Genomic DNA, 57671 nt, shown 5'->3' with positions numbered 1-57671 from the left:
GTCTTGCACGCGGTAAGGTTGAATGTAACCTACGCTTTGAAGCAAACCCTGCTGCAAAGGGCGAACTAAGCATTAACGAAGGTTTGGCTCAGCAAGTAATCAATGCTGCGAACCAAGTAATGACGATGACAGGTGAAGACAGCCGTTTGAACCCATTCCAAGTCATGAATTGGCCTGGTGTGATGGAAACGCCAGAGCAAGACATGGATGCCATCAACAAAGACCTACTTGAAGCATTCAACGATGCTATCGCAGAGTTCATTGATGCTCGTGCTCGTGAAGGTGAGAACATGAAGGCGCTAATCGTACAGCGCTTAGATGCAATCACTGAAGAAGTAGTGAAAGTTCGTGCACGCATGCCTGAGATCCTAGAGTGGCAACGTGAGCGTCTTCTTACCAAATTTGAAGATGCGAAAATCGAACTGGAAGGTTCTCGTGTTGAGCAAGAGCTTATCCTGCTAGCGCAGAAGTCAGACGTAGCAGAAGAGCTAGACCGTCTAGATTCTCATGTGAAAGAAGCGAATGCAGTACTGAAGAAAGGCGGCGCTTGTGGCCGTAAGCTAGACTTCATGATGCAAGAGTTCAACCGTGAGTCAAACACGCTAGCGTCTAAGTCTATCAGCACAGACATCACAGCATCAGGCGTAGAGCTTAAGGTTCTTATCGAACAGATGCGTGAGCAGATCCAGAATATTGAATAACAGTTAAGATTGTATTTTATTACACTCAAATATTTAAAATACAACAACTTACCTAAAATAAATTTCCATCACTGTGTTCTTTAATACGCCATTAACCACCACCTACTGGTGGTTAATATGGTGGGTATGATAGACTTACTACAAACGTAAGTGGTGGGTAATTTAATACCCACCGAAATCATGCGCTATTAGAGGTGATTATGGCTAAGTTGACGGTTAAGAAAGTAGAAGCGCTCATTAAGGCTGGTGGCGAGAAAACACAGCGTCATGCTGATGGTGAGGGCTTATACCTAGTGGTCCCAGCTTCAGGTACTGCAAGTTGGATGCTACGTTTTACATCCAATAAAAAACGCCGTGAAATGACTCTAGGCAAAGTACAAGACCTTTCCTTATCTAACGCTCGCCTCGAAGCCGCCACTAAAATGAAACAAGTAAGAGAAGGCTTTGATCCCCTCTTGCAACGTAAACGTGCCGAACAAGAAAGCATCAAGACTGTTAATGAGTTATTTGAAGATTGGTACCCAACCTTAGTTAAGCGCCTTAAGCACCCTAATATCCCAAAACGTGTTTACACCAAAGATATTGCCCCACACATCGGTGACATCCCTCTCGATAGAATTACTGCCCGTGATATTCGCACAGCAATCACAACGATTAATGATTCCGGCCGCCCGACCATCGCTAATGACGCACTAGGACACTGTAAGCAGCTTTTTAACCACGGAATGAAGTTGGACCTTCTGCAAGGTAACCCAGCCTCTGCATTTACCGTGAGAGACGCTGGCGGCATAGAGAAAAGTAAAGATCGCTTCTTGAATGAAGGTGAATTAAAGCAGTTCTTCAGTATCGCTAGAGAGAACAGTACTAACTTTAGCCGCGATAATTATCTAGCTTGTGCACTATTGGTTTGTTTAGGGGTGCGTAAATCTGAATTGTGTGAAGCTAAATGGGAAGAGTTTGAGCTAGAGAATGGTTTATGGCACTTACCAAAGGAGCGTAGTAAAACCAATGTGGGTTTTACTATTCCATTAGCACCAGAAGTGTTGGAGTGGCTCGATGAGTTGAAGATAAGGGGATTTGGCTCTGATTACGTGTTTCCGAGTAGAAGAGCCAGCAAGAGCCCTCACATGGGCCCCGACACGCTTAACCGAGCCATTACCAAGCTATTTGGTCATGAGGCTGGCAAGAAGAAGCAGCCACCCAATTTGATGGGGGATATGACGCACTTCACCGTGCATGACCTACGCCGCACTTGTCGTACTCTATTGGCAAAACAAGGCACTCCCGGCCATGTGGCCGAGAGATGCTTGAATCACAAGTTAAAGGGTGTTGAAGGTATTTATGACCAGTATGATTATTTGGAAGAGCGGAGAGAGGCACTAGACAAGTTGGCTACGCTGCTGCTACCGTCATTGTAGTATCTCTAACTATTAGCGAAAGTAGCATTCAGCTCACTTATAGATGACGACACTAGGCTTAACAATAAAGACTAGCGAAAACTGCGTTCATAAATAGGCACAATTTCACTGAAACTATTAGCAACTTGCATGTCATCTAATTTAGCTAGCTTCAATGATTGTCTAAATCCAACAGTAGGATCATGCTGGATCGCTTGGTCCAGTGAAATAGCTGCACCAAGCTCAAATAACCAGTATTGGTTTTTACTGACTTTAGAAACATCAATACCCGCTTGCTTAGCAGATATGTCATCACGCTGTGACAGCATTACCTTTTTAATTCTATAAACCATTGTGATTTCAAGCGAACTTGCACAATTGGCCATCACCGCTAAGTATCTCAATTCTTGAACAATATGTTTTCCGAATTTCTGATCAAAGACAGAAACTGGAATATGAAACCACTCTGCTAATCCACTGTTAAAGTTATCGATATAGTCTTGCTCACGACTTTCACCAAGCTTCGATATCAACACAAGATCATGGTGAAGCACTTGCTGCATTCCTGAGTATGGAATACGTGCTGGCTCATTAACATAAAGATCATCACGTATCGATTCAGTAGTGTAAGCGCTGATACCCGTTCCTAGCTGATGCAGTAAAAAGGCTTGGAGCCAGGAGTTCTTATTGCCATTTGCGCTAGGCAGCAAAGCAAAGGCACCAATCCCGACTTCAGCTATCATCGATTGGTATGGGTTTTCATCACTGCCTTGGTCATAAAAGCCTGGGTATAAAGCAAAGGCACCAAAAACTGGACGACTTTTGCTTCTGGACTCTTTTTGTTCATCAACTCGAATTAAGGCATCTCTATACCGGTGCATCTGATTAATCGCATCGTCGGGCACGTAATCGTTACAATCAATATCATCTACGTCATATCGATTGTTTTGGGTCTTTATGCGGTATTTGGCATCAAATAACCAAATGCACGTCTTACCATCTGGGAAAGTAACTTCTAACAAGATATCGGGTTTTTGTGTCACACCAAACGACCGAATATGTTGACCAGCTCGACGAAAGACCGGTTCATGGGCTAACTTTGCCCGAAGCCCATCGGCTCGTTCAAATGTAAATGCCCCTGCGCCAGTTAAACCATCTTTAAGTTGTAATTCAAAATAGTCATTAAGCTTTAGCTTTGTTTTTTGGTGTTCTTTTTCTTGAAAGCCAAGCACTTCTAATAAAATTGTTCGTATTTCTAAAAAGCACCATACTTCATACGTTTCCGCGACAGACTTCATTGACACTGTTGAGTGCCTAGCAAAAACATCCAAGTAGTATTTTAGTTCTTGCCACACCTTGTAAACTGCACTGTAGCCTGTTTTTTGCTGCAAAACCAAAGACTCACGATATTGTCCAGAAAAATCTCCCACCTCTTTCAAAAAGCTATACTTTTCCATTTTTATCAATGGCTGTTGCCACTCTTTCAATTCATTCAAGAAGTGCTCCGATAGACGGGCGTACGTTGTCTCACCTTTGTTGGTATAAGCCTCGAGCTTCTGGGACATACTTTCTAGCTGCTGCTTACATTGAACAACGACCATCTTGATGTATCTATTTTCTGGCGTATCTACACTGAGGTGCTGTTTTTGTTGTTGATATCGCTTGTCATAAATTTTATTGGCAATATCCTCTTTTACACGCTCAGCTAATCGATTTGATAAACGGCCTTTGAGTCGATCTGCTCTAATATTAACGTTTTTTTTCTGTAATCGGTTATGTGGTGAGTTTGCGATAACTTTCAACCCGTCCTCAAGTGACGTTCTCAACGCCTTAAACTGCGCTAACCACAATAGTGGGAAGTTACCACGGTGTTGGCTCTTATCTGCGCTTTGCTCGGTCTTCTCCGCCAAGCTGAACCGCCATAATGGAAAAGTCTCATCGATCCGGCGATACATAGCAGGTAAGTCGTTGTGCAGCTGCATCTTCGTTGGAAAGACTTCTAAGGTCAGCTTAAATTGCTTTTCCTTGCCTTTAATGCAATAAGTAAGAGGTAAGGCAAATTGACCAATATCATTACCTGTATTAATTGTACCAATTAGGCTGGCTGCACTATGTTTGCGTTTAGATGTAAACCGAAAAGCATCAGCAACCCCTTGAAGAGCGTGAGTGATAAAAGCCTGCTCAATACCTTCTTGCAAAAATACCCACTCAAATTGATATTGAGCATTTTCAAAAAATAACGGGGCAGGAAGAGTTACCTCAGACAAAGGAGAGTCATCAATCAGCACACTCTTTTGGTCACAGATGGTTATGTTTTCTGGACTGATTGCAGGCTGAATTTGCAATTTACTAAGAGGTGCTAGTAATCCTCTTTGGCTAAGCATATTGAAATAAGTACTTTGCCTTGCCTCAAGGTGCCGGCTACTTATTGTCAACTCCCACTCAGGTGTTTCTATACAAATCAAAGTTTGCATGCCTACCACCTTTTATGGCCAAAAACTTGTAAAGCCATTCTTCAATTGGTCGCTCATCCATTCAAGTTTTACCTTGCTTCGACACTCTATTGTTATTAGAGGATCATCTTCAAGCGATTTACGAAACAGATCTTGCCGAGATTTTGTAGCCCAAATTTCATTCAACTGCTCGCTAAGTAGTGCACTAAGCTGCTCTAATATTGAGTTATCGCTATCACCTTTCGTGAGCTTATCAATGTCACCTTCTATACGAGGTAGCACCTTACACATTAAAAAGTCATCCCATACAGATTGAAGCTCGACTTCATTGTTGGGGTTTTGTGTAATTACAGCTAGAAGCAATTCATTTAAAGCACGGTATGCAAGCTTAAATGGGGTGTTTCCCAAAATATCATTAATTTGCTTTAGGAAAGCGACAGACAAAGTGCCATCTTTATCAAAACTACTGCTTAGTTCAGTCTTGTTTCGTCCATCAGTAAGCACTGGGTAGCTAAGCGCTTTAGGTTCTGAGGTTGCATCAAAAAAGGTATCGAAATCATTAGGAAAGAACTCACCAAAATCAAAAGTTAATGCTCGATCAATTACTTTTCGAGAGAAACCATGTGTGGTTTCATCCATATTGACCGTACCCGCTACAATTAAATTAAACGGGATGCTAATGCCATTAGCAACAAAGTGGTCCCATAACTCATCGTGGTCAATTAATCCCAACTCACCCTTAAGTTTATCTTTATCAACCGCCTCCAACACTGTCGCTTTTAATAGCGGATCGCATTGGTAAGTAAAATCATTACCTTGCCAAGCCCATTCTCTGGTTTCTAGCACAGATAGGTAATCTGCGAAGTATTGCTCGACAGGTGCCAAGTTCATTTCATCCAAACAAAGCCAGTAAGGTTTTACCTGTCGCTGTTGATTTTTCTCACCAACTACCTCTTTACCTTGGAGGGTGATCCCAGCATCTTTTATCGCAATCCAAGCCTTCATTATAAACTTCAGTACATCGGTAACTATGTACTCGGCATTACCGCTAAGCCTTGATGTATAGCCTAATAAATCTGATGGTTCATGCCAATCAGGGCGGACAGAAGTAAGGCAATAAGTATCGTCTATCGAGCCTGTTAATTTAGCTTGCTCACGGACGAAACGAGTTTTACCTGTGCCTGAGATACCAGCTAGAAGAACAAAAGGTTTATGCAAACAACAAAGCGTCAGCTCTGGTGAAGGAGAATCCGCCCCCCTCACTGTAAGCTTTTTTAGCACCCTTACATCCCACTTTTTCCACCTCTGCTTTGCACCATGCCCTATTTTTAGAATAGCGCCTGTACGTTCCATTAATTGAAGCATTAATGTTAGTCTTCGCTTTACCGTCGAAGGAATTGATTCAGAAGCTAGGTCATCAAATATCAGATGATCCCCATTATCCTTACGAAAGCTTTTTACGATGCCCCAATACACCTCATTGAGACTTAAAGACTTATCAAGAGATAAAAACGCATGACTAAGTTCAACAAAAGGAAATTCACTTCCTTCTTGATAGTTTGAAAGAAACATGACCCAGAAATCTATCTCTGTTATTCTTCCTGCTAATAGCTCTCTTCCTAGCTCTGTTACTTGGAAATAAGTATCAAATGTAACAACGCCTGATATACTCCACGGCTTTGAGAAATCTCTAAAATATGGTCTAAATGATTTACCTTCAAATGAACGCCACGCTAGGTCCGGGATTTCTTTTTCTAGCTCTTGGTATATTGGAGCATCAGCATCATAGATCGATTCGCCTTCATGCTTGTTTATAATCTTTAGTGCACTCAGCCAGACATCTGCAGCCCAAGCACCTTCTGCTCCATCATCTATCTTTGTCCAATGCTCATATTTCACTTATATCTTCCTTAAATAAATGTTCTAGAGAAAGGTTTTCAACAATCTCGAGAAGGCTCTTCTTTTGGGCGTCAAAAATCGAACTAGAGATTTCTCGTCCTATTAAAGCGGACAATAGCGGTGGCACAGCATTTCCCACCTGCCTAATAGGATGCCTTGAAGTCCCAGAAAATTCCCACCAGTCTGGAAATGTCTGCATTCTTGCTGATTCCCGTGGCGTAACCTCTCTAGGTTCAAAGGGATGAACATGCCCCTTGCCGCCACCCTTATCTGAGCCAACTATGATTGTGTAACTTGGCTTGCTAGGATCTAGTTTATTGATTCTTGTTTTTGGATCTCGTTCACCAAACTTTAACGAAGCATAGCGATCTATAATTCTTTGACTATGATTTCGACCAGTATGGTTAGCAAGGCCCTCGCCCATTGGCGGCATATTTGTTAGGCCATCATTAACTGTTCTATATGCCATTAAACCTTCTATTTCTTTCTCAGATTTAAATCCATTACAAATCGGCGGAATTGTTTCAATTGTTTTACCCTCTCGACTACCGATGATAAATACACGATCTCTAAACTGTGGTACTCCATAATCAGCAGCGTTTAACCGGAAAACTGACAGTGTATATGATAAGCCTTTTTTAGGGTTTTGTAGCTTCCCACATAACTCCTTAAAAACATTGCCTTCATCAATAGTAAGTAGTCCATACACATTCTCAAAGAAAAATGCTCGCGGTTCCAAATCAGAAAGAAGACGTAAATACTCATAAGCTAACAGGCCTCTTGGGTCATCCGTCCCTTGTCGCTTACCAAATACACTAAAAGCTTGGCATGGAGGACCACCAGCAAGTAGATCTAACTCACCAACACGCAAGTCTGCTTTCTCTAAAATAACCTCAGATACAAGTTCCTTGATGTCTTTTTGTACGATTACAGCTTCTTGTAAAATTGAAGTCTTGGATTTTTGGCACCTTTCTTTGTTATCTCTCAGCGAGATGCAGCTATGTTCATCTATATCTGTAGCAAACACAGTGTTAAAGCCTGCAGCTTCTAGGCCTAGATCTAACCCCCCACCGCCAGTGAAAAGAGATACAACTTTTAGTGGTTTAGTGACTTTACTTTTCATTCTTAAACTTTACCTAATACGATAAGCCAACTATCAGCTACTGCTTTTACTTGGACTGAGTTCCCATGGGATATCAATGTTACAACATTATGGTACTCCATAGTTTTCAGTGTCCTTGATACATTACTAACAGCACGCCCTGTTAGGGCGGCCAATTCAGTCACTGACCGGGGTTGTTGTTCCGCGATTACTTTTAGTAAATGTTGGTTCTCTTTCGACAGTACATTAGCCACTGATTTCAGAGAGTCGAACCAAATATCTACGGTATAATCTGGATCTAACTGCTGCCCACGAATTCCTATCACACAGCGCTTCTTTTTTATATTTTCCACTGCAATTTTTCAGCCTATACTGTATAAATACACACACTGGACGTCATCTTATCACCAGATGATAATCGAGCAAGTACTTTCTATATTTGGGCTACTCCACAGTTGTAGCATCCTGCACTATCACTCAACCTTTCATTTTTATGACAGCTCTGCACTCTCCATTTTGCTCATCAACCAATCATCAACCTCGCTTTCAAGCCAGGCTTTGCGTTTGCCCATAACGGTATAGTTTCCAGGGAATTCACCTGCTTTAATCAGGATGTAGATGCTACTGCGGCACAATGTTGTTTTATCCATGACTTGCTGTAGTTTTAAAAATCTCAGCGGCGCTTTATTCAGTTCATGCTGTTGTGAGTATCCCATGATAGTAATCCTTGTGTATTAGCTCGTTCATACCAAGGACTCGCCATTATTTTTTTACTTAGATTCAACCTGCCTTACCGCCCCTTCTCCCGCTAACCCGTATTCAAAATCCTTTCAGATATATTTCATCACTACGCATAGCCCAGTTGATAAAACTCAATTAACAGATATAGGAGGTCCCTATGCGTACATCTCGACCAACCATTCCAACGAATAACCAATATCCGGCTCACCAAACCTCTAGACTCAATGAACTGCTAGAACATGCCGCCGAAGCGCTTGCGCAAAAGTACAAGCGTGAAGGCACCTTCACTAACCCTGATAACGTGAAAGACTACCTACAGCTAAAGCTTGGCTCGTATGACCGTGAAGTATTTGCACTGATGCTGCTAGACAACCAGCACCAGCTTATTCGTTTTGAAGAGCTGTTCTTTGGCACCATTGATGCGGCGAGTGTTTATTCAAGAGAAGTGGTAAAGGCTGCCCTCAATGCTAATGCCGCTGCGGTTATCCTGGCCCATAACCACCCATCGGGGATCGCCGAGCCCTCTAGAGCGGACAAGCGCATTACTAGCCGGCTGGTTGATGCGTTGGGGTTAATTGACGTTCGAGTGCTCGACCACATTGTGGTTGGTGAGCATTGTGTCTCTTTTGCTGAAAGGAGCTGGATATGAATAACCATCAATCAGTCTGTAAGAGTAAGGAGGCGCTTATGCCAGCTAAATCACGGTTCAACGACACATCAAACAGCTTGTCATTTAATAAAGCAGCGTTACCCATCTCCAATACGCTACTGAAACGCTTGGCTGATGTGCTGAACAAGCACTCTGAAGTCGTCGGCGACAATTACATCGTGATTAACTTTAGAGACAAAGGCTACAACGCTGAAAATGGTGGCTACCATCCGGTGGAGATTTCATTAAGCAAAGATGCCAACAATCGCTACACGATCTTGTACATCACTGATTTTAGTTACTGCGGTGGTCCTTATCCCGAACTGGAGCGAGATATCGACTTTGATTTTGGTAATTCAGCGGCTTTTACTCGTTACTGTGGCTGGACGGGTATCTGTTCACCTGCAATTGTCGAGTTCTACCCATTGTGGGAAGACAACTTTGTCGCATACCTAGACTCGGACGCTTACGACCAAATCGAAGTAAGGGGACACTAGCCACCAGTTCCTCACACCACAATTCAAACACCGTCCACCAGCACAGATAAAGGCTAATACTGCTGCTTCCCATATTGGTAAAACGGGAAGCTTGGAACCCTTGCTACATAAGGGTTTGGCGGTATCGGCCTCTCTGTGCTTCCCAAAACACCCTTCTACAGACAAAAAAGGAAGCAGACTATGGCTGAGGTCCAAGCAATCAAAGACGATGACACCATTCGACTCATTGGCCACTTACTCGCTATTCGTTGTAATCCGCAAATGGCTGACGTTTGGCACATTGGGTTAAACCTGGCACTGCGGATATCCGATTTACTCTCTATCCGCTTTGAAGACATTAATGATGACCGACTCATTATTCTTGAAAGCAAAACAGGCAAGCAGGCGAACATCCAATTAAACACCAAGGCACGAGAACACATTGCCAAAGTGCGGGAGAAGCACCCTGACCATGTTTACCTATTTCAATCGCATCGATGCCAGCAACTAAAACATAAACCACCGCAGCCGATCTCTCGGCGTGCGGTGTCTATGGCCTTTCAACAAGTAGGGCAAGAACTCAAGCTTGCGTTGGGTACTCACTCCATGCGCAAAACACGAGGGTATTTCCTCTATCAATCCACTAAAGATATCGGTCGCGTGATGAAGATGCTACGCCACACCTCAGAGGGCGTGACGCTTCGTTATATCGGTATTACTCAAGATGAAGTCGACAAAGACTTCGTATCACTCGAACTGTAACTAAGAGAGGTTCTATCATGGAACACTTACAACCTGGCGATCACCTGGTAGTGAACGTTGATGTATTGGGGATTACTGAGCATCACGGTTTATACATCGGCAATGGTGAAGTCATTCATCTTTGCGCTCACGCTAAGCAAGTCATACTCAGTTGCTTAGATACGTTTTCTGATGAAAAAGAAATCAGAGTTAAACGACGCGCACCCTATCCACAAGATGCCATTGATTACGCAAGGCAGCAGTTAGGCAAACGTGGTTATGATGTAGTCACGAACAATTGTGAGCACTTCGTCAACCGCTGCATTGAACAGCGACATACGTCTAACCAAGTGAGTAGTAGTGGTCATGCCATCGTTCATGTGGCAGCTAGGCAAGGTTTACTCGGTCAATCAGTTAAACAATTTGCTAAAGGTCCACTAGGCACCATTGCTATCGCCTCTACAGGGGCGAAGTACGCTGGTGAATACATTGGCTTACCTGATAGTGTAAACACCGTTGTAGGGGCTCCTGGGGATCTTGTCGCTAAACCTATTGAAGCCGCCTACACTGGTACCGTTAATACACTAAGCAATACCTACGATAAACTGAGTGAGGGTGAAATCATCGGTGCTACTGGTGAGCTGATAACGGGCACTGTAGAGACTGCGGTTGATGTCGTCTTTGCACCCATTGAAGTAGTGGGTAACACCTGGAGTGCGATTACATCGTGGTTTGATTAACATACTGGAGGGCTAAACACCCTCCATTCACGACTACCGATAACTGGTACCAAAGTTACGTCGTCCCTCACCATAGTGTTTAGTATCTTTTTTTGCCAGATAGCTTATTCGACGGAATAGATCTCGATATTGTCTATTGAATTCTGGCTTACCGTCCATCAAGTAATAACCATGGTTCTCAGGGAACTCTACTAACCAACGTACATCTTCAAACTCCATACCCAAAGCAGTAGCCCAGGCTTCAATGATTATCGAAGCTAAGCTGTCACGACTTTTATACTTCCCTAACGTGTGAAATCGATCTTTGTTGAAAAACAACACTAAGTGATAATGGTCGTTCTCAGAGGTGCAACGCTCACGACACCATGCGTATCTTACATAGTTACGGTGAACCCTCTTGCCCTGGTTTAGCTTACGTTGCGATTGAGCAAAGACCTTTGAACGTAATGATTCAATAAAGCGTGTCATCAAGCGGGTATAGTTTCGGTTATAACTGACGACTTCATCTCTGCTTAACAAGCAATTGGGATCAAACCTAATGTTAGGTAGTCTTAAATCAATTCTCGCTGCGTACGTTCTAGGGAACTCCGCAACACTGTCATTCATCACATCACGCAAGCTACCTAAGTTGTCCTGCTTATAGTTATCTAATGGCCCTAGTATTCTAAGCCCATCAAAGTAGTTGTCTCTCATCTGTACTGCCCTATGTATTATTCATTTCATAGAACTGGTACAGCATTAATTATTAAGATAGTGGGCATGCTTTAGGGCATGCCATATCACTCTAGTAAAGAGCGTATATATTACACATACCGACAATGTCCAAATCACAACTAAATTATCAATCCACTGCTAGTTAAAACAGAGCGTTCCATACGTTGCGATTACACAAATCTTCACCTAGAATAAGGGAGTTTCGATAATGCAAATCGAAACTCCCATTTTCAAAGGGCAATTATGAACAAGCTTTCATTAATAAATGACAAAATTATTATCACTCTCCCGTTCGCGAGTAAGTTCTTGGCTGTTTTTAACGACGGAAGCACTAGGCAATTGGAGATAAGTAAATACTATTATCCACTTTGCCAAAAAGCCTTAAACCTAGATCATAAAGCGCTGCTGCCAGAGATAATTAATTTTGCTTTTTTAGAAGAGGTAGTTTTAATAATCGCAGATTATGACAAGCCATATAGTTTTATAGGAAGCCTACGTAGGCTTCAAAGCAGTGCTGAAAAATTTGGGGGTATAACTAATCCACAAGCAACACTGCATTACTTTGAAGAACTCGAATCCATCGAGCTATCTGCTGCAAGAAAAGTAAACTTAATCAAATTATGCAACCTACTTCAATCTGACTTGGACTATGCAACTCTCTCACTAACAATAAAAAATGATGAAATAATGAACCGCTTGAGCATGAGCTCTAGGAGTTTAATTTCTGCTTTCAAAATTCTAAAAGATCTTGGATTTATCGATATAGAGAATAGAAATTTTAAGCGCTTCTCTCTCCCACAACGAATTACTTTTAGTGTACGTTTCTTTGAGGACTTGTTAATCATGAGTCAAGATGAAGTAGAGCAAGTGCATCAACATGCAATTAAACACATCAACGAAATGGTCTTTAGAGAATATATTGTCAGTAGACTGGATGATAAAATAGAAAACAAACACTATCTTGCGATTGCCAAGCTGCTTGGAGAGTATGAATCCACCCCCGAAGACCAAGATGAATCAAAGAAACAGATGGCACAAAAAATTGATGCCGCATCGCAGGAGTTTTCAAAACGAAAGAAACTGCTAATACAAAGAGGTAAGACAAAAAAGGGAGATGAGGATACGAGTCAAGTGCCATACAGCAAAGAAGGCTTACTAGAAGCTTACGATACCGTTGAGGAAGCTATGCAAAGAACTAAAGAAAAAGCTAAAAATCTCATGCTGAGTTTAGATGAACTAGGTATTAAAGATCCTAGAGTCATAAAAGCCATCGCTAACCTATTATAGATTAGCGATGGTATCTAGTCTGACACTAACTCTAATAAGAAGTCCTGACTCTTGCTAGCAACCAAGCTTGCACTTCACTTTCAAGCCAGGCTTTGCGCTTGCCCATCACAGCATAGTTACAAGGGAAATCGCCAGCTTTAATCAGAATGTAGATACTGCTGCGGCAAAGTGTCGTTACTTCCATGACATCGCGTAAACGAAGAAAGCGATCACTACGGTTCTGAATAGTTTCCATCATGTTCTCCTGGTTATCGGTTTATCCAGGAAGATGAAATATATCTGAGTTGGCTTTGTTTACAGGCTGCCCAAACGGCTACTAGCCGATAAACAATGAGGCTGGTACACCAAAACGCGCCGATAGTGCCTTGATGTGGTTGAGCGTTAGAGAGCGCTTTCCGCTTAAGATCATCGATACCGTCGATTTGGCACCTATCTCTTCTTTGAAGTCACTTAACGTCAATTGATGCTGATCAATGATAACTCTTAGCATGGCTATGCCTGGCTCAAGCTTATCAATAGCTTGATTAAATTCACTAAACTGCTCAGCTTCTTCTTCATACCTTTCAATCACCGGAAACATCAAGTCAATCACTGGCTGATGAGCATCATAATCTTCGATAAGTACTTCCATCGTGGCAATCAACTCTTGATATTGCTCAGGTGAAGTAATGCCAGTAATCCAGGGCATAACACTTTGAGCTTTACTGACGGCCTTATCTATCTCTGAAATATCTAACATGCTCATCCCTCACCTCTTTATTAGACTTCAATCCTGAATTCAAAAGCTTGCTTCATCAATGGCTGCACTTCCACTTTATTTGGCGTCCGAAAATCATCAATATGCCTGATTGGTGCAACCGTCACAAAGCCCCAAAACTCCAAGAAGCGTTTAATAAATCGCGATTCAATCATTGTGCCTAGTAACTGACTCGGAGATGAATACCCATCTTCAGGGCATCCCAGCAGTAAATCAGGGAATGCAGTAACCACCTCTTCAATCAACCGCTCCGTATTGCCATGATTTTGCAAACGCCACAGCATAAACAACCAGAAGGTCCTTAAATCAACATCGTGCTCCCATCCATCTAGGTAGCCCCAATTGTACTGAGAGGTTGCAGCTTCGAGCATAGGGAGAAAGAACGCTTGAATGCCGTGTGCTAAGTACTGCTTTTGAGCTGCTTTTTTAACATGATAACGGCCACTGCGGCGATAGATTATACCCGCTATCTCTGCTAGCACTCGGCTGTAATGCAATGCATTAAACTTATCCTCGTTACTGCCTGCATATTCACTGATACTGATGTGTCGTTCAAATTCAGAGACTGCAAATTCTGGTAATAGATCACTAGCCTGCTTAACAATTTTTGTCGGCAAGTTACCTTTGCTGGTGGCTTTAAACGAGCCACCTCCTTGCATGGCTTCATCTAATATCAATGCTAAGTAACGCATCACTGGGCTGGTTTTTAGGTTATCTGGCGTGTGTATTGTTACCCCTTCCAAGTCACTGAAAGGCGCATATAACCAATTGCTCATTTGTGTTGGCGAAAGGCCACAGAAATCAGGATGAGGCCGATCATTAGCTGCCTTCATTTTTTGCTCTGCAACGATATTGAGTTCTTCTAAAGACAAGTTAGGGTTCATTGCAGAAACTTGCTCTATATCATCCAGCATTGATGCGTGTTGCTTAGAGATACTGTTCATGCAGCAACGTTTGTACTTTTTACCGCTGCCACAAGGGCAAGATTCATTTCGACCTGGTTTCATATTTTATCTACTCGTCTTATTTATCTTAATGCTACGTCACTTCAAACCAACATCATATCAAGCTAAAAGTGCTGCATTTTCTTGCTTGCGCTCTGCGAGTGTTTTTTCTATCGCAGACACGGTGGTCTTACTCACCCCATGTTGCTCAGCAAGCGCCTTAAACTGAATAATGGCATCCACTACCTCTTTAATGCATTGCTGTGCTTCCTTCCAATTAGCAAAGCCTGCGCTAGCCGCTAGCTTTTGCATCACTTTGAGTGGTGGTGCTTTTCCGTAGCCAGCAAAGGCGGTGGCATGTTCATTAAAAGGGTGAGGGCTAAACGTTACATCGTAAAATGGTGCGAGTTGCCAACTGCCATCATCGGCTTGTAAAAAGCCCCAGTTTTTACTGTGATCGTCTTGGTTCGCGGCAAATAAGTTAAACATTGCGCGTCGAAATTGAAGTTGCCCGGCGGCAGGAGACTTACACAGTTGACGACTGGCCTTAATCAGGTCGCTGTAGTCTAAGCTAGGGCTTCGGAAGTCTGCATCCAATAAACCGCAGGCACTGTGCATATGCAAGCGTCCAGCCTTCTCCTGCTCGGGTAAATAGTCGAAACGCTTTAACGCAAGCCATGCTTTAGCGCCGCTACTTGTAGGTGCTTCAATTAATTGCCACATCGGTGGCTGACACTTTGCCTGCTCAGCCATTTCTAAATAGACCGCTTCACACAAACCTTCTTCGTGGCCCAATGCTAAGTTCTTCGAAGTAAACTTAACTAGCCATGCTTCATCGCCAGGTTGTGCATAGGTGCGGCATTGCGTCGCGTCGCCAGCAGGCATATAAATTTGTGCTTTAGGTCGAGCACCGCCGGAGCTGCCGACGGCTACCAAGGTTGCTAACACTTGCGCAGTGCTACCATCTAAATCGTCAGATAGAGCCTGGTCAAACAGGGTTTGGGCTTCCAGACCAAGTGTTTCCAAATCAATATCTGAACGATTTTCTAATGAGAGCTCTGATACAGGTGTAAAAGACAATGCCCCCATTCCTTGCTGGCCAACAAAAGCCAGCCTGTCCATTGCTGTTACTTGTGCTGGCAAAATACCTTGTTGGCGGAATACTCGATCTTGCAACAGCAAACCCCAACCATCGGGAAGACTATCACCAAAAACGCCGTGAATGCCTTGGTGTGGCCCTTTCGGTGCTTGCTGTAATCGCACATCACCTTGAAGCGTAAAAGGGGATAAATTGCCAAACGTGCTGAGATAACTTTCATCGTACTGAAAGAAAACGCCTTGGCGGTTTTGCGCTAATATACCCACCGATACCGTTTCGCCCGTTGTGAGAGTGCGCTCCACATTCAGCTTTTGAATGGATTTAAAGCTCATCTTTAAGCACCTCTTCTATACTGGTCGGTAAAGCACTGCGGTCAGCCGTTGTTTGTGTCAGTTGATAAAGCCGGTCTAGTGAATCCAACGACTGCCACAAAAGCAGCAGCTGACGAAATGAAATTTGTCCGGTGAGTTCAAACTTTTTTATGGTTGAAGCAGGTACACAACTGCGCTGGGCTAGTGCCTCTCGCGATAGCTTTGCTTGTTTACGCAAGCCTCGAAGATGAATAGCAAAAGCTTGGCTTACATCGGTATCATCTAAAAGTGAAAAGTTCATACGCAGCCTTAATGGATATAATAATGTCTATTATAGCGTTATTTTGTGATTTATGGATACTATAACACCCATAAAGGTATAGGTAGCTATCACGTAACTGGAGAAGGATACTCAAAGCTGGTGCTTTGCGTCAGGCATGAGGTTGAGTTAAGGTAATTCATAGCCTAATAGGCTCGTATCTAGGAAGTGAACAAATGGTGGTTAAATTGGTGGTTAACAATTGAAACCGAAGGCTATCGTAGCTACATCCAACTGATTTTTAATGAATTTAATATTTTAATCTACATTCAGATCCAAAACATTGAATAACAGTCTGTAAGCTGTACACGATAAAGAATAATCAGCTTAATCAGTGTTGATTAGATCAAAATGAGCTCCTAATTTTAGGGGCTTTTTTTTATGGATACAGTAATAGTAATCAGGATGAGCAAGTGACTGGTTGTTACGTAGAAGGTTGAGTTAGAGCAAAGAACAGATACAACGATAGTTAGAACGAGATAACGGACGTAAAACAGGATTTTTGAATACTTAGAGAGGGTATTGCTAATGGAGAAGAGTGTTGCGGTAAAACTGAGGGGGGAAACAAATTTGAGAGAGAAAGTGACGCAAGTTGCTGTTGCAACCTGCGCCGACTTAAAATCTTATAGAGCTACAACGTTTGCAGCTTGAAGACCTTTTTGGCCTTGCTCTACTTCGAAAGACACTTGTTGGCCTTCTTTAAGAGTCTTGAAACCTTCAGAAGCGATTGCACGGAAGTGTACGAATACGTCAGCGCCGCCGTTGTCTTGAGTTAGGAAACCGAAGCCTTTCTCTTCGTTAAACCATTTTACTACGCCGTTTACTTTGTTAGACATGATGTGTCCCTTATATAAAAATAAAAAATTAATCGCCAAAAGTGCGATGCGCTGAAAGCTTGAATTATTTAATGTATCTATGAAGCTAAGGGAAACACTGAGAATAACAATGAAGCAATACTAAGGGTTCTACTTTACAACTGGATGTTTCATTTAATAACCCTGAGAACAGAGCGACGCCATTCTTGGTGATCTGAGCCTGCTTGTAAAGCGTTATTTGGACAATTTGATGTTTTTTTGTTCGGTTGGCTTGAATTCAAGCCCAGCTAGGTCGCCGGGCTTGATTTGTAAGACTTTGATCTCAAAAAATTTACTCGTCCGGCTGCTTAGTTCTGAGATCGACATATGGCCAGTAATGGTGACCGACTCGAATCAACAGAGTTGCTGCTGCTAAGATAAATGCCGCTAAAGATAACCAAACGATCAATACCGCATCGAGTTCTTTCATGCCCAAAGTGATGTAACGAGCAATCGCCATCATCGCGATATAGATTGGGTATCGCACTGGGATCTTACCGTTCATCACAAACTGCTGAACCATCGCCAACACTTCTAAATAGATAAACATCAGCAGAATGTCGGTCAATTGCACTCGGCGTTCAGCGAAGACATGCATGAACTCTTCGACCATCGCAAACAAGGTCGCGAGCGTGATCGCCACCAGCAATACCGCTTCCATAATGTGGAATACTTTTAAAAACGGCTTACTAAAAGATTTAGGTAAGTGAGAAGGCATAGTCACTCTTCAAAAAATAATTAATCCAGTCTCTACAATAGCATGCATCAATATAAGTCGCGTACTGTCAAAGCACCGACTTTAGGCTAACGCCATCAACTCATCGGTAACCAACATTAAGAAGCAACGGTAAAAAGCAACAAATACAAAAATGGCCCCGCATTCACTGCAGAGCCATCTGTTTGTCTTTTACTTAGCGACTTCTTAGTGACTAATTAGCCTTAAAGCAGAATCAGGTAAGTTAAGAACACCACACACAGTCCGTAGATAAGCGGGTGTACTTCTTTGCGCTTACCTGCCACAACCATTGTGAATGCGTAGCTGATGAAGCCCATCGCCATACCGTTCGCAGGAGAGAAGCTTAGCACTGTGAACATGATGGTAAAAAAGGCTGCAATGCGTGACTCTTTCTTTTCCCAATTAATCTGACCAAGGCGACCGACCATATAGATGCCAACCACTACCATCGCCGGTGCAACCATTGCAGCCGAGAAGATAGAGAAGATTGGGTATAGGAATAGCGAGATTAGGAACAGACCAGCCACCATGACTGCTGCCAAGCCCGTTTTCGCACCTTGAGAAGAAGCGATGCCAGACTCAGAGAATGCGGTAATTGATGTGGTACCAAGAATAGAGCCAATCACAGTACCGCCCGCATCTGCTACTAGAGCCGATTTCGCGTTTGGCACCTTGCCGTCTTTATCGATAATACCCGCATCACGGCCAACGCCGACAATGGTGCTCAAGCCATCAAAGAAATCGACAATCAAGAAGATAAGTACGATGAACAGTAAGTCGAACATTTTCTCTGGCGTGAAAGCAGAGAAATCAAAGATAGCGCCGAAGCTGCCAGCCATGCTTGGTGGCATAGCAATGAACTGCTCTGGGATTGGTGCGTTTGAAGTACCCATGAAGACGTCAGCAAGAATCGTCAACACAATAGCTGAAACGAACGAGATGAACGTTGCTAGCTTGATGTCGCGAACCATACAACCCAGTGCGATGAAGATGCTCACATAAGCGATGATCACTTTTGGATCGGAAATGTCGCCTAAGCCTACCAATACGAATGGGTTAGAAACGATGATGCCCGCATTCTTAAGACCTAAGAAAGCAATGAACAGTCCGAGAGACACCGTAATCGCCAACTTCAAATCTTCAGGAATCGATTCAATCATCGATTTACGAATATTAGTTAACGAGAACGCGAGGTACAGGATACCTGACAGGAAAATGCCGAACAGCGCCTCATTCCAAAGTAATGCGACTGAACCACTTAATAGTAAGCCTTTGAAGAAGCCGTTCATGCTCATGCCCGGCGCAAGCATCACTGGGTAGTTGCCCCAAATGCCCATAATTAGGGTTGCGATTGCCGCAGACAGAGCCGTTGCAGTAAACACGGCACCTTTGTCCATGCCTGGAATATCACCCAAAATTGCTGGGTTAACCGCCAGAATGTAACTCATTGCCAAGAAAGTAATGAAACCCGCGTACAGCTCAGTGCCAATCGTGGTTTTTCTTTCAGTGATTTTAAACATCGAATCAAGCGAGCCAGAGGTGTTCTGGGCTTTCAGGGTGGAATCGGTACTCACAACAAAACCTATGCAATAAATTAAGAATTTGGTGATTCAAATGCTGTGAGAATAGAGAGGTCTCTACACTAAAAACTGTAGTCACCAAGGTAGGCTCGGTAGTAGAAACATCTAGTCCATATCACTAGATATATACAGCATTTAATCGTTTGCGCGGATTGTAAGGATTGAGATTAAAACTTCAACAAATTTTGTCCAGATCACATAAAAAAGTACCGATGACGAGTCATTACATTTATACAAAGATCCTTGAGAAGATCATTCGCTAATAAATAACGATCAAGCCAGTTGTTCTCAATCATCTAAATATGCTACTCTTCGCCTCCATTTTTCTGACCTAATTTTCACCAGTTGCTTCTATTAGTTTTACTCGTTATCTCTTTATAGACGTAACCAACGGCACAATTAGTAGATGCGCCATCGGAACAAAAATTAGAGTCAGTGCTATCTTTTAAAGTGTAGGTTTATTGCCTTCACTCAATCCAACCAACAGTGGAAATATACAGATGGGCAAAGGTACTCTTTACATCGTATCTGCACCTAGTGGCGCAGGTAAGTCGAGCTTGATCTCAGCAATGCTAGAAACCAATCCAACCTACGCAATGAAGGTATCTGTTTCACACACCACTCGCGGTATGCGCCCTGGTGAAGAAAATGGTGTTCACTACCACTTCGTAGAGAAGCATCATTTTGAAGACCTTATTACTAAAGGTGAATTCCTAGAGTACGCTGAAGTGTTCGGCAACTACTACGGTACTTCACGCGTTTGGATTGAAGAAAACCTAAACCGCGGTATCGATGTATTCCTAGATATCGACTGGCAAGGTGCTCGTCAGATCCGTGAACAAATGCCTCAAGCGAAGAGTGTATTCATTCTTCCACCATCAAATGGTGAACTAGAGCGTCGTTTGAATGTTCGCGGTCAAGACAGCGACGAAGTTATTGCGAAACGCATGAGCGAAGCAAAATCAGAGATTTCTCACTATGCAGAATATGATTATGTGATCGTGAATGACGACTTTGATGCAGCCCTAATGGACTTCAGAGCTATCATTCGTGCGGAACGCTTAAAAGAAGATAAGCAAGCAGCGAAATACAGCGGCATGCTTACTGCTTTATTAGCGGAATAATCTAGATCCCCTAGATTTTCTATTGAGATAAGTATACGGTGATCTAGAAAGTATCTAGTTAAACTTGTATACTTTCTCGTCATCAAAAATTTATTAGTTAATTACTATTTGGAGTCCTCATGGCACGCGTAACTGTTCAAGACGCTGTTGAAAAAGTTGGCAACCGTTTCGACCTAGTTCTTATTGCGGCTCGCCGCGCACGTCAAATGCAAACTGGCGGTAAAGATTCACTAGTGCCTGAAGAAAACGATAAGCCAACGGTTATCGCTCTTCGCGAAATCGAAGAAGGTCTTATCACTAAAGACGTACTAGATGCTCGTGAACGTCAAGAGCAACAAGAGCAAGAAGCGGCTGAACTTGCAGCAGTAAGCAGCATCGCTCACACTCGTTAGCTCATATTCGCAAAAAGCGTCATTCGAACTAATTAACCTTCCGGGCCTTTAATTTGTATCTATTCGATAGCCTCAAAGACGTTGCCCAAGAATACCTAACAGAGCCTCAAATTGAGGCTCTGCGTCAATCTTATGTGGTAGCGAGAGACGCCCATGAAGGGCAAACCCGCTCAAGCGGTGAACCATACATTATCCACCCTGTAGCTGTTTCAAGAATCCTGGCAGAAATGCGTCTGGATATCGAAACCCTGCAAGCTGCTCTGCTTCATGATGTCATCGAAGACTGTGATGTCACTAAAGAAGATCTAGAGGAAAAATTTGGCAATACCGTTGCTGAATTGGTTGATGGTGTATCTAAGCTGGATAAGCTTAAATTTCGTGATCGCAAAGAAGCGCAAGCAGAGAACTTCCGCAAGATGGTTCTCGCCATGGTGCAAGACATCCGCGTTATCTTGATCAAATTAGCTGACCGGACTCACAACATGCGCACGCTTGGGGCACTTCGTCCTGACAAAAAGCGTCGTATTGCTCGTGAAACCCTAGAGATTTATTCTCCACTAGCTCACCGTCTTGGTATTCATAACATCAAGACCGAACTAGAAGAGCTGGGCTTTGAAGCCCTCTATCCTAACCGTTATCGCGTACTTAAAAACGTAGTGAAAGCTGCGCGTGGTAACCGTAAGGAAATGATCCAACGTATCCATAGCGAAATTGAAGGCCGCCTTGAAGAGGTCGGTTTGCCTGCTCGCGTACTTGGTCGTGAAAAAAACCTGTTCTCCATCTACAACAAGATGAAAACTAAAGAGCAGCGCTTCCACACCATTATGGACATCTACGCTTTCCGCGTCGTGGTTGATACCCCAGATACTTGTTATCGCGTACTTGGTCAGGCTCACAGCCTGTACAAGCCTCGCCCTGGCCGCATGAAAGATTACATTGCGGTACCAAAAGCCAACGGCTACCAATCTCTGCACACGTCAATGATCGGCCCTCACGGGGTGCCAGTTGAAGTTCAGATCCGTACTGAAGATATGGATCAAATGGCAGACAAAGGTGTCGCAGCGCACTGGTCTTACAAAGGCAACGGCTCACGCAGCAGTAATGGCACAACCGCACAGGTTAAAGCACAACGTTGGATGCAGAGCTTACTTGAGCTGCAACAAAGCGCGGGTAACTCATTCGAATTCATTGAAAACGTTAAGTCTGATCTGTTCCCTGATGAGATCTTTGTGTTCACGCCGAAAGGTCGCATTGTCGAACTTCCTGCGGGCGCAACAGCGGTCGATTTTGCTTACGCGGTACATACCGATGTCGGCAACATGTGTGTAGGTGCTCGTGTAGACATGAACCCTTACCCACTGAGCAAATCGCTGAAGAATGGCCAAACCATTGAGATCATCAGTGCTCCGGGCGCACGCCCGAACGCAGCATGGCTCAACTACGTGGTGACATCGCGTGCACGTACTAAGATCCGTCAGGTTCTGAAAACGATGCGTCGTGAAGAGTCGATCACGCTAGGCCGTCGTCTACTGAATCATGCACTTGGCGAACACTCTATTGGCGATATCGGCCAAGAGAATATCGACCACGTATTGTCTGATCTTCGCCTAGACAATGTTGAAGACTTACTGGCATCGATTGGTCTTGGTGAGCTGATGAGTATCGTTATTGCTCGTCGTCTACTGGGTGATGCTGACGAACTGACTGAAGTGGAAAACAACAGCGACACACCAAGGAAGAAATTGGCTATCCGTGGTGCTGAAGGTCTACTACTGACGTTCGCTAACTGTTGTCACCCAATTCCAGATGATCACATCATTGCCCATGTATCGCCAGGTCGTGGCCTTGTGGTTCACCGTGAAACGTGTCCAAACGTTCGTGGTTACCAGAAAGAACCAGACAAATACATGGCGGTTGAATGGTCTGACGATTACGACCAAGAGTTCACTGCTGAACTTCAGGTTGATCTGCAGAATCACCAAGGTGCACTGGCTGAGTTAACTAACGTTATCTCGAAAACAGGCTCGAACATTCACGGTATTTCAACTGAAGAACGTGATGGACGCCTGTACACAGTGACTATCTTGCTGACCACCAAAGATCGTGTTCATCTTGCAAGTATTATGAAAAAGCTACGTGTGATGCCACACGCGCTGAAAGTAAGACGTCGTAAGAACTAACGTTTAAACTTGATAATAGTTTTGCCAAGAATTTAAATCCCCTTAATGCTTTATCGCTTAAGGGGATTTTTATAACCGTAATCCTAGTATTTACCGCGCTCCCTCCCATTCCTGCCTGTACAAAAATCCAGTAAAATGCTTGAATAGATCATCTCTCTTACGTTTATGAGCCTTGTTATGTCACAGCTTTTATCTGCTATCCCTCTCAACTCTTTATCTGGAGTCGGCGCTAAAGTCGCAGAGAAACTAGAGAAGGTTGGGCTTAACAATGTACAAGACCTGCTATTTCACCTGCCTTTGCGCTACGAAGATCGAACGCGTATCTATCCAATCGTAAAACTGCATGCTGGTTTATGGGCAGCAGTGCAAGGCAAGGTAATGCACGTCGATACCATTTTCGGTAAACGTAAGATGCTCGCAGTAAAGATCAGTGATGGTAATGGCACTATTACACTGCGTTTTTTCAACTTCACTGCAGGCATGAAGAATAACTTTGCCGAAGGCAAACAAGTGCATGCTTATGGTGAGATCAAGCGCGGTAATATGGGGCTTGAGATCGTCCACCCTGACTACAAATTCTTTGCGCCGAGGCAACAGCCAGACGTTGAAGCCAATCTGACTCCGGTGTACCCAACCACCGAAGGGCTAAGACAAGTCACGCTGCGTAATCTTACCGATCAAGCCTTAGAGCTAATCGACAAGGCCGCAGTTAACGAGCTTCTCCCATCAGGTTTATACGACCACCAAATTACCCTCGCACAAGCACTGCATACCATTCACAGGCCGCCCCCGGGCATTGACCTAGAGCTGTTTGATGAAGGCAAGCACCCTGCGCAACTGCGCCTAATTATGGAAGAGTTACTGGCTCAAAACCTGTCTATGTTGTCTGTTCGTAGCAAAGGGCAGCAAGACAAGGCAATGCCTTTTCCTCCAGTAAACACCCTTAAAGATAAGCTACTGGCTCAGCTGCCGTTTTCACCAACCAATGCCCAAGCACGAGTGACCAAAGAGATCGAAGCTGACTTGGAAAAGCCGCATCCTATGATGCGTTTAGTGCAAGGTGATGTGGGCTCTGGTAAAACCTTAGTCGCTGCACTGGCGGCGGTTCGCGCATTGGAACACGGTCAACAAGTAGCACTTATGGCACCCACTGAACTACTCGCAGAACAACACGCGATTAACTTTGCCAACTGGTTTGAGGCAATGGGTATTCAAGTTGGATGGCTAGCAGGTAAGCTCAAAGGCAAAGCTCGTGAAACTGAACTAACACGTATTGCCAGTGGCGAAGCGCAAATGGTGGTCGGTACTCATGCCCTGTTCCAAGAGCATGTCGAGTTCAAAAACCTTGGTTTAGTGATCATTGATGAGCAACACCGATTTGGTGTCCACCAGCGATTAGAGCTACGTGAGAAAGGCGCAAAGCAAGGCTACTACCCACATCAGTTGGTCATGACCGCTACCCCAATCCCACGAACGTTAGCAATGACGGCCTATGCCGACCTCGAAACTTCGATTATTGATGAACTGCCACCGGGACGAACCCCAATTCAAACCGTGGCAATTCCTGATACCAAGCGCGATGATATTGTCGAACGGGTGCGTAATGCGTGTCTCAATGAAGGCAAACAAGCCTACTGGGTATGTACGCTAATTGATGAATCCGAAGTATTAGAAGCGCAAGCCGCGGCCGACACTGCAGAAGAGCTGCAACGCAAACTACCAGATGTAAAAATTGGCTTGGTGCACGGCCGAATGAAACCCGCCGAGAAACAGGCGGTGATGAGAGAGTTCAAAGAGAACAAGCTGCATCTATTGGTTGCGACAACCGTGATTGAAGTGGGCGTGGATGTTCCGAATTCGAGCTTAATGATCATCGAGAACCCAGAACGTCTTGGCCTAGCGCAACTGCACCAACTGCGTGGCCGTGTCGGCCGAGGTTCGGTCGCAAGTCATTGTGTATTGTTGTATCACTCTCCGCTGTCTAAAACCGCTCAGAAACGCCTAGGTGTGCTACGTGAAAGTAACGATGGCTTTGTGATTGCACAGCGCGACTTAGAAATCCGTGGCCCCGGTGAATTGCTCGGTACCAAACAAACTGGCTTGGCTGATTTCAAGATCGCCGATCTAATTCGTGACCAACGTTTGATACCTGAAGTGCAGCGTATTGCGCGTCATATTCACGATAGCTACCCAGACAATGCTAAGGCGATCATCAACCGTTGGTTGGGTGAACGCGATGTTTACTCTAAGGCGTAGTTAACACTAAGGCATAGTTAACACTGAGACCGTATTCAAACGTAAAAAAGGCTTCCTCAAGGAAGCCTTTTTAGTGTGCGTTACTTTCATCAAGCAAGAGCGAGATTCCCTATTCGCTCGTTCCTCACGATAGGGAATGACGATCAAAGTAAACTTTCATCATCAAAGTCCATGGTTAGCAATTCGTCATCCTCGGAGAGGGAAGAATGACCGAGTCGGGGATCTCTTAACCGTTCCCCGAACCGAACTTATCGTCATCAAACGGACCGATGATAACTAGGGCTTAACCGGGAAACTGATCTGCGCTTTTAAGCCACCTTCACTGCGGTTATTGACCACAACAGCACCTTGATGCTGGCTAACGATACGTTTCACAATTGCTAAGCCCAAGCCCGTTCCTTCGCTACCACGAGCCGTGTCACCACGCGTGAAAGGTTCAAACAGCTTTCCGATCTGGTCTTGTGGAATACCCGGCCCGTTATCTTCTACCGTCACCCAAGCAAGCTTGTTATCCGCCGTCATACCAGTTGATACCTTGACCCAACCATTACCGTAACGCAGCGCATTCACCACCAAGTTGCTCACAGCACGCTTCATCGCGATCGGATTACCTAGCGCTGGCTTCATCGATTCTGGAATATCGGTTTCAATCTGAACCTCGTAGCCACCCTCAGAGCTCGATACCTCACGAGCAATATCATCGACAAACACCGCTTGGAATGAATCTCGGTCGACAGGCTTTAGGTAATCCATGAACTGACTGATGATCTCGTTACACTCTTCGGTATCACTGATGATGCCTTCCGCCAAATAGCTGTCTTCTGGCGACATCATCTCGGTTGCTAAGCGAATACGCGTTAACGGAGTACGTAAATCATGGCTGATACCCGCCATCAACAAGGCGCGGTCTTCTTCTAGCTCTTGGATGCCTTTCGACATCTGGTTAAAGGCTCGAGTTACCGAGCGAATCTCTTGTGCGCCTTGAACTGGCAATGGCGGTGGAATATCACCTCGCCCGACACCTTGCGCCGCTTTCTCTAGCGCGATCAACGGACGGTTTTGCAATCGGATAAACAGCCAACCACCTGCGACAATCAACAGCGCCATGATCAGACTGTTACGAAACAGTGGTGCAAAATCCTCTTCTTGCAGCTCTGATAACGGAATACGAATTAAAGAGTTGGGTAACTGCGCAATGTCCATCCAAAGCACATAGCTCTCTTTACCCAAGATCAGCCGCACTTCAGTTTCAGAACCCAGCTCCTTGGTCATCTCCTCACTCATCAGGTCGATTGCGACTGCATGGTAATACTCACCCGCCGCTTCGCTGCCCTTGGCGTGAACGGTTACCCCGAGCTGTTCAAGCACACGCTGACGCAATGGCGCATCGATCTCGATATCACTGCCTTGGTCCAATACCAGGTTTAGCTCGTGAGCCAAAATCTTATTAAACTGCTGCAAACTTGGCATCAACGCATAGTTAAACACCGCGTAATAAGAAAAAATTTGGCTAGCGACCAATAGCGTTAAGAAAAGCACTATCGACTGAGTAAAGGAGCTACGTATACGCATGGGGTACCCGAGATGTAGAAAGATAAAGAAAGTGTTATATGACTATAACTCTAAACCATTGTGCTGAATAGAAAACGGGCCATCGCATATTAATGAGATGACCCGTAAGATTCACAGAATCGATAAAGCTACTGTAGAGCTTATTAAGCTGAATTACACAGCTTTGCCATCTGGAACGAATACATAACCCAAGCCCCACACCGTTTGGATGTAGCGAGGTTTGCTTGGATCTTCTTCAACTAGACGACGCAGACGTGAAATCTGAACATCGATAGAACGTTCCATTGCTGAATACTCACGGCCACGAGCCATGTTCATCAGCTTATCGCGAGACATTGGCTCACGAGCATTCGTTACCAAGGACTTAAGAACCGCAAATTCACCCGAAGTAAGCGGCATTGGCTCTTCACCGCGGAACATTTCGCGAGTACCTAGGTTCAAACGGAATTCACCAAATTCAACCACAGACTCTTCTGTACTTGGTGCGCCCGGCGCTTCAATGACTTGGCGACGCAGTACCGCTTTAATACGAGCAAGCAGTTCACGTGGGTTAAATGGTTTTGGCAGGTAATCATCAGCACCCACTTCCAAGCCCACAATGCGATCCACTTCATCACCCTTTGCTGTAAGCATCAGGATTGGTAGCGAGTTGTTTGCGTTTCGTAGACGACGACAGATCGATAGACCATCTTCGCCCGGCAACATTAAATCCAATACCATCAAGTGAAAATTTTCACGGGTTAACAGGCGGTCCATCTGCTCACTGTTTGCCACGCTACGCACTTGAAAGCCCTGCTCTGACAGATAGCGCTCTAACAGTGCACGTAAACGAGCATCGTCATCGACCACTAAAATTTTGTAGTTTTCTTGCATGTAATGGTTCCACCTATTAAAGCTTAAACCTAAGGTTAAGCATTCTTGGTAAATTGTATATTGGTATAAGACATTAAAAATGTAACATTATTGGAGAAAAAGTCGCCTAAATAATTGTTAACGTATGTTGCCTTTCTATATATTCTATCTTAGATCATCATTTCATTAAGTCAGATTTATGAAAACCAAACTTATTACTCGAGAAGGTTATAACAAGCTCAAAGCAGAACATGACCACTTATGGCACGAGAAACGCCCTGAAATTACTAAGATAGTCACTTGGGCGGCAAGCCTTGGAGATCGCTCAGAAAACGCAGATTACACCTTCAATAAGCGTCTACTTCGTCAGATCGATCGCCGAGTGCGTTTTTTAAGAAAGTTCCTACCTGATGTCACGATCGTGGATTACTCGCCACAACAAGAAGGTAAGGTATTTTTCGGTGCTTGGGTCGAAATTGAGAATGATGATGGGGAAATTAAGAAGTTTCGAATTGTCGGCCCAGAAGAGATCTACGGCGATGCTAAAGGCTATATCTCTATCGACTCACCAATGGCTAGAGCTCTGCTCAAGAAAGAAGTAGATGACGAGTTTACGGTAAAAACACCGGAAGGCGACAAAGAGTGGTTCATTAACTCGATTCGCTACGCAGACAACGAATAACCAAACTTAATAAACACTTAGCGATAAACTGAGTGTTCAGCAAACCCAAACTCCAGATAAAAGAAAACCCCGCAAGGCTTTCGCCTAGCGGGGTTAAGTCTCTATCGCAGCAATCCGGCTACTGTTTATCTCTTCGAGATAAGGTGCTCCCTGCATCTTTCCTTGATAGTGGCTAAATCCTTTAACCAATTTCCTTTTTGTTCATCGCCATCCTAGCGGTGTCCATTCTAGCCTGTCATCCTGACTGGCGAATCTCATCCAGAGATTATCACTTCCTTGCTGACCACTCATCCTAAGTAATCAAATCTTCATCCTGAAGATACCTAGTCCATTAGGCTTTTTCCTGTTCCTGCCAACTCCCTGTCGACAAGTTAAATATTACGGCAAATGGCCGTGTTTCCTAGATAGTCTTAAAAAACATTTCAGGTGAGAAATACGCCCACAAACACACAATCAAATAAAATCAGCAACTTAGTGTAACATCAAGACGATTTCATCGGTCTAAAGCGACTTAGTCTCACATCACTTGTAAGAGATCTCGCACAAAGCGGGTATCACAAACGGAAATTCGACTTCTGACAGGATAATTACACAGCCAAAGCTAGAAAAAGCGTACGCTCACCCCCATGTATTTGTCATGATATTAAATAAGAGATTCATCGGATGAGCCAAGCTATCTGTCGACTGATCGCTGAAGAACTGAATGTCCGTTCTGAGCAAGTCACTGCCGCAGTAAACCTAATTGACGACGGTAACACCGTTCCCTTTATTGCCCGCTACCGTAAAGAAGTTACGGGTGGCTTAGACGATACCCAACTACGTAACCTTGATAGCCGCCTTTCATACCTTCGCGAGCTAGACGATCGTCGCCAAACAATTCTTAAGTCGATTCAAGACCAAGGAAAACTCACGCCAGAACTCGAGCGTGATATAACTCAGGCTGACAGCAAGACTCGCTTAGAAGATTTATACCTGCCATACAAACCAAAGCGTCGCACTAAAGGTCAAATTGCTATCGAAGCAGGCTTAGAACCACTTGCCGACACACTGTGGAATGAACCACAGCACGATCCAGAAACGGAAGCGGCGAACTTCATCAGCAACGATAAAGGCATTGCCGATACCAAAGCTGCTCTCGATGGTGCTCGTGCGATCATCATGGAACGCATTGCGGAAGACGCAAACCTACTAGAAAAGATTCGCCAACACCTAACACGCAACTCAGAGCTAGTCGCTCGTGTAGTGACAGGTAAAGAGCAAGAAGGCGAGAAGTTCAAAGACTACTTCGAGCACAACGAAACACTCAGCAAAGTGCCGTCTCACCGTGCTCTTGCAATGCTACGAGGCCGTAATGAAGGCTTCTTAACACTGGCAATGAACGCAGACCCAGAGCAAGAAGAAGGTGTACGTGGTTCATACTGTGAGAACATTATCTCTGATCACTACGGCATTACCCTAAGCAGCGCACCTGCGGATGCTTGGCGTAAGCAAGTGATTAGCTGGGCATGGCGCATCAAGGTTTCTATGCACATGGAAACTGAATTGATGGGCGCAATGAAAGAGCGTGCAGAGATCGAAGCGATTGAAGTATTCGCAACCAACCTAAAAGACCTACTCATGGCAGCGCCAGCTGGTCCTCGAGCAACCTTAGGCTTGGACCCAGGTTTACGTACCGGTTCGAAAATCGCTGTCGTGGATTCAACCGGTAAGGTTTTGGCAACAGAAACTATTTACCCTCACCCACCTCAAAAGCAATACGACAAATCGGCACACGTGGTTGAGCAGATGGTTCGTCAATTCAATGTTGATTTGATTGCGATTGGTAACGGTACGGCTTCACGCGAAACCGACAGCTTTGTGGCTGACGTAATTAAACGCGGCAACCTAAAAGCGCAAAAGATCATTGTTAGCGAAGCGGGCGCATCGGTGTATTCCGCGTCTGAACTAGCTGCAAAAGAGTTCCCGAACATGGATGTATCAATTCGTGGTGCGGTGTCTATTGCTCGTCGTCTGCAAGATCCACTGGCAGAGCTAGTGAAGATTGACCCTAAATCGATCGGTGTGGGCCAATACCAACACGATGTGAGCCAAACTATGCTCGCTAAGCGCCTAGATGCGATTGTCGAAGACTGTGTAAACGCCGTAGGCGTTGATGTGAATACAGCGTCTGCCGCGCTACTTACTCGCGTAGCCGGCCTTTCTAGCACCATCGCTCAGAACATCGTGGATTTCCGTGATGAGAATGGTCGCTTCGAAGCACGTACTACGCTAAAGAAAGTCGCTCGCTTAGGGCCAAAAGCCTTTGAACAGTGTGCTGGTTTCCTACGTATTATGGATGGTAAGAACCCGTTAGATGCATCATCGGTTCACCCAGAAGCTTACCCAGTAGTGAAAACCATTGCCGAGAAAAACCACAAAGACATCAAATCTCTGGTAGGTAACACCGACTTCTTACGTGGTTTGCACGCGGTTGATTACACCAATGAAAACTTTGGTGTTCCAACGGTCACCGACATCATCAAGGAGCTGGATAAGCCGGGACGCGACCCTCGCCCTGAGTTCAAGACTGCAACCTTCGCAGATGGCGTAAACAGCGTTTCAGACCTAGAACCAGGCATGATTCTAGAAGGTGTGGTATCGAACGTGGCTAACTTTGGTGCCTTCGTTGATATTGGTGTTCACCAAGATGGCTTAGTGCATATTTCAGCGCTCACCGATCGCTTTGTCTCTGACCCACGTGAAGTGGTTAAAGCGGGCGACATCGTGAAAGTGAAGGTGATGGAAGTGGATGTTCAGCGTAAACGTATTGCACTAAGCATGCGTATGAAGGACGAGCCGGGACAAGACAACCGTGCTCAACGTTCAAGTGCACCTCGCACACAAAACCGCTCGAATCAAAACTCGCAAGGTGGCCAACGCCGTCGTGAAGAGCCGCAACAAAACGCTGCAATGGGTGGAGCATTCGCTGCCGCTTTTGCTAAAGCGAAAAAGTAATCCATTAGCTCATCTAAAAAGCTGATGTGCTTAAAACAGAAAACCTGCATCCCTTAGGGTATGCAGGTTTTTTATTATGTGTTCAAAAAAGACATCGAAGCTTGGTTGTATTCTTCGTGTTTATACTCAAAATAATTGGAGTTGCAGCTAGGCAACCTTTTCCCTACAAAGGAATGAAGTTCAGCCCTATGAGCATAGGGGTTCTATGTGATTAGGGTGAACTTACGCAGTTAACAACGCTGCAGCTTCAAGTATGAAGAGTATAATTATAATACGACCAACATCTCTGACGGAGCATGAGGCGCAACAGCATGACCATAATGATATTTTATGACCTTACGTCGTTTCTCCATCTGTCCTTCCTGAATCGCCGCATCTAAAACATGCTTTGGCAGGCGGAAACGCATGGTATAGCCTTTGCCTTGATCAGCACTGTATGTTTTCAGTGCCAATAAGCTGAACAGCCTATCAAAAGGGTCTTGTGGCTCTTCTTGGCTAACCGAATTGGCCTCTGACTCGTTCTCCATTTCATAACCTGGATGGTCTGAAGGATCCCAAGCCGACTGCTGCCTTCGTTTATCGTCTGATTTTACCTTACGCTCTGCATTGGTTCTCGCCAATGCTACTGCGGGAGCAATAGGTTCTCGGACTCTATTATCACGCGCAACTTGCTCTGTTTGCACATTAACGGACGGGGCGATTAGTGGCACACTCACTGCAGTTGCAGGTGACACAATCATCGCGAACTCTCCTCAAGAATCGCCCATCAATATTGCCATAACACTGTTGTACCGAGAACGCACAACAGGCATAGCCCAACTTAGCGCAATCAGCTCTGGAGAGAGTTAGGTCTGAGTATCATGCAACACGTTGGTGTTATACCAATCGTAGTAAATAACTGATCATCCTAGCTTGTTAAAATGCTCGATAACGGCGTTAAATTTTTTGATTGTAGAATAACTACTTATCGAAACTACTTGTCAAAAAAAAGCTGCCTTGTTCTCAAGCCTTTTACCTACGCTATTTTTGAACACTTACTTACTGTGATTGGTATTAGCTTATATATCGACCAAGCCGGATATATATTTAGCAATTATTTTTGTGCGAAGCTGACAAGCTCACTGCAAAAGGCATCCGCTTCGGTCATAAACGGTGCATGCGAAGACTGGGTAAATATGTATTGCTCGGTATGAGGCAAGGCTGTGCCTAAGTCTTTCGCAACCTTGATTGGCACCAATCCATCTAATCGACCATACAAGCGTAGCATTGGTACTGAAATCTCAGGCAGTTGTTCACGCAGATCGACATCCGACAGCATCTTTAATCCTGCCAATAATGAGTCAGGGTTCGGCAACGGGCGAGACAGCACCGCTTGCTTGAGTTGTTTTACATCTTGCCTTGCTGAAGGGCTGCCCATGGCTTGCAATGCCATAAAGCGTTCGATGGTGGTTTGGAAATCTTCAACCAGTTGCTCGGTGAATGCGCTTAATACGTTGGGCTGAATGCCTCGCCATAACACGGGCTCTTTTGCAGCGGCGAATTTGGGAGAACTGGCGACAGTCACCAGCTTGCTCACGTAATCTGAGTGATGGAGAGCCATGTGCGTTGCGACCAAGCCTCCAAGTGACCAACCCACCCAAATCGCTTGCTTTGGTGCTTCGGCCAAAAGCTGCTGAGCAATCTCTTCAAGATCTTGAGCGTGGCAGTGCGCGCTGTGTCCATACCCTGGTAAATCGACAACATGCACTCGAAAATCAGCTTGTAATGCATTAACGGTTTGTTGCCATACCGCACCGTTCATTCCCCAGCCGTGAACCAGTACTAAATCAGGCCCTTGCCCAGAAACATGCCAATATAACGCGTCACTCATTCTCAATATTCCCTACTTTTTCCATCAGCGATAATCCGCGCTTTTCAGTATGGTGAGCAAAAGGAACACCATAACCCAAAAGCATCACGAGCTATGTTATCCGATTGGCTACAAAAACACACACCACGTCTGGTCACACCTCAATGCCACCTGTGCAAACTTGATAAACTGCCCAGTGATACACATCCTCGATGGTGCAATTCTTGTCTCAAACTCTTTCAGCCAGTACCACGCTGCCAACGATGTGGTTTAAAAACACTGCTCACAGTAGAGCAGTGCGGACAGTGCTTATCTCAACCTCCACCTTGGCATCGCCTCTACTGTGTCGGCGATTACACCTTCCCTACAGCAGGTTACATTCAGCAAATGAAGTACGCTGATAAGTTTTGGTTTGCACGTGATCTATCTAAGCTATTGGCATCACGTATCGAATATCCTGCTCCGCTGATCACCAGCGTGCCGCTGCATTGGCGTCGATATACTCATCGCGGCTTTAATCAAAGTAAGCTGCTAGCCGACTACACGGCTCAAGAGCTTGGCGTTGAAAGTGATGTGCTCTTTCGTCGAATTCGCTCAACGGCTTCCCAGCAGGGGCTGACTAAATCCGCACGATTACACAATCTAAAGAGCGCTTTTGCGCTGCGAAAACAAGACGTTCAAGGAACTATCCCCTCTCACGTCGCGATAATTGATGATGTTGTAACCACCGGCAGTACTGTGTATCAATTATGCCAATTACTACTTGAAGTGGACGTTAAAAGGATTGATATTTACTGCATCTGCCGCACTCCTGAGCCCTCTGGATAAAAGCTGTGAATCACTACTTGTACAGCAATCCAACAAAAAAGGGCTGAATTACAAATCTGACAGGAGTAGAATGGCGCTAATAACCTACAAATCTACTCAGGTATTCGTCGTGTCAAATATTACTATTACAGAAACAGCTCAAACTCATTTTGCCAATCTGCTGTCACAGCAGCCTGAAGGTACAAACATTCGTGTGTTCGTGGTAAACCCGGGTACACAAAACGCAGAGTGTGGTGTTTCTTACTGCCCAACAGATGCTATCGAAGCGTCTGACACAGAGCTTAAATTCGAAGCTTTCTCTGCATACGTAGATGAGCTAAGCCTACCGTTCCTAGATGAAGCTGAAATTGACTTCGTTACTGACAAAATGGGCTCTCAGCTAACGCTTAAAGCACCAAACGCTAAGATGCGTAAAGTCGCAGACGATGCACCACTTCTAGAACGTGTTGAATACGCAATTCAAACACAAGTTAACCCACAACTTGCTGGTCACGGCGGTCACGTTAGCTTGGTAGAAATCACTGAAGACGGCGCAGCTATTGTAGCATTCGGTGGTGGTTGTAACGGTTGTTCTATGGTTGATGTAACGCTAAAAGAAGGCATCGAGAAAGAACTTCTTCAACAGTTTGAAGGTGAACTGACTGCTGTTCGTGATGCAACTGAGCACGATCGTGGTGAGCACTCTTACTACTAATCACTGATTTAGTGTTAGTTGTTATTTGAAAGGTTGATGCGCAAGCATCAACCTTTTTTGTTATGTGGATAAGCAAGTTAGGACTATCGCGTTCTCTCTATACTCTTTTGCTATACAACCATATTTTCACCTCGTTACCATCTTAAGTAAGGTATTCAAGTGATCGTAATCGATTCCTGCTTCAATAATTTTCGGATATGAAAACTCGGATCTAGGAACTCAAGGTCATTTCCCCTATATTAGAATGACTTTATAAGAAAGAATTCCAATGAGCTAAGGAGCGAGCGCAATGACGAAAAGGACCAAGCCAGAGATTTTGGCTAAACAAACTGTCGCTCAATCAAGACTATTCTCTATCGAGTCTCTCGACTTACGCTTTTCAAACGGCGAAGAGCGCACTTACGAACGCATGAAGCCCAGCGGGCGCAACGCAGTGATGATGGTTCCTATTACTGAGCAAGGCGATATTCTACTAGTACGTGAATATGCAGCGGGAACTGAACGCTACGAACTTGGCTTTCCAAAAGGGCTGATTGATCCAGGTGAGCAGCCAAACGAAGCCGCCGTTCGCGAACTCAAAGAAGAGATAGGCTTCGGTGCCAACAAGCTTACTCCGCTGAAGGAAGTGATCCTTGCACCCTCTTACTTCTCTAGCAAAATGACGCTGTTTATTGCAGAAGACCTCTACCCAGAAAAGCTAGAAGGTGATGAGCCAGAGCCTCTCGATATTGTGCGCTGGCCACTTGCTCAAGCCGAAGAACTGTTAACACATCTCGATTTCTGTGAGGCTCGGAGTATTACAGCCCTGCTTTTAAGCCTTCGTGTATTAAACAATAACTAGAACATTCAGGCTCGCTCTAAGAGTAAGAGAACATTTATGCCAATAACAAAAGATTTGTCTCACCTCCTACCCTCTGTCATTGAGATTGCTCGCTCTGCTGGTCAACTCATCTTAGAGATCTACGAGAAAAAGGATTACGAAGAGTTCATTAAGAGTGATGACACTCCAGTAACCAGTGCCGATCTTGCAGCACATAAGCTGATATTAAAAAAACTCAGTGAATTGACGCCTGATATTCCCGTATTATCCGAAGAAGACGCCGACATCAGCCTAGAGCAACGCTCTCAATGGGATCGCTACTGGTTAGTTGACCCACTGGACGGCACCCAGGAGTTCATCGCACGAAGTGGTGATTTCGCGACAATTATCGCCCTAATCGAGCATAACAAGCCAGTGATGGGCGTGGTATACGCACCCGTTTCAGGTGTGAGCTATTACGCTTACAGTGGCAAAGGCGCTTGGAAGATCCCAGACCTTAATGACAGCGTGAAAATCAAAACGCATCGTCACGAGCTGCCAAACCAGTCAATCGCCATGGCGATCAGCCGTCGCCAGGACATCAATCGCATCACTAGCCGTATGAGCTCAGCATGGAATTATGATTTGGTTCCTCTAGGCTCAGCAGCGCTTAAGGCCTGTTTAGTCGCAGAAGGCGCTGTGGATTGTTATCTGCGCCTTGGACCAACCGGAGAGTGGGATACCGCCGCAACGCAGTGCATTGTTGAAGAAGCTGGCGGACGTATCTTAAGTACTCAACTAGAACCGCTTTCGTACAATGAAAGAGAAACGCTAGAAAACCCGAACTTCATTGTACTCGGTGATGCAGATTTACCGTGGGTAGAAATTTTGCAAGGCAAAGACTAGGCGAGTTTGCTCCCTTTAACTGTCAGATATCCTCTAGATTCTCAGAACAAACAAAACGGGCACCTCAGTGAGGTGCCCGTTTTTTATATCTCGTAATTTAGTGACCCTTAGCCGTTTAGCTAAAAACGACCTTGATAAGTAAACTGGTACTTACCTTGGCTATCAGGATTACCCAACCATTTAAGCTGATTTTGCATCGTTGGCGGGAATTCAACACCCGGTTTAAACCACGCTGCAGATGTGTAGCGCTGGTTAGATGTTAGACTCGCTGAGAACTCACTGTCTACTTGAGTGCTCTTCTGAACGCCTTTGGCTGCAATTGTACTGTCTTCACAGGTTATGTCCGCAATCACAGGACCAAGGTCTAACGAACCAACAGGTGAATCGACTGCAGCACCAGACCAAGCCACAGTACCTTCACCAGACTGACACCAAGGTTGAGCATGAACCGCATGCTTGATCGTCAGCTCAACCTGTCCACCAATTGAAACCGGGACTGGAATGGCTGGAGCATATTTCATCACGTTAGCAGCGGGCATTGATGCGACTAAGTTTTCCGCATACGCACCACTCATGCTGTACCCAACACGCCCTTTTCCTGACAAGTTCATGTCGCTATTACGACCAAAACGAACCGCTAATTCAGCTTTGGCTTGGAAGAGTTTAGAGAACTGAAAGTCCCACTGTACTGAACCGTAATTAACACGCTGCCAGGCGATATTATTGGCGCTGCCCTGCCAAACCGTTCCTTCAACACCTTCAATATTCAAGCCACGCACAGCCGGTGCATGTTTGAGTACAAAAGAGGCCGGTAGATGCAGCAACAGACTAACCGAGAAAAAGACAATAAAGATGCCGCCAAAAAGTAAACCTAACTTCAAAGATAAACCGCGTTTCACATTAACCTCGTTTAAACTGTAGTCGGTTGACCTCAATAACCCCTGGGTTATCGGAGCGATCAATGTCCATAAACTCAACTTCGACACCCTGCTTCTCTTTCAAGTATGTCAGCCAATCTAAGAACTGATTAAAAGGCACAGGTTTCACCCAGACTTGCAGCATCTCGCCACGTGGTTGCACACGTATTAGCTCGATATTAAAGCGACGCATAGAAGCAGGCACAGATTGATTCAGAGGCTGGCTCGCACTGATGCCACCACTGCCTCGCAACTCAACCACTTCATTGGCTTTATTGGTTACCCAAGCTAGAAGTTGCTTCTCACTTTGAATACGGCTCTGCGCAAGTTCAGCTCGCTGACTGAGTGGCTGGATTAGCCCCCAATAAACGACACCGACCACCAATAAAATTGAGCAACCAATCACTAATCGTTGCTCTCTTTGACTTATTGAAGTCCACCACGCTTGGAGTGGCTCAATCATATTTCTCATCACTGATCTCCTTACGCAGGTTATTGATGGGGTTTAAGAGTAAAGCTGCCAAATACGGCATCACCATTACGATTCAATGGCCCTTGCTCAACGGTAAACTTCTCTTCAAGTTTCACTCGCGCAGTCTCGAAATATTGGAAGTCAGTACTTTTCGCTTCCAATCTCACCTCTGAGCGGTTGCCGTCGTAGCGAATACTATTCACTTCGATGGCTTTCACTTGTCCTAAAGTTTCTGGCAGTAACGCTAGCCATCCAAGTAAGGAATCACCATCACCCGAGCCACCATACTTCTTAGCTTCGTCGTTCATCTGGCGCTTAAGGTAGCTGACCGTCGGAATACGTTGCTTGCCCGGAAGTACGCTTCTAAAAATACGTTCACTCTCCGTTCGGTACGCTTCGGCTTGTGCTTCGTACTGCTGAACCTTTAAGACTTGCTGAGTGACGATCACCGCCACCAGCAAACAAGCTGCGATCGCTACTTTTTGCCATACACGCCAGTACTTACTGAATGAAGATTTGGTTTTAAAGGTGCCAGTCAGTAAGTTTACGCCACTTGTAATGGCTTGTTGGCTCAGTAAAGACATCACCAGTTCAGCAGGCTTTGCTTGCCAATTCGCGCCGCTTTGCTGTTGAACGTCTTCGTTCGGCATCGCGGTGTAGCTGAAGATAGTCGTCGCTTGCTCTTCGTCATCTAAGGCAACCCAATCGCTTTGTAAGAACATCGCTAGCCACGCCTCATTGATCGACACTGCTTGATAGTTGCTTTGACGCAATAACCAATGTTGGTCGATCTGCAGCGCACTGATGCCCTGATCTTCTAAAGGCAACGCTAAGGTATCAGGCAATACTTTACGAAAGATAATGTTCGCTTCGCGGAAAGTATCCAGCGCCTGCTTAAGCCAATCACGTTCCACACCACACACTGTCGCGTGCGTTGCGTCTTTCTCTAAAATAGTCAGGTGTAAGTCTTCGATATCTTGTGCGACTTCGTCTTCTAATAAAAACGGCAGCATAGAATCGAACTGGCGAGCAGCACCTTTCGGGATCTCAACACGCTTAATTAAGCATTCATTTCCCGGCAATAAAGCGATACAGCTACGCTTTTCAGCGTAAGGCGTTAACTCATCCAGCTGCTCCCAGCTAGACAGTTCGCCACTTGCTATCACTTCTTGTTGGCTTGTCGACCAAACTAACCACTGCACAGGGCTTTGTGGTTCGCTACTCAGTCGAACGGTCAGAAACTCGCTCACTGATTCCTCCAAAACGACGGCGTACTACCGTCACTGTTTCTCGATTACTACTATAGAAAAGCGTCCGTATACGTACACGTGACTGCTCAACTAATACCTCTGCATCTAGCTCAAAATAGGCGCTATCTACAGTTAAATATGCTTTCGCTTTTTTGCTGACTTCGGCACTCACACCCACAATAGCAGGCTCAGCCATAAACGCATCCACCGTATCCCAACCATCGAATGGGCGTTTGTCTATCAGCTGTTTGGCATCCGATTCACTTAAGCCGGGGGCAAACATCGCTTCCAATAACGGCGCCTGCTTTTCCGTAAGAGTATTCACATTCAAACGGAAATCGTCGCTCGGCAGAGCACAAACAAAGGGGCGAACCTTATTCATCACCTCACCAGTGACTTGATAAACCGAGCGTAGCTCGGACTCATCGGCCATTAAGCCATTCGCTGCCAAATAAGATGGCTTCATCGCCTCATAAGTACTGTCTTCTACACCAGCTGAAGAGGTGGTTCGGGTATCACTATCAACAAATTCCCAGCTTGAATGTGCAATAACCTCGGCCTGATAAGGCTCAACATCTTGGTTTTCCAACAAGGTTTGCCAAACCGTAATTAAATAAGGTGTTTGGTTACTTGAAGTCGTCGCCACACCAGCCAACGCATTGAGATTAAAACATGCCTGAGCATCAACAATACGGCCTTTAACTTGACCATAATCCAACGGGTATACCTGTTCTTCTAACGCCCATGGTTGACTCAAGTTGACGGTATCACTGTCTTTGTAGCTTTGCCTAATGCCGTCTTGCACCAGCGCTTCGACACCAATGCTGTACCAGTAAGCCTGTTGGTAATTCAGTTGATTGCCCACGCGCTTAAATTGAGTAAACAGGCGTTCCGACATACTGCCTGCGATGGTTGCCATTATCGCCAGTAGCATCAGGATAATGATCAGCGCAACACCTCGCTGCTTGCGCCCCATGGCAGACCTTGTCAGTGCAAACTTATTAGTTCGATGAGTCATTATTCCCCTAATTACTACTTGAAGAGTCACTGTTTGAAGAATCATCGGCCTGATCTAGCGTGCCACCAGGGGTGAGATAAATACGCTCTATCTCACCATAATCTTTCAAGGTTAGCTTTAACCTTACCGCTTTCGGTAGCGATTTGTCGGCTTGCCACTCTTTCCCCCAGCGGCTTCCGTCATAAAACTCGAATTCCAAGCTTTCAACATCATCAAGCAAAGGCGTAATCACACCCTCTTGGCCTGCAGGGGTATCGGGATAACGCCACCACACACGCTCAAGTGTTTCTTCTTTAATGCGGTAACCCACTTTGGTGACTTCTCCGCGAGGAAACTGCTGCTGTGGGTTATGCCAGCCAAGGCGAGTAAACATGATGCCAACGCTGTCGGAATCCAGTAAATACTCTTTAATTAAGATCAGCTTAGATGATGCTTCTTCACCATTGGTACGAAATTGTCGTACCGCCATCTGGCGAAAATCATTATCTAAAATGACTAAGCTACGTTGCAGTTGATTTAAACGAGCACTGCGCTCGATTGAAAGCTCGTTGCTGCGTTGAACCTGATTTACTACCTGATAAGCCGCCATGCTTAACGTGGCAAAGATAGCGATCGAGACCAAAACCTCAATTAAGGTAAAGCCTCTCCCTTTCGAAGATAGTCCTTGTTGACGAGGCACACGCTTATTGGCGGACATGCTCTTACTTAGCGACTTGCTCTTAGCTAACGCCACGCTTTTACTTGACCACATAGCTGCGCACCGTGACCACTGGAGAAGCTTGTTTACTGGTTGCCACACTCACATCAAACGCCTTTAATAAATCATCGCTAGTATCGATTGGCGTGACCTTCCAAAACCACTCTCTCTCGGCCAACTCTTGTGTGCCCTGCGCTTTTTTTAGCTTCTCAGGATGCAACATCACCAAAGCCATTTGATTATCAACGACCATAGCCGCGAAGGTTTTTTCTTCTAGATAACTGAGGGTATTGATGTGCTGAGTGACAGCACGAATCACACTGATCGCCGCAGTCGCAAAGATAGCGAGCGCAACCAATACCTCAAGCAGCGTCATTCCTCGAGAACCAAGGGGCATACCACGAAAACGATAAGGAGAACGGTTATTCCTCTTCATCTTCTTCTCCCGGTTCTAGCAGTCGAATCACACCATTGTCCAATACTCGAATACGCCAACCATCTTGTATGGTGTCTCCGGTATTTGGATAAAACGACAATACAAATGGCGTCATTTCAGCACTCGACAAGATGTAGATCTGTGGTGGTTTCGGCTTCTTTTCCTCTTCAAGATCAGCAAACATATCTTCATCAAACAAGCTTCCTGGGTTGAACAACCGATCATCGTCTTCCCATGCGCCACCACCTAAGGTCAGTGACAATGCGAGTTCTTCCGGTAGTTCAGTTAAAGAGGGGATTTTTTCAAAATCGACTTCTTGCCAGCCTTCAGACTTAAGCGCCATCAGTACATAGGTCGATTTCTTTTCATCAACTCGAACGCCAAAATCTAAGCCGCTCAAAATAGCCTCTTCATTGAGTAATTGAACTCGCTGATAAAAGCTTTGAGCGTATTTTTTAGCAACATCTTTGCTATTGGTAGGAATGGTCGCGATCACCGCAACCGCCGTTACTGACAGTAGTACCAACACCAAGAGAATCTCAATCAAGGTGAAACCTGGCTGTGTTTGCTTAGTTTTCACCTTTAGACTCCATCTGTTTACGTCCTACCATCAATAACGTATCAAGCATCAATAACGAATCAAACAATAAGCTGAAGCTTATTGGAAATCCTGCATGTTCCAGTTGCCGATATCCGCCGCAATACCTTCACCACCTTCTTGGCCATCAGCACCAAGAGTGAAAATATCAATAGTGCCGTTATCACCAGGGCTTAGATATTGGTACTCGTTACCCCATGGGTCGTTTGGCAGACGCTTGATGTAGCCGCCGTCGCGGTAGTTACGAGGCTCTGGGCTGCTTGGCTTAGAAACCAATGCATCAAGACCTTGATCCGTTGTTGGGTAAACGCTGTTATCCAGTTTGTACATATCTAGCGCGTTCTCTAGCGCCACAATATCAGTGATGGCTTTTTGTTGGTCAGCCTTCTCTTTGTTACCCAATAGGTTAGGTACAACAAAGCTCGCCAATACGCCAAGGATAACCACAACAACCATCACTTCTAATAGGGTAAAGCCTGATTGTTTCTTCATTCTGTTTTTCATTATTTTCTCCAAATTACAGACAGCGAGTTGAAGGTAATAATGTCCTTCTTCTCGTTAATCCAAAAACTAACGTCTTATGAGCAGTTGATTAACCACTCATCAAATTATTCATTTCAAGCATCGGCATCAGAGTCGCCATCACAATGAACAGCACTAAGCCTGCCATCAAAGCGATAAGTGCTGGCGTAAAGATACCTAACGCGATATTCACGGTCGATTCAAAGCTTTGATCCTGGTTATCTGCCGCTCTTGTTAGCATTTGCTCTAACTGACCACTCTGCTCACCACTGGCGATCATATGCAGCATCATTGGAGGGAAGAGTTTGGTTTGATCGAGCGCTTTACGCAGGCTTGCCCCTTCTCTAACACTGTCTGACGCCTGCAGTACTTGTTGCTTCACATGGTGATTCGACATTACATCAACCGCAACCTTCATCCCCTCAAGGATAGGAATCGCACTCGAGGTACAGATAGAGAGTGTTCGTGCAAAACGAGAGGTATTAATTCCTTTCGCGATCTTGCCGATCAGTGGAATGCTTAATAGCTTGCGATCCCAACTCATGCGAACACCCGGCTTTTTCAGAGCGGTCTTAATCAACACAATCACACCGATGATCAACAACAGTAATTGGATGCCCCAATTCTGGATAAATTCACTCGATGCCAATAAAAATTGTGTCGATTGAGGAAGTTCTTGGCCCATTTGGATAATCGGTTCAACGATCTTAGGTACCACGGTTGCCAGCAGGAACGAAACAATCGTCACCGCAAACACCACCAGCACCACAGGGTAGATCATCGCTTGCAGCAACTTAGAGCGCATCTTCTGACGGTTTTCTGCGTAATCAGCCAGTCGCTCCAATACCGCATCTAAGTGACCCGATTTCTCACCAGCCGCGACCATGGCTCTAAACAGTTCATCAAAGATATGTGGGTAATCAGCCAAGCTATCGGCTAGCGAATAACCTTCCGTTACCTTCGAACGAACCGCCAGTAACATGGTTCGAATACGTGGCTTTTCAGATTGCTCCGCCACGGCTTTCAAGCACTCTTCTAGCGGCATGCCTGATTGCACCAAGGTGGAAATTTGGCGAGTAATCAAAGCAAGGTCTGGCGTGCTGATACCACGCTTAAAGCTGGTCGAAGGCTGTGCACCTTTCGTCGTTTTAGCTTTAGCTTCGGTCATCTCAACCGGCATCAAGCCTTGTTCTTTTAAGCGCTGGCGAGCCTGACGAGCGTTATCCGCTTCAATCGAGCCCTTTTTGCTCTTACCCTTGGCATCCAGTGCTTTGTATTCAAATGCCGCCATACTAGACTTCCTTGGTCACGCGCATCACTTCTTCTAAGGACGTTACCCCTTTCAGAACTTTGCTCAAGCCATCATCTCGAATACTTGGTGTTGTGCCACGAATTGCTTTCTCAATCGCCTGTTCGCCAGCCTCACTGTGAATCAGCTCTTGTACCGAATCGTCAATCATCAATAGCTCATGAATACCAGTACGGCCTCGATAGCCTTTGTGACTGCAGCTTTCACACCCTTTGGCATGGTAAAGCGTTAGGCTGTCTTTCTTCTTCAACCCAAACAGTTTTTTCTGTTCTTTATCCGCTTCGTAAGGTTCTTTACAGTCGTTACACAGGGTGCGAACCAAGCGCTGAGCCAAAACACCCAGCAGCGAAGAAGAGATCAAGAAGGGTTCGATGCCCATATCACGCAGACGCGTAATTGCACCGATTGCCGTATTGGTGTGAAGGGTCGACATCACTAAGTGACCGGTCAAAGAGGCTTGAACAGCGATCTCTGCGGTCTCTAAGTCACGTATCTCACCAATCATTACCACATCGGGATCTTGACGAAGAATCGCACGTAAACCACGCGCAAAGGTCATATCAACCTTAGGGTTCACTTGTGTTTGACCAATGCCATCGATATCGAATTCGATCGGGTCTTCAACGGTTAAAATGTTTCGTTCATTGCTGTTGAGTTCTTGCAGGCCTGCGTACAGGGTCGTCGATTTACCTGAACCTGTCGGGCCGGTCACCAAGATAATGCCGTGTGGGCGCTGAATCAGCTTACGGAAGTTTTCATGGTTTTCTGCTGTCATACCTAAACTGTGCAAGTCTAGACGAGTGGCGTTTTTGTCCAACAGACGCATTACCACACGCTCACCGTGCGAAGAAGGCATGGTTGAAACACGAACATCAACCGCTCGGCCACCAATACGCAAAGAAATACGACCATCTTGTGGCACGCGTTTTTCCGCAATATCCAATTTAGCCATAACCTTTACACGTGACACGAGCAGCGGAGCCAATTTACGGCTTGGCGCTAGAACATCACGCAGCACACCATCAATACGGAAACGGATCGACAGTGATTTCTCAAAGGTTTCGATATGAATATCCGAAGCACCCTCTTTGATCGCCTCACCCAGCATCGCATTGATTAACTTGATGATTGGTGCATCATCCTCTGATTCAAGTAAGTCTTCGTCTTGAGGCAGTTCTTCCGCTAGTGAGAAGAAGTCATCACTATCAGCACCAATGTCTTCCATGAGCTGACGAGCTTCTGACGAGTCACGCTGATAAGCATCGGTCAGTTTTTTATCAAACTCATCGAGAGTAATCGCTTGTGGCGTGAAACCATTTTTCACAACACGACTCACTTCAATGATCGCCGCCGATTTCAGTGGCTCAACATAATAAAGTATCGGTGCGCGCTCTGGATGTTGATACTCCAACACCATCTTATAGCGATTCGCAAAGCTAAACGGCAAGCGCTGATAAGTACGTGCCGCCCCTACCAATTCAGCCATTATTCTGTTTCCATCTGATCAATGAAGGCTTGAAGTTCAGCCGGGTAATTCATGCTTTCGCCAAATTTAGGCAGTACTGGAATATTATCGTCATCCATCAGCTTCAGGCCCTGCTCTGACTTATACAACTGCTCAGCACGAATAAAGTTGTATTTACGCTGCGTGATACCATCGGCTGTCATACCATCACGAATAATGGTTGGTTTGATGAAGACCATTAGGTTCTTTTTCTCAACCTGAGTACTGGTTGATTTGAACAGGTGTCCTAGAACAGGGATATCGCCCAAGAACGGCACCTTAGATTCACTTTCCAGCGCTCGCTCGTCAATCAAGCCACCCAGCACCAGCATTTGACCGTCTTGAACAATCACTGACGTATTTAGCTGACGCTTAGCAAAACGAACATCTACTGCCCCGTTTGCGCCTAATACGTTCGATACTTCTTGTTCTATTTGCAGCTGAACTGAGTCACCTTCATTGATTTGTGGCACGACTTTTAGCTTGATACCCACTTCTTTACGTTCAACCGTTTGGAATGGGTTATCGTTACTTGAGCCTGCGGTCGAGCCAGTTAAAACAGGCACCTCTTCGCCCACAATGAACGACGCTTCGCCGTTATCCATCACGGTGATACTTGGAGAAGATAGGATATTTGAATTTGAATCGGTCGCTACTGCACTGATCAAGGCAGTCCAGTCACCCATCACTACGCTCATTGCCGCGCCATTAACGCCAGAAAGAGCAGAAGCTAACGTTGAGTAGTCACCGGATTCTGTGGTCGTTTCATTACGCAAAAAGGCGCCATTATCATCATAGACTGCGGTGGTCGTTTCAGTGTCTTTCGCTTCTTCTAAACCAACCATTACGCCACCGATTGACGCACCTGTGTTGCCATACTGAATCACAGCACCAGTATCAAGGTTACCCCATTGCACACCAAGGTTAATGCCATCACCCTCTGCCATCTCGACAATTAGGGCTTCAATCAATACTTGAGCACGACGAATATCCAACTGTGCGATCACATCTTGAAGCGCATTCATGATGTCCGGTTGTGCGGTAATCACCAACGAGTTGGTATCACTGTGAGCGGAGATCATCACTTGGTTACGTTGCGATGAGCTGCCTTTGGTTGAAGATTGCTTTTCTGATTGCAGGTTGTCCGACACGCCTTTCAGCACATCGACTAAATCTTCTGCTTTGGCGTATTTAAGGTAAATTACTTGGTTGTTGCCCTTGGTTGCCATTTCCACATCAAGCTGTTCAATCAGCTTTCTTAAACGGCTACGTACCTTTGGGTCACCGGAAATAAGAATTGCATTAGTACGCTCATCGGCAACCAATTTAGGCTGTAGGAATGCAGGTGTGTTTTTAGCATCGGTGGTTTTACTCAGAGCATCAACAATACGAACCATTTCTGCCGCCGATGCATTCTTTAGCTCAACGACTTCAATCTCTTTATCACCCGCTTGGTCAACACGCTTGATGATTTCTGCTAAACGGTTCACTACCGCCGCACGACCGGTAATCAAGATGATATTGGCAGGATCGTAGTGCACAACGTTACCCGCACCGGCATTATCGTTCAATTGACGAAGCAAAGGAGAAAGTTCACGAACCGAGACATTACGAACCGTCACAACACGTGTCACCACGTTGTCGCCTTTGATCGTATCACTGTCTCCAACGACTGGAATTGCCGATGTTTTCGAATCCTTGGCTTTGATGATCTTAAGAACACCCGAGTCCATTTCGACGACTGCATAGCCATACACCTCTAGTACGTTTAAGAAGAAGCTGTAATATTGCTCTTCATTCAATACGTCGTAACTGCGTACATCGATTTTTCCGCGCACCGATGGATCAACGATGATGGTCTTCTCTAGGTTACGACCAACAATATTAATAAACTCTTGAATGTCAGTGCCCTTAAAGCTGGCACTAAAATCACTCGCGATGGCTGCGGGTGTGCAGATTAAGCTTCCTGCCAATAACCATGCACTTTTCTTAAACCAATGCTTCACGTACTTCTCCTACACTTTCGTCCTTCGTTAGACGCAAAGTTTTAAAATTCAATAAACACTTCATGTTGTTGACCATCTCTCTCGACGACGAGGTTTAGCTCTGTCAGCTCGGAGATAGAACGGAATATGTTGCCCATAGCGGCGGGGTCAGTCAGGTCTTGACCATTTAACTGAGTAGCAATATCTCCGTTTTGGAGCCCTACTGAGTTAAAAAGTTCTGAATCTTTGCCAGGGCTCACGCGATAACCAATAACGCTATCGTCGCGCTTCACCTGAGACAGTCGAACATATTGGAAGATTTGTTGCGGATCTTTCATTATCTTCGCTTTAATTTCATCAAGCTTCTCTTCTGCAGAAGCCGGGTTATTACCACGAACTGAAGAAGAGCTACGAGGTGCTGCAGGCGCTGATACGGCCAAACGCTTGTACTCAATACCTTCAAGCATCAAGGTTTCGTCTCGTCCTGAGTTATCAATGATCACGCGATCGATTAATACCGCTTTTAGCTTGGCTCGGGTGCCTTCAATCTCTTCATTAATCCCGTAGGTCGCTTGCGTGCCGCGATTGGCGATCACCGCTAAGCTCAGTTTTGGATTTGAGCTCGCGACTGCACCCACTAAAACGAGGTTTAAACGCGTCTTAGGCGCATCTTGGATAACTTGCTGTTCAACCACAGCGGGCGTGCTTGGGTTATAAGCACCAAACATGTTGCTCCGCTGCAAAGAAGAGATATCAAGGGTCGATTGAGGTGCTGAAGACGATGAAGCCGTTGCTACCCAAGGCACGAAAGTTTGCTCAGCAGGTTCGATAAACCATGCAAGCTGTCCTAAAATCCATGCGGAAGCTGTAATCAATACACAACAGGTGACTAAGCTTAGTTTCTGCTGAAGTACAAATCCATTCTCTAATAAGCGACTCAACACAGGAGAATTTCCTACGTGACTTTTGATATCTAAAAAGTTCACTTTAACCAACCCTTCCAATAACTAAGAAAACTGTAACTTACTAAACTTTCAGCTTTTTTGTTCATACATCCTATTCAGGCTTATTTAAAGCACAGGGTCGCAAACTATATCATAGACAACCTGTAAATCTTCATAACCTGCGCTATTTTGCAATCTTCCTTGAAAAAAAAGCCCATCGCCTCCACATAAACTTCTACTTAATGTGATAAGCATCATCAAAAACATGTTGCGCACTGTTCATTACAGTTAAACCGCATTCATTTCTCACTTAATAAGGCACAGCCCTATATGAAAACTGCTAATGAAGCTGTCAGACTCGATAAATGGTTGTGGGCAGCTCGTTTTTACAAAACCCGGTCTATTGCTCGCAACATGGTCGATGGTGGCAAAGTCCACTATAATGGTCAGCGCAGCAAGCCAAGTAAAATTGTCGAACTTGGGGCTGTGATTACACTGCGCCAAGGTAATGAAGAAAAGACGGTAACGATCGAGAAAATCTCAGCCCATCGTGGTGGAGCTCCGATCGCTCAAACCCTCTATGAAGAAACCACCGAAAGCTTGGCAAAAAGAGAAGAGTTTGCACAACAGCGCAAGCTAAATGCTCATAGCCCAGCACCAGAACGTCGCCCAGATAAAAAGCAACGTCGTGACATCATCAAGTTCAAGACTCAATAAGCTAGAAGGAATAGCCAAATGGCAGACCCAATGTCTACAAGTAATGTTTTAAATCGCTACCTATTTGAAGACCTATCAGTACGTGGTGAATTGGTACAGATGGACGAAGCGTACCAACAGATTATTTCTAGCAAGGAATACCCAGCTCCAGTACAAAAGCTGTTGGGTGAGCTACTGGTTTCAACGACGCTACTAACGGCGACCCTAAAGTTTGAAGGTTCTATCACGATGCAGCTGCAAGGTGACGGCCCAGTATCTCTAGCAGTTATCAATGGCGATCACGACCAAAAGATCCGCGGTGTCGCTCGCTTTGAAGGCGAGATTGCTGATGATGCTGGCCTACACGACCTAATGGGTAAAGGCCACCTAGTGATCACCATCGATCCTAAGAAAGGTGAGCGTTACCAAGGTATCGTTGGTCTTGAAGGTGACACGCTTGCACAAGTGCTTGAAGGCTACTTCGCTAACTCTGAACAGCTTAAGACTCGTCTATGGCTGCGCACTGGCGAGCATGAAGGCAAAGCACACGCTGCAGGTATGTTGCTACAAGTAATGCCTGACGGCACCGGTACTCCAGACGACTTCGAGCACCTAGAGCAACTAACAGACACCGTGAAAAACGAAGAGCTATTCACTCTAGAAGCGAACGAACTGCTTTACCGTTTGTACAACCAAGAGAAAGTACAGCTATTCACACCACAACCGGTTGAGTTCTTCTGTGGCTGTTCACGCGAAAGAAGTGGCGCTGCTATCATTACCGTTGCTCAAGAAGAGATCTACGACATCCTAAGCACCGAAGGAAGCGTTGGTCTACACTGCGATTACTGTGGCACAAACTACTCGTTCGACAAGAATGATGTTGATGCACTGTACGCAGAAGCAGCAGATAAAGGCAGCAATACGGTTCATTAATTTACGGCGTACCAAAAACACGTAATTTACCCCAAAAAGGTCAGCCCTCAGCTGGCCTTTTTTGTGATCAAAATAGCGCAAACTCCGTAACATCTCGTAATAAAATCACCGCTTAATTTTAATCAATTAATAATGTTCTCGCCCCTAGCGCAAAGGTTTGCGTACAGGATAGACTAGTTGGGCCAATATGTGACGAGACGCTTAAAACCCCATGGCTAATATGGATATTTTTTGAGCTATATCCCTGTTTCCCCCGAGTCTCGTTGCTAGCATGGTGAGCAGATAACAATAAAAAATTAATACAAAATCCCTACAAAATATCCTACAAGGAGCACCTATGACCGTTATGGAACATACAAAGGCTGCACAAATTGATCTAACTAAGCACGGACTGACTGGCGTTACTGAAGTTCTTCGTAATCCTAGCTACGAGCAGTTATTCGTTGAAGAAACACTGCCAGGTTTGGAAGGCTACGAAAAAGGCGTAGTAACGGAACTAGGCTCTGTTGCGGTAGACACTGGTATCTTTACTGGCCGCTCACCAAAAGATAAGTACATTGTTAAAGATGACACGACCCGCGATACCATGTGGTGGTCAGATCAAGGCAAAAATGACAACAAACCGATTACCACTGAAGTATGGAATGAGCTGAAAGAGCTTGTGACAACTCAGCTATCTGGCAAGCGCCTGTTTGTCATCGACGGTTATTGTGGTGCTAACCCTGATACGCGCTTAAGCGTGCGTATTATCACTGAAGTAGCGTGGCAAGCGCACTTCGTTAAGAACATGTTCATTCGTCCAACTGACGAAGAGCTAGCAACGTTCGAACCTGATTTCGTGGTAATGAACGGTGCTAAAACAACCAACCCTAACTGGGAGAAACAAGGTCTAAACTCTGAGAACTTTGTCGCTTTCAACCTGACTGAACGTGTTCAGATCATTGGCGGTACCTGGTACGGCGGTGAGATGAAAAAAGGTATGTTCGCAATGATGAACTACCTACTACCTCTACAAGGTATTGCTTCAATGCACTGTAGTGCAAACGTCGGCGAGAAAGGCGATGTAGCCATCTTCTTCGGTCTATCTGGTACAGGTAAAACTACGCTTTCAACCGATCCTAAGCGTGAGCTAATCGGTGATGATGAGCACGGTTGGGATGACGATGGTATCTTCAACTTCGAAGGTGGTTGTTACGCGAAGACGATTCGTCTATCTAAAGAAGCTGAACCTGAAATCTACAACGCAATCCGTCGTGATGCACTACTAGAAAACGTCACGGTTCGTGGCGATGGCTCTATCGATTTTGATGACGGTTCAAAAACTGAGAACACTCGTGTTTCTTACCCGATTCACCACATCGATAACATCGTTAAACCAGTATCAAAAGCCGGTCACGCTCAAAAGGTTATCTTCCTGACTGCTGATGCATTCGGTGTACTGCCACCCGTTTCTAAACTGACTCCAGAGCAAACGAAGTACCACTTCCTATCTGGCTTCACTGCAAAACTAGCGGGCACTGAGCGTGGTATTACTGAGCCAACGCCAACGTTCTCTGCTGCATTTGGTGCGGCATTCTTAACTCTCCACCCAACTCAGTACGCTGAAGTGCTTGTGAAGCGTATGGAAGCAGCTGGCGCTGAAGCTTACCTAGTGAACACAGGTTGGAACGGTACTGGTAAACGTATCTCTATCCAAGATACGCGAGGCATCATCGACGCTATCCTAGATGGTTCAATCGACAACGCTGAAACTAAGGTTATCCCTATGTTTAACCTAGAAGTGCCACTAGCGCTGCACGATGTTGACCCAGCGATCCTTGACCCACGCGATACGTACACTGACCCTCTACAATGGGAAAGCAAAGCGAAAGATCTAGCCGAGCGCTTCATCAACAACTTTGATAAGTACACAGACAACGCTGAAGGTAAGTCACTGGTTGCAGCTGGTCCTCAACTGGACTAATCCAACCATCTGCTCGGGCTTAGCCAAAAGCAAACGCCCAATTTAAAATGATATTTTTGTAGCAAGCCCCTCTTTTGAGGGGCTTTTTTGTTGATGCTTGACCCTTTTTGTTCCACTCTGTTTTAAGACTATTGAAATTTAAGGCTTTCAGGGAATGAAAAAGGTATTCATGGTGTTCGGCATTGTGTTGGCTATCGCCGTTGCAACTATCGCAGCGCTGCTATTAAGCCTGCAGACCCAATACCGTGCGGATGTTGCCAACTTTTTTATCAAACATACGATTGAAGAACCTGTATTCATTGAAGATGTTGAGTATCAGGCGCCTTATCACATCACCTTAATGGGCATTACCCAAAGCCAACCAGAAAAGCAAACACCTCTGTATATCGACAAGATCGATCTTTGGTTCAGCCCCAGCTCGATGACAGAGGCCAAACTGGTCTTTGAATCTGTTTTGATCAGCGGCCTACAATTAGAGGCAGACGATCTAAAAACACTGACTTCTTTATTTACCCAACCAAACATCAAGCTCCACCAGCTGGCCATCAACAATCTCGACTTTTCGACGCCAGAGTTTAATGCGCGAGGCATCGACCTGCAGATCTCCGCCCCAACGTGGAACAACGATAACTCGCTGCTACCTTATGGAAAAACCCAACTCTCTGCCTCACAACTGTATTGGCAAGGTGAGGCATTCGATAATCTGTTGATTGACCTAGACTTAAAACCTAGCGACAGCACCCTTTATGGTGCTTCGTTTGACTGGCGTGGCGCCAAGATTTCTGGGCAAGCTGAACAATATCAACAAGATTGGTCGTTGGTGAATGTGACCGTCGATGGCTTACGACTCAATCAGAAACAGACCCAAAACCTACTAAGCAAAGAGTGGGATGTTGCAGGCATTAAGATTAATCACATCAATAGCTTAGATATTCTGCGTAGCGACGTAGAGTGGCAAGATAGCCACCTCGCTGCCTTTGATGCCTCATTAGAAAATATCCAACTGCCTTTTGAAATCTGGAAACAACAGAAAGCCATTTTTTCTCTACAGGCAGAAGGAGTGACCATTGATGATGACATGTTCATCGAGCCAAGCCTCAAGCTCAACCTAGAAGCAAACCGGATTCTGATTGAGGATTTCTATACTCAATTCCTGCAGGGCACTGTTCAGCTCAATGGCGAAGTCGCCCCTAGCAGCATTCAATTGGCGCAGCTCGACCTGCAAGGCATCAAGTGGATTACCGAAAACCAAGATAGCCCTCTACCGGCCGCTCGCCTATTGCCTTGGCTCACACAGCTCCAGAACGTCGAGATTAACCGACTTAATATAGAACGCAGCCAACTTATCCAACTAGCACAAACGCCTTACTGGCAGGTCTCTGGATTACATGTCGAGGGGCATCAAGTTCAACTGCTGCAAGATAGAAAACTGGGCTTATGGCAAGGGAAGCTGATGGCGAGCGCCAATGATGCCAGCTACCAAAATATTCTCAGCGCACAGCCTGTGGTTGAGATGAATAGCGAACAAGGAAAATGGACGCTGACTCGTCTGTTTGCACCACTCAGGAATGGCTACATTGAAGCCAATGCAACGCTCGATTTTAACCAAATCAGCAAGCCATGGAGCTTAGATATTTCTGCCGATGGGTTACCCATTGCGCCTATGCTGCAGCGACTTGAATTACCACTCGATGCAACCGGCTATGGCGAGTTTGAACTTCAAGCCGCAGGTTTATATGGCGACTCACTGATGCTCGGTTACTCAACCACAGGGCAACTCACTGGCAGCGTTCGCCAGGGTGTGATGACCTTTAATGACAAGCTTTCTGAAACATCGACTGATAACGTGTTTGAAATTCCAGAGCTTAATGCACATTTTGACCGTGGGCGCTTCACTCTCGAACCGATGCATATTATTGGTGCATCATCAGCAGAGCAAGGCGAACAAAGGGTTCAAACGCTCAATGGCGAGGCTTCTGGAGAACTCGACTTGCTTAAAGCTGAGCAACACACCCTCTCGATTACCCTATCGGACCCATGCCATCAAATCTCAGGAAAGCTCACCCAAGCTGAGTATTCGGAGATTAACGACTGCCAACAAAAAAACGCCACTCCTCAGGAGTAGCGCCTTGTATCTTTAATCTGTATCTGTTAGCCAGTGTCAGCTATACGTTTACGTTGGAGTCTGTTGATAATCGCTTTTTGTAGTCAGGGATCAGCATATAGGTTCCCGTAAACTCTACCGCTTCCACATCGCCGCTATGAATGGTCACGTGAATGATGATACGTGCCTTTCTTCCTGACGCAAGGCGGTCCAAGTCACCACTGATCCCATCCAATGAAGTAGAGGCAACAGGGTTTTGCTCAACCGGGTGACGATAACGAATATTACTGTCTGCCAGCACGATATCACCGGTCAGCCCGCGTTCTTTCATCAATAACCAAGTCATCCCCCAACCAGTTAAGGTCGCTAAGGTAAAGGCAGAGCCTGCAAACATGGTATTATGCGGGTTCAAGTTGGGATTCAGCTGAGCACTACACTCAAATTGGTAACCCGTGTATTGGTTGATCTTGATGCCCATCTTGTCACTGATCGGGATCTGATGTTCCCAGCGCTGCTGAAGCTCATTACACCACTCAGGCTTACGCAGAACGTCTGCCATTGGGTCAAGATGCTTAACCATCTGTTGGTGACGCACAGGGCCACGTTGATCGTTAATCTCACCGCGACGTTCAAATTCATTCTTCTCATAGAATGAGATCGCATCTTCACGTGCATTACACACCAAGCGCTTAGCACCCTCTTGGCGAGCCAATGACTCAAGTGCGACTAGAATCAACGAACCCATGCCTTTACTTTGGCGAGATTTCTTCACCGCCATATAGCGGATCTGACCTTCCAGATCTGGGGTGATATACAGACGACCAATCGCCATCGGGCGACCACGACCATCAACAATCATGCGATGGTGACTCATTGGGTCATATTCATCGCGCTCAGAACCTACCGGCATTCGCCAAGGTTCACGGAGCATCTGCCAACGAAAATGGTAATACTTGTTTAGCTGATTTTCGGTGGTTGGTGTTATGAGTTTAAACATGCTTATTCCTTTAAGCCTAAACCTGCAGCCAGAATGTCACTGGGCCATCATTAACCAAAGACACTTTCATGTCGGCTGCGAATCGGCCACGTTCCGTTGGTAACACTGATTCACACTGGTCAGAGAAATAGTTATAAAGACGCTCAGCATCTTCTGGGTGAGCACCACGAGAGAACCCTGCTCGAGTCCCTTTCTTGGTATCGGCCGGCAGAGTGAATTGAGACACCACTAATACCTTACCTTCTACTTGCTTCACGTTGAGGTTCATTTTATCGTCTTCGTCTCCAAAGACACGATAAGTGGTCACTCGTTCCATCAAACGTTTGGCTTTGGCTTCGTCGTCACCTTTTTCTACGCCTAACAAAACTAATAAGCCTTGTTCAATCTCACCAACTAATTCGCCATCAACACGGACGGCAGCTTCACTTACTCTCTGGATCAGTGCTATCACTGTTGTTTCCTTGCTCTGTGATTTTGTCTTTATCCGACGAGTGTACCATTTCTTTCGAGTCACTCCACTGTTCCTGCTCACCCAATGCAGCGGTCACCTCAGCACCCACCAGCACAATCAACCAGCACAAATAAACCCAGACAAAAAGAATTGGTATTGCCGCCAATGCGCCATAAATCAACTGGTAAGAAGGGAATTGAGTAATGTAGGCCGCGAAGCCTTTCTTACTGAGTTCGAACAACAGAGCCGCCACTAGAGAACCTGCAGCCGCATGAGAAAAGTGTATCTTTTTGTTGGGAACCAACAGGTACAGACCGAAAAACGCAAAGAAAGAGATAATCAAAGGCAGTTTGCGAATTACGGTATTAAAGGCGCCAGATACGACTTCATTTTGTAGCAGACTGAGCGATGTCACATACGAAGTGGCAGCAATACTCGCCCCAACCAAGATCGGCCCAAGTGTTAGCACCATCCAGTACATTGAGAACGACAATACCGCACGTCGCTTCTCATTAACACGCCAGATGTAGTTTAGGTTCTTATCGATATTCGAGATCAACATCAGTGCCGCAATGAACAAGAACACACTACCGACCGCCGTCATTTTTCCGGTATTGGCAACGAACTCTAACAAGGCACCGTGTACGGCATCCCCAGACGCGGGAACAAAGTTGGTAATAACGAAGTTTTGAATGACGATACCAACATCAGCAAAGATGGAGAATGACGACAAGATAGAGAGCAAAACTGTCAGCATCGGAACGATCGAGAGCAAGGTAATGTATGCCAAGTAGCCCGCATTCACATTGACTCTATCGTGCGTCATCCGCGCCAAAAGATAGCGAGAAAACTTAATACTGAGTGTGGCGACCTTTTTTATCTTCAACTTGTAACTCCCTTGTAACTCGTTCATAGTCCTAATTAATATTCCGTTACTTAACTATAGGAAACTAGGATGCCTTATTTAATAGTTATAGTCCTCTCTATTTTTACTCTTACTGGATGCCAGTCAGCTTATTACTCCGCCATGGAGCAAGTGGGCTATCACAAGCGTGACATTATGGTTGATAGAGTGGAAGACGCTAAAGAGTCGCAGCAGGATGCTCAGGAAGAGTTTACCAGCGCACTTGAAGCCTTGAGTAGCCTGACTAATTTCAGTGGCGGCGACCTTGAAGACATGTACAACCAAATCAATGATAAATACCAAGACAGCGAGAAAGCCGCGCAAAATGTCAGTGACCGCATTGCTGCGATTGAAGATGTGTCGGATGCGCTGTTTGAAGAGTGGCAGAGTGAGTTAGATCTCTACACCAGTGATTCACTGCGCCGCTCGAGCGAGCAAAAACTTCGTGAAACTAAATTGTCTTACCAAACGATGCTGTCAGCAATGAAGCGCGCCGAGAAGAAAATGGACCCAGTGCTCAATACCCTTCGCGACAACACGCTTTACTTGAAGCACAACCTCAATGCGAGCGCTGTCGGCTCGCTGCAAGGTGAGTTTATGAGCTTAGAAAAAGACATCGCCTACGCAATAGAACAGATGAATGCTGCGATCGCCGAATCGGATAAGTTCCTTGCTCAACTAAACCAGAAATAACGCCCGTAGGCACAAATAAAGATAAGCCCGTATGAACCCAATCATTATTACTGGCGGCCCTGGCGCCGGAAAAACCACATTGATCAATGCTTTGGGTGATGCGGGTTACCCCACCTTCGCTGAGTCCTCTCGCCAGTTAATCGAACAGCAGAGTCAACTTGAGAACGGTATCTTACCTTGGTTAGACCTTCCAGGCTTTGCTCGCCTATGTTTAACCGTCATGAGCGAACACAAAGACCAAGCCAGTCAGCATCCTGTTGCCTTTCTCGATCGCGCCATTCCAGATATCTGTGGCTACTTGGCTCAGGCGAAACTAGAGATAAACACAACCTACCGAGAAGCGAGCCAAGGTTATCACCCCCAAGTGTTGTTCTGTCGCCCTGAGGCTTCAATTTATGTACAAGATGATGTGAGACCTTATCCGTTTGAGGAGGCGTTAGAGATTCACCACGCGTTAGAAAGAGTCTACCAAGAACTTGGTTATGAGGTGGTTGAAGTGCCGTTTATGCCAGTCGAAGAACGGCTTCAATTCGTTGAGCGTTACTTAGGTATCAAAAGCTAGATCCCCAACTCGGTCGTTCCTCCCTCTTGAGGATGACGAAATCTCGTTTAACCGTATCTAAACAAACTAAAAAATCGAGTAGGAGGAG

General features: G+C 45.3%; 56 protein-coding genes and 1 riboswitch (1 of these 57 running past the window's edge). Of the genes, 23 read left to right on the top strand and 33 right to left on the bottom strand.

Annotated features, from left to right (window positions below):
* Positions 1–701 carry the 3' portion of a YicC/YloC family endoribonuclease gene (locus tag AB4167_RS13165; protein ID WP_017059268.1) on the top strand. The gene continues 166 nt to the left of window position 1, outside the view, so only the last 701 of its 867 coding nucleotides appear in the window; the start codon falls outside the window, past its left edge; the stop codon is at positions 699–701.
* 200 nt (positions 702–901) lie between these two features.
* Complete coding sequence (locus AB4167_RS13160) at positions 902–2119, top strand: tyrosine-type recombinase/integrase (RefSeq protein ID WP_372136641.1); 1218 nt, start codon at positions 902–904, stop codon at positions 2117–2119.
* A gap of 71 nt (positions 2120–2190) precedes the next feature.
* Here AB4167_RS13160 and AB4167_RS13155 read toward each other — a convergent pair whose 3' ends face one another.
* From AB4167_RS13155 to AB4167_RS13135, 5 genes are all read right to left on the bottom strand, one after another.
* Positions 2191–4572 (bottom strand): DUF2357 domain-containing protein, encoded by a 2382-nt coding sequence (locus AB4167_RS13155; RefSeq protein ID WP_372136640.1) that lies wholly within the window; start codon positions 4570–4572, stop codon positions 2191–2193.
* Between the two features lie 12 nt (positions 4573–4584).
* Complete coding sequence (locus AB4167_RS13150; RefSeq protein WP_372136639.1) at positions 4585–6450, bottom strand: McrB family protein; 1866 nt, start codon at positions 6448–6450, stop codon at positions 4585–4587.
* The gene (locus AB4167_RS13145; protein ID WP_372136638.1) at positions 6440–7573 is read right to left on the bottom strand and encodes a DNA cytosine methyltransferase; all 1134 of its coding nucleotides are present in this window, start codon (positions 7571–7573) and stop codon (positions 6440–6442) included. The genes AB4167_RS13150 and AB4167_RS13145 overlap by 11 nt, the downstream gene beginning before the upstream one ends.
* Before the next feature lie 2 nt (positions 7574–7575).
* The gene (locus tag AB4167_RS13140) at positions 7576–7737 is read right to left on the bottom strand and encodes a transcriptional regulator (protein ID WP_372136666.1); all 162 of its coding nucleotides are present in this window, start codon (positions 7735–7737) and stop codon (positions 7576–7578) included.
* A gap of 306 nt (positions 7738–8043) precedes the next feature.
* Entirely contained in the window at positions 8044–8268 is a 225-nt protein-coding gene (locus AB4167_RS13135) for an AlpA family phage regulatory protein (RefSeq protein ID WP_372136637.1), read from the bottom strand.
* Positions 8269–8450: 182 nt separating this feature from the next.
* On the opposite strand from AB4167_RS13135, the gene radC reads away from it, so the two are divergent.
* The 4 genes from radC to AB4167_RS13115 all read left to right on the top strand — a co-directional run bounded on the left by radC (position 8451) and on the right by AB4167_RS13115 (position 10899).
* Positions 8451–8942 carry a DNA repair protein RadC gene (gene radC / locus AB4167_RS13130; protein WP_372136636.1) on the top strand — a complete coding sequence of 164 codons (492 nt, stop codon included), beginning with the start codon at positions 8451–8453 and terminating at the stop codon, positions 8940–8942.
* 38 nt (positions 8943–8980) lie between these two features.
* A complete protein-coding gene (locus AB4167_RS13125) occupies positions 8981–9439 on the top strand; it encodes a DUF2787 domain-containing protein (protein WP_372136635.1) in 459 nt (152 codons plus the stop codon).
* Positions 9440–9619: 180 nt separating this feature from the next.
* Positions 9620–10180: a tyrosine-type recombinase/integrase gene (locus AB4167_RS13120; protein WP_372136634.1), complete on the top strand. Its 561-nt coding sequence runs from the start codon at positions 9620–9622 to the stop codon at positions 10178–10180.
* Positions 10181–10197: 17 nt separating this feature from the next.
* A complete protein-coding gene (locus tag AB4167_RS13115) occupies positions 10198–10899 on the top strand; it encodes a lecithin retinol acyltransferase family protein (RefSeq protein WP_372136633.1) in 702 nt (233 codons plus the stop codon).
* A gap of 33 nt (positions 10900–10932) precedes the next feature.
* Here AB4167_RS13115 and AB4167_RS13110 read toward each other — a convergent pair whose 3' ends face one another.
* Entirely contained in the window at positions 10933–11592 is a 660-nt protein-coding gene (locus AB4167_RS13110; protein WP_372136632.1) for an inovirus Gp2 family protein, read from the bottom strand.
* Between the two features lie 264 nt (positions 11593–11856).
* Between AB4167_RS13110 and AB4167_RS13105 the strand changes: the two genes are divergently transcribed.
* The gene (locus AB4167_RS13105; RefSeq protein ID WP_372136631.1) at positions 11857–12900 is read left to right on the top strand and encodes a hypothetical protein; all 1044 of its coding nucleotides are present in this window, start codon (positions 11857–11859) and stop codon (positions 12898–12900) included.
* 31 nt (positions 12901–12931) lie between these two features.
* Here the strand turns inward: AB4167_RS13105 and AB4167_RS13100 are convergent, their stop codons facing one another.
* The 8 genes from AB4167_RS13100 to AB4167_RS13065 all read right to left on the bottom strand — a co-directional run bounded on the left by AB4167_RS13100 (position 12932) and on the right by AB4167_RS13065 (position 19494).
* The gene (locus AB4167_RS13100; RefSeq protein WP_372136630.1) at positions 12932–13135 is read right to left on the bottom strand and encodes a helix-turn-helix transcriptional regulator; all 204 of its coding nucleotides are present in this window, start codon (positions 13133–13135) and stop codon (positions 12932–12934) included.
* 81 nt (positions 13136–13216) lie between these two features.
* The gene (locus tag AB4167_RS13095) at positions 13217–13639 is read right to left on the bottom strand and encodes a type II toxin-antitoxin system HigA family antitoxin (protein WP_372136665.1); all 423 of its coding nucleotides are present in this window, start codon (positions 13637–13639) and stop codon (positions 13217–13219) included.
* A 20-nt stretch (positions 13640–13659) separates the two neighbouring features.
* Positions 13660–14664 carry a YecA family protein gene (locus AB4167_RS13090; RefSeq protein WP_372136629.1) on the bottom strand — a complete coding sequence of 335 codons (1005 nt, stop codon included), beginning with the start codon at positions 14662–14664 and terminating at the stop codon, positions 13660–13662.
* Positions 14665–14721: 57 nt separating this feature from the next.
* On the bottom strand, positions 14722–16032 hold the full coding sequence (locus AB4167_RS13085; RefSeq protein ID WP_372136628.1) for a type II toxin-antitoxin system HipA family toxin: 1311 nt from the start codon (positions 16030–16032) through the stop codon (positions 14722–14724).
* The gene (locus tag AB4167_RS13080) at positions 16022–16312 is read right to left on the bottom strand and encodes a helix-turn-helix domain-containing protein (RefSeq protein ID WP_372136627.1); all 291 of its coding nucleotides are present in this window, start codon (positions 16310–16312) and stop codon (positions 16022–16024) included. Before AB4167_RS13080 ends, AB4167_RS13085 begins: the two co-directional genes overlap by 11 nt.
* A 641-nt stretch (positions 16313–16953) precedes the next feature.
* Positions 16954–17166, bottom strand: a complete 213-nt coding sequence (locus AB4167_RS13075; RefSeq protein ID WP_017071067.1) for a cold-shock protein — start codon at positions 17164–17166, stop codon at positions 16954–16956.
* Positions 17167–17476: 310 nt separating this feature from the next.
* Positions 17477–17902, bottom strand: coding sequence for a phosphate-starvation-inducible protein PsiE (locus AB4167_RS13070; RefSeq protein WP_017062464.1), 426 nt, complete (start codon positions 17900–17902; stop codon positions 17477–17479).
* Between the two features lie 221 nt (positions 17903–18123).
* Positions 18124–19494 (bottom strand): NCS2 family permease, encoded by a 1371-nt coding sequence (locus tag AB4167_RS13065; RefSeq protein WP_136981793.1) that lies wholly within the window; start codon positions 19492–19494, stop codon positions 18124–18126.
* A gap of 58 nt (positions 19495–19552) precedes the next feature.
* Positions 19553–19652, bottom strand: a riboswitch (purine riboswitch).
* Between the two features lie 348 nt (positions 19653–20000).
* Between AB4167_RS13065 and gmk the strand changes: the two genes are divergently transcribed.
* The 4 genes from gmk to recG all read left to right on the top strand — a co-directional run bounded on the left by gmk (position 20001) and on the right by recG (position 25452).
* The gene (gene gmk / locus AB4167_RS13060) at positions 20001–20624 is read left to right on the top strand and encodes a guanylate kinase (protein WP_017062466.1); all 624 of its coding nucleotides are present in this window, start codon (positions 20001–20003) and stop codon (positions 20622–20624) included.
* A gap of 119 nt (positions 20625–20743) precedes the next feature.
* A complete protein-coding gene (gene rpoZ, locus AB4167_RS13055) occupies positions 20744–21016 on the top strand; it encodes a DNA-directed RNA polymerase subunit omega (RefSeq protein ID WP_009848003.1) in 273 nt (90 codons plus the stop codon).
* A 53-nt stretch (positions 21017–21069) separates the two neighbouring features.
* A complete protein-coding gene (spoT, locus tag AB4167_RS13050) occupies positions 21070–23196 on the top strand; it encodes a bifunctional GTP diphosphokinase/guanosine-3',5'-bis pyrophosphate 3'-pyrophosphohydrolase (protein WP_017062467.1) in 2127 nt (708 codons plus the stop codon).
* 177 nt (positions 23197–23373) lie between these two features.
* The gene (gene recG / locus AB4167_RS13045) at positions 23374–25452 is read left to right on the top strand and encodes an ATP-dependent DNA helicase RecG (protein WP_017062468.1); all 2079 of its coding nucleotides are present in this window, start codon (positions 23374–23376) and stop codon (positions 25450–25452) included.
* Between the two features lie 276 nt (positions 25453–25728).
* Here the strand turns inward: recG and envZ are convergent, their stop codons facing one another.
* Together envZ and ompR are read right to left on the bottom strand one after the other, a co-directional pair.
* Positions 25729–27024, bottom strand: a complete 1296-nt coding sequence (gene envZ / locus AB4167_RS13040) for a two-component system sensor histidine kinase EnvZ (RefSeq protein ID WP_372112710.1) — start codon at positions 27022–27024, stop codon at positions 25729–25731.
* Positions 27025–27177: 153 nt separating this feature from the next.
* Positions 27178–27897 carry a two-component system response regulator OmpR gene (ompR, locus tag AB4167_RS13035; RefSeq protein ID WP_008218409.1) on the bottom strand — a complete coding sequence of 240 codons (720 nt, stop codon included), beginning with the start codon at positions 27895–27897 and terminating at the stop codon, positions 27178–27180.
* Positions 27898–28075: 178 nt separating this feature from the next.
* Between ompR and greB the strand changes: the two genes are divergently transcribed.
* Together greB and AB4167_RS13025 are read left to right on the top strand one after the other, a co-directional pair.
* Positions 28076–28558 carry a transcription elongation factor GreB gene (gene greB / locus AB4167_RS13030; RefSeq protein WP_017062470.1) on the top strand — a complete coding sequence of 161 codons (483 nt, stop codon included), beginning with the start codon at positions 28076–28078 and terminating at the stop codon, positions 28556–28558.
* A 663-nt stretch (positions 28559–29221) separates the two neighbouring features.
* On the top strand, positions 29222–31552 hold the full coding sequence (locus AB4167_RS13025; RefSeq protein ID WP_102428474.1) for a Tex family protein: 2331 nt from the start codon (positions 29222–29224) through the stop codon (positions 31550–31552).
* 266 nt (positions 31553–31818) lie between these two features.
* On the opposite strand, the gene AB4167_RS13020 is transcribed toward AB4167_RS13025, so the two are convergent.
* Positions 31819–32292, bottom strand: a complete 474-nt coding sequence (locus AB4167_RS13020; RefSeq protein WP_017066129.1) for a hypothetical protein — start codon at positions 32290–32292, stop codon at positions 31819–31821.
* A gap of 353 nt (positions 32293–32645) precedes the next feature.
* On the bottom strand, positions 32646–33422 hold the full coding sequence (bioH, locus tag AB4167_RS13015) for a pimeloyl-ACP methyl ester esterase BioH (RefSeq protein WP_017063077.1): 777 nt from the start codon (positions 33420–33422) through the stop codon (positions 32646–32648).
* A gap of 93 nt (positions 33423–33515) precedes the next feature.
* Between bioH and AB4167_RS13010 the strand changes: the two genes are divergently transcribed.
* The 4 genes from AB4167_RS13010 (at position 33516) to cysQ (ending at position 36628) form a co-directional block, all read left to right on the top strand.
* Positions 33516–34229, top strand: coding sequence for a ComF family protein (locus AB4167_RS13010; RefSeq protein ID WP_170962812.1), 714 nt, complete (start codon positions 33516–33518; stop codon positions 34227–34229).
* A 109-nt stretch (positions 34230–34338) separates the two neighbouring features.
* Positions 34339–34923: a Fe-S biogenesis protein NfuA gene (gene nfuA / locus AB4167_RS13005; RefSeq protein WP_004741449.1), complete on the top strand. Its 585-nt coding sequence runs from the start codon at positions 34339–34341 to the stop codon at positions 34921–34923.
* A gap of 289 nt (positions 34924–35212) precedes the next feature.
* Positions 35213–35764 (top strand): ADP compounds hydrolase NudE, encoded by a 552-nt coding sequence (gene nudE, locus AB4167_RS13000; RefSeq protein ID WP_017062476.1) that lies wholly within the window; start codon positions 35213–35215, stop codon positions 35762–35764.
* 36 nt (positions 35765–35800) lie between these two features.
* Complete coding sequence (gene cysQ / locus AB4167_RS12995; protein ID WP_017062477.1) at positions 35801–36628, top strand: 3'(2'),5'-bisphosphate nucleotidase CysQ; 828 nt, start codon at positions 35801–35803, stop codon at positions 36626–36628.
* 119 nt (positions 36629–36747) lie between these two features.
* On the opposite strand, the gene AB4167_RS12990 is transcribed toward cysQ, so the two are convergent.
* The 12 genes from AB4167_RS12990 to gspC form a co-directional block, all read right to left on the bottom strand.
* Positions 36748–37527, bottom strand: a complete 780-nt coding sequence (locus AB4167_RS12990; RefSeq protein ID WP_017062478.1) for a type II secretion system protein N — start codon at positions 37525–37527, stop codon at positions 36748–36750.
* Between the two features lies 1 nt (position 37528).
* Positions 37529–38017 (bottom strand): type II secretion system protein M, encoded by a 489-nt coding sequence (locus AB4167_RS12985; RefSeq protein ID WP_017070117.1) that lies wholly within the window; start codon positions 38015–38017, stop codon positions 37529–37531.
* 20 nt (positions 38018–38037) lie between these two features.
* Entirely contained in the window at positions 38038–39267 is a 1230-nt protein-coding gene (gene gspL / locus AB4167_RS12980; RefSeq protein WP_372136626.1) for a type II secretion system protein GspL, read from the bottom strand.
* Positions 39236–40285, bottom strand: coding sequence for a type II secretion system minor pseudopilin GspK (gspK, locus tag AB4167_RS12975; RefSeq protein ID WP_017062481.1), 1050 nt, complete (start codon positions 40283–40285; stop codon positions 39236–39238). The genes gspL and gspK overlap by 32 nt, the downstream gene beginning before the upstream one ends.
* Positions 40286–40292: 7 nt before the next feature.
* Entirely contained in the window at positions 40293–41036 is a 744-nt protein-coding gene (gene gspJ / locus AB4167_RS12970) for a type II secretion system minor pseudopilin GspJ (protein WP_372136625.1), read from the bottom strand.
* A complete protein-coding gene (gene gspI, locus AB4167_RS12965) occupies positions 41023–41418 on the bottom strand; it encodes a type II secretion system minor pseudopilin GspI (protein ID WP_017062483.1) in 396 nt (131 codons plus the stop codon). Before gspI ends, gspJ begins: the two co-directional genes overlap by 14 nt.
* Entirely contained in the window at positions 41405–41998 is a 594-nt protein-coding gene (gene gspH, locus AB4167_RS12960; RefSeq protein ID WP_017062484.1) for a type II secretion system minor pseudopilin GspH, read from the bottom strand. The genes gspI and gspH overlap by 14 nt, the downstream gene beginning before the upstream one ends.
* A gap of 78 nt (positions 41999–42076) precedes the next feature.
* Positions 42077–42520, bottom strand: coding sequence for a type II secretion system major pseudopilin GspG (gspG, locus tag AB4167_RS12955; protein ID WP_017062485.1), 444 nt, complete (start codon positions 42518–42520; stop codon positions 42077–42079).
* An 88-nt stretch (positions 42521–42608) separates the two neighbouring features.
* A complete protein-coding gene (gene gspF / locus AB4167_RS12950) occupies positions 42609–43829 on the bottom strand; it encodes a type II secretion system inner membrane protein GspF (protein ID WP_102320993.1) in 1221 nt (406 codons plus the stop codon).
* 1 nt (position 43830) lies between these two features.
* Complete coding sequence (gene gspE, locus AB4167_RS12945) at positions 43831–45333, bottom strand: type II secretion system ATPase GspE (RefSeq protein WP_102394588.1); 1503 nt, start codon at positions 45331–45333, stop codon at positions 43831–43833.
* A complete protein-coding gene (gene gspD, locus AB4167_RS12940; RefSeq protein ID WP_372136624.1) occupies positions 45333–47357 on the bottom strand; it encodes a type II secretion system secretin GspD in 2025 nt (674 codons plus the stop codon). The genes gspE and gspD overlap by 1 nt, the downstream gene beginning before the upstream one ends.
* Before the next feature lie 41 nt (positions 47358–47398).
* Entirely contained in the window at positions 47399–48280 is an 882-nt protein-coding gene (gspC, locus tag AB4167_RS12935; protein WP_372055326.1) for a type II secretion system protein GspC, read from the bottom strand.
* Between the two features lie 330 nt (positions 48281–48610).
* Here gspC and hslR point away from each other — a divergent pair, with 330 nt between their 5' ends.
* The 4 genes from hslR (at position 48611) to AB4167_RS12915 (ending at position 53997) form a co-directional block, all read left to right on the top strand.
* A complete protein-coding gene (gene hslR, locus AB4167_RS12930) occupies positions 48611–48997 on the top strand; it encodes a ribosome-associated heat shock protein Hsp15 (RefSeq protein WP_017062490.1) in 387 nt (128 codons plus the stop codon).
* A gap of 18 nt (positions 48998–49015) precedes the next feature.
* On the top strand, positions 49016–49909 hold the full coding sequence (gene hslO, locus AB4167_RS12925; RefSeq protein ID WP_102394590.1) for an Hsp33 family molecular chaperone HslO: 894 nt from the start codon (positions 49016–49018) through the stop codon (positions 49907–49909).
* Positions 49910–50246: 337 nt separating this feature from the next.
* A complete protein-coding gene (pckA, locus tag AB4167_RS12920) occupies positions 50247–51872 on the top strand; it encodes a phosphoenolpyruvate carboxykinase (ATP) (RefSeq protein WP_017062492.1) in 1626 nt (541 codons plus the stop codon).
* 154 nt (positions 51873–52026) lie between these two features.
* A complete protein-coding gene (locus AB4167_RS12915; RefSeq protein ID WP_372136623.1) occupies positions 52027–53997 on the top strand; it encodes an AsmA family protein in 1971 nt (656 codons plus the stop codon).
* Between the two features lie 40 nt (positions 53998–54037).
* Here the strand turns inward: AB4167_RS12915 and AB4167_RS12910 are convergent, their stop codons facing one another.
* The 3 genes from AB4167_RS12910 to AB4167_RS12900 are packed head-to-tail and all read right to left on the bottom strand — an operon-like array spanning position 54038 to position 56337.
* On the bottom strand, positions 54038–54973 hold the full coding sequence (locus tag AB4167_RS12910) for a bifunctional GNAT family N-acetyltransferase/hotdog fold thioesterase (protein WP_017065806.1): 936 nt from the start codon (positions 54971–54973) through the stop codon (positions 54038–54040).
* Between the two features lie 16 nt (positions 54974–54989).
* On the bottom strand, positions 54990–55424 hold the full coding sequence (dtd, locus tag AB4167_RS12905; protein WP_065585029.1) for a D-aminoacyl-tRNA deacylase: 435 nt from the start codon (positions 55422–55424) through the stop codon (positions 54990–54992).
* A complete protein-coding gene (locus tag AB4167_RS12900) occupies positions 55396–56337 on the bottom strand; it encodes a virulence factor BrkB family protein (RefSeq protein ID WP_372055333.1) in 942 nt (313 codons plus the stop codon). Before AB4167_RS12900 ends, dtd begins: the two co-directional genes overlap by 29 nt.
* A gap of 42 nt (positions 56338–56379) precedes the next feature.
* On the opposite strand from AB4167_RS12900, the gene AB4167_RS12895 reads away from it, so the two are divergent.
* Together AB4167_RS12895 and AB4167_RS12890 are read left to right on the top strand one after the other, a co-directional pair.
* A complete protein-coding gene (locus tag AB4167_RS12895; RefSeq protein ID WP_029235101.1) occupies positions 56380–57021 on the top strand; it encodes a DUF2959 domain-containing protein in 642 nt (213 codons plus the stop codon).
* 31 nt (positions 57022–57052) lie between these two features.
* Positions 57053–57583: an AAA family ATPase gene (locus AB4167_RS12890; RefSeq protein ID WP_171732302.1), complete on the top strand. Its 531-nt coding sequence runs from the start codon at positions 57053–57055 to the stop codon at positions 57581–57583.
* Positions 57584–57671 lie beyond the last annotated feature (88 nt).

It is taken from the genome of Vibrio sp. 10N.286.49.E11 (genome assembly GCF_041469505.1).
Taxonomy (GTDB): Bacteria; Pseudomonadota; Gammaproteobacteria; order Enterobacterales; family Vibrionaceae; genus Vibrio; species Vibrio crassostreae_C.
Note: the sequence above shows the minus strand (reverse complement) of the source record. Positions and strands in the feature narration are given on the sequence as shown.

Coding starts and splice junctions, on each gene's coding strand:
- AB4167_RS12895 (WP_029235101.1), top strand. CDS start 56,380: ATGCCTTATTTAATAGTTATAGTCCTCTCTATTTTTACTCTTACTGGA.
- AB4167_RS13090 (WP_372136629.1), bottom strand. CDS start 14,664: ATGAAACCAGGTCGAAATGAATCTTGCCCTTGTGGCAGCGGTAAAAAG.
- gspI (WP_017062483.1), bottom strand. CDS start 41,418: ATGAAGAGGAATAACCGTTCTCCTTATCGTTTTCGTGGTATGCCCCTT.
- AB4167_RS13010 (WP_170962812.1), top strand. CDS start 33,516: ATGTTATCCGATTGGCTACAAAAACACACACCACGTCTGGTCACACCT.
- gspG (WP_017062485.1), bottom strand. CDS start 42,520: ATGAAAAACAGAATGAAGAAACAATCAGGCTTTACCCTATTAGAAGTG.
- cysQ (WP_017062477.1), top strand. CDS start 35,801: ATGCCAATAACAAAAGATTTGTCTCACCTCCTACCCTCTGTCATTGAG.
- AB4167_RS13025 (WP_102428474.1), top strand. CDS start 29,222: ATGAGCCAAGCTATCTGTCGACTGATCGCTGAAGAACTGAATGTCCGT.
- rpoZ (WP_009848003.1), top strand. CDS start 20,744: ATGGCACGCGTAACTGTTCAAGACGCTGTTGAAAAAGTTGGCAACCGT.
- AB4167_RS13115 (WP_372136633.1), top strand. CDS start 10,198: ATGGAACACTTACAACCTGGCGATCACCTGGTAGTGAACGTTGATGTA.
- gspJ (WP_372136625.1), bottom strand. CDS start 41,036: ATGTGGTCAAGTAAAAGCGTGGCGTTAGCTAAGAGCAAGTCGCTAAGT.
- AB4167_RS13160 (WP_372136641.1), top strand. CDS start 902: ATGGCTAAGTTGACGGTTAAGAAAGTAGAAGCGCTCATTAAGGCTGGT.
- AB4167_RS13155 (WP_372136640.1), bottom strand. CDS start 4,572: ATGCAAACTTTGATTTGTATAGAAACACCTGAGTGGGAGTTGACAATA.
- AB4167_RS12900 (WP_372055333.1), bottom strand. CDS start 56,337: ATGAACGAGTTACAAGGGAGTTACAAGTTGAAGATAAAAAAGGTCGCC.
- AB4167_RS13070 (WP_017062464.1), bottom strand. CDS start 17,902: ATGCCTTCTCACTTACCTAAATCTTTTAGTAAGCCGTTTTTAAAAGTA.
- gspF (WP_102320993.1), bottom strand. CDS start 43,829: ATGGCGGCATTTGAATACAAAGCACTGGATGCCAAGGGTAAGAGCAAA.
- AB4167_RS12985 (WP_017070117.1), bottom strand. CDS start 38,017: ATGAGAAATATGATTGAGCCACTCCAAGCGTGGTGGACTTCAATAAGT.
- AB4167_RS13095 (WP_372136665.1), bottom strand. CDS start 13,639: ATGTTAGATATTTCAGAGATAGATAAGGCCGTCAGTAAAGCTCAAAGT.
- AB4167_RS12915 (WP_372136623.1), top strand. CDS start 52,027: ATGAAAAAGGTATTCATGGTGTTCGGCATTGTGTTGGCTATCGCCGTT.
- AB4167_RS13085 (WP_372136628.1), bottom strand. CDS start 16,032: ATGAGCTTTAAATCCATTCAAAAGCTGAATGTGGAGCGCACTCTCACA.
- AB4167_RS13145 (WP_372136638.1), bottom strand. CDS start 7,573: ATGAAAAGTAAAGTCACTAAACCACTAAAAGTTGTATCTCTTTTCACT.
- gspE (WP_102394588.1), bottom strand. CDS start 45,333: ATGGCTGAATTGGTAGGGGCGGCACGTACTTATCAGCGCTTGCCGTTT.
- AB4167_RS12890 (WP_171732302.1), top strand. CDS start 57,053: ATGAACCCAATCATTATTACTGGCGGCCCTGGCGCCGGAAAAACCACA.
- AB4167_RS13110 (WP_372136632.1), bottom strand. CDS start 11,592: ATGAGAGACAACTACTTTGATGGGCTTAGAATACTAGGGCCATTAGAT.
- hslO (WP_102394590.1), top strand. CDS start 49,016: ATGGCAGACCCAATGTCTACAAGTAATGTTTTAAATCGCTACCTATTT.
- radC (WP_372136636.1), top strand. CDS start 8,451: ATGCGTACATCTCGACCAACCATTCCAACGAATAACCAATATCCGGCT.
- AB4167_RS13100 (WP_372136630.1), bottom strand. CDS start 13,135: ATGGAAACTATTCAGAACCGTAGTGATCGCTTTCTTCGTTTACGCGAT.
- AB4167_RS13020 (WP_017066129.1), bottom strand. CDS start 32,292: ATGATTGTGTCACCTGCAACTGCAGTGAGTGTGCCACTAATCGCCCCG.
- AB4167_RS13125 (WP_372136635.1), top strand. CDS start 8,981: ATGCCAGCTAAATCACGGTTCAACGACACATCAAACAGCTTGTCATTT.
- AB4167_RS13080 (WP_372136627.1), bottom strand. CDS start 16,312: ATGAACTTTTCACTTTTAGATGATACCGATGTAAGCCAAGCTTTTGCT.
- nudE (WP_017062476.1), top strand. CDS start 35,213: ATGACGAAAAGGACCAAGCCAGAGATTTTGGCTAAACAAACTGTCGCT.
- greB (WP_017062470.1), top strand. CDS start 28,076: ATGAAAACCAAACTTATTACTCGAGAAGGTTATAACAAGCTCAAAGCA.
- AB4167_RS13075 (WP_017071067.1), bottom strand. CDS start 17,166: ATGTCTAACAAAGTAAACGGCGTAGTAAAATGGTTTAACGAAGAGAAA.
- hslR (WP_017062490.1), top strand. CDS start 48,611: ATGAAAACTGCTAATGAAGCTGTCAGACTCGATAAATGGTTGTGGGCA.
- gspK (WP_017062481.1), bottom strand. CDS start 40,285: ATGACTCATCGAACTAATAAGTTTGCACTGACAAGGTCTGCCATGGGG.
- envZ (WP_372112710.1), bottom strand. CDS start 27,024: ATGCGTATACGTAGCTCCTTTACTCAGTCGATAGTGCTTTTCTTAACG.
- ompR (WP_008218409.1), bottom strand. CDS start 27,897: ATGCAAGAAAACTACAAAATTTTAGTGGTCGATGACGATGCTCGTTTA.
- AB4167_RS12910 (WP_017065806.1), bottom strand. CDS start 54,973: ATGTTTAAACTCATAACACCAACCACCGAAAATCAGCTAAACAAGTAT.
- pckA (WP_017062492.1), top strand. CDS start 50,247: ATGACCGTTATGGAACATACAAAGGCTGCACAAATTGATCTAACTAAG.
- AB4167_RS13135 (WP_372136637.1), bottom strand. CDS start 8,268: ATGGGATACTCACAACAGCATGAACTGAATAAAGCGCCGCTGAGATTT.
- gmk (WP_017062466.1), top strand. CDS start 20,001: ATGGGCAAAGGTACTCTTTACATCGTATCTGCACCTAGTGGCGCAGGT.
- recG (WP_017062468.1), top strand. CDS start 23,374: ATGTCACAGCTTTTATCTGCTATCCCTCTCAACTCTTTATCTGGAGTC.
- AB4167_RS13120 (WP_372136634.1), top strand. CDS start 9,620: ATGGCTGAGGTCCAAGCAATCAAAGACGATGACACCATTCGACTCATT.
- AB4167_RS13105 (WP_372136631.1), top strand. CDS start 11,857: ATGAACAAGCTTTCATTAATAAATGACAAAATTATTATCACTCTCCCG.
- bioH (WP_017063077.1), bottom strand. CDS start 33,422: ATGAGTGACGCGTTATATTGGCATGTTTCTGGGCAAGGGCCTGATTTA.